We start from the raw sequence: 56,541 nt of genomic DNA, 5'->3' as shown, positions 1-56,541 counted from the left end.
GGTCACGCTGCCGGCCAAGGAGGAACTGCCGGGTGACACGCATGATCGCGCCATCAGTGCCGCGTTCGATGCCGGCGCCGCGGGCAAGGTGCGCGTGCAGGCGCCGGACGGCCAGGAAGTAGTCGCCGATCGCAACCTGAAGCTGGCCGGGCAGGCAACCGTAGCCGCGCAGCACAGCGCGCTGGGCGTCGGCGGTCTGGTGGGCGGAGCAGTGGATGCTGTCGGCGGGACGCTTCACGGTGCCGCGGGTGCGGTCGGTAGCACGGTGGGTGGTGCGCTGAACGGCACCGTTGGCGCGGTTGGCGGTGCAGTGGGCGGCGCTCTGAACGGTACTGTCGGAACAGTCGGTGGCGCAGTGGGCGGTGCACTCAACGGCACAGTCGGCGCGGTCGGCGGTGCAGTGGGTGGCACGCTCAACAACGCGGTGGGCGCAGTCGGTGGTGCGGTTGGCGGTGCACTGAACGGCACGGTAGGCACGGTCGGTGGCGCAGTGGGCGGCGCTCTGAACGGTACTGTCGGAACAGTCGGTGGCGCAGTGGGCGGTGCACTCAACGGCACAGTCGGCGCGGTCGGCGGTTCAGTGGGCGGCACGCTCAACAACACAGTCGGCGTGGTCGGTGGTGCAGTTGGCGGTGCACTGAACGGCACGGCAGGCACAGTTGGCGGCGCCGTGAGCGGCGCGCTCAACAACACGGTCGGTGCGGTCGGTGGTGCTGTGGGCGGAGCTCTGAACGGCACCGTTGGCCAGGTCGGCAGCGCAGTGGGCGGTACGCTCAACAACACGGTCGGTGCGGTCGGTGGTGCTGTGGGCGGAGCTCTGAACGGCACCGTTGGCCAGGTCGGCAGCGCAGTGGGCGGTACGCTCAACAACACGGTCGGCGCAGTCGGTGGTGCAGTTGGCGGTGCTCTGAACGGCACGGTCGGCACAGTTGGCGGCGCAGTCGGCGGTGCACTGAACGGCACCGTCGGTACCGTCGGCGGTGCGGTGGGCGGAGCTCTGAACGGCACCGTTGGCCAGGTCGGCGGCGCAGTGGGTGGCACGCTCAACAACACGGTCGGCGCAGTCGGTGGTGCAGTTGGCGGTGCTCTGAACGGTGCTGTCGGCACTGTTGGAAGTGCAGTGGGCGGTGCGCTCAACGGCGCGGTTGGCCAGGTCGGCGGCGCCGTGGGTGGCGCTCTGAACGGGACTGTCGGTACGGTCGGCGGTGCAGTGGGCGGCACGCTCAACAACACGGTAGGCGCCGTGGGTGGCGCTCTGAACGGGACTGTCGATACGGTCGGAGGTGCGGTGGGTGGCGCTCTGAACGGCACTGTCGGCCAGGTCGGCGGTGCAGTGGGCGGTACGCTCAACAACACGGTGGGCGCAGTCGGTGGCGCATTGAACGGTACTGTCGGTACCGTCGGCAGTGCGGTGGGTGGCGCTCTGAACGGCACCGTCGGCCAGGTTGGCAGCGCGGTGGGCGGCACGCTTAGCAATACCGTCGGCACGGTCGGTGGTGCAGTGGGCGGCATTCTCAACGGCACCACCGGTAGCCCCGGCACAGGCCTGGGCGGCGTGCTGGGAAGCACGCTGGGCAACGTCGGCAGCGCGGTGGGCAACCTGCTCAACGGCAATCTCAATGGCACCGTCGGCAACCTGGGCAGCGCCGTGGGTGGCCTGGTGGGTGGCACGCTCGGCAGTCTCGGCCTGACCCAGCCGTCGGCGATCCCGCCGACCAGCCCGAAGGCACCGGCGCCGGCCGACCCGAATGCCGGCCTGATCATCGGCACCGGTGGCCTGGTCGGCAATGTCGGCCAGCTGATCGGGCCGACCACCACCAGCCTGTTCGGCGGCAATGGCTACCTGAGCAATGGCAATCTCAAGCTCAGCAACGCCAACGTCATGCAGACCTATTCGGCGGTCAACGTGCTGGGTCTGCCGGTGGTCAACCTGTCACCGGTCGGCAGCACGCTCAACGGCCTGGGTGGCGCCGCCACGGGCGGCAGCTCGCACCTGACCCTGATCGGTGGCGTCACCTCCGACAGCTATATCTACAACATCAACAACGGCAATCCCGGTGGCCTGCTGGGCCTTCTTCTGCCGACCGATTCGCCGGCGTGGGCGGCCAAGTGCCTGGACATCGCGCTGGCCGACATCTCCTGCTGGGCCGTCAACGCCGCGCAGGACTACCAGGTGCTGATGGGCGATGGCGCCTTCGCCAACGGCTCGAAGGAAGTGGTGATCGGCGCCAACGCACGCCATGAACTGCCGAAGGTCGATGCCAATGTCGCCTTCCCCGGTGATGGCGTGAACGATCCCAGCAACCCGACCGGCGTGCCGACGGCCGACTACGCCGCGCGCATGGGCCATTCGGTGATCGTCGGCGACAGTGCCGTCGGCACCGCCAACGGGCAGACCCTGCTGGGTGCCGAGTCCACCTCCAACCAGGCCAACTCGGTCGCGCTGGGCTACCGCTCGGCCGCACTGCGTGGCGCGCAGGCCAGCTACAGTGCCTACGGCCTCACGGCGCCGCAGTCTCGGCCGGTGAAGTATCGGTGGGCACCGCCGGTGGGGGCGAGCGCCAGATCACCAACGTGGCTGCGGGCAGCGGCAACACCGACGCGGTCAATGTAGCGCAGTTGAAGGGGGCCATCAGCCTGATCAATGGCGTGGCCGATGCCGCGGTGACCTACGATCTGGACGCCGGCGGCAATCCGAACTATCGACGGGTCACCCTCGGCGCAGGCACCGGCACCACCACCATCGGCAATCTCGCCGCCGGTGCGGTCACCGCGGGCAGCCTCGAGGCCGTCAACGGTGGCCAGCTGGCGGCCACGAACAGCGCGATCGCCAGCTTCTTCGGTGGTCGTGCAGCCTTTGACCCGGCCAGCGGCATCTTCACCGCACCGCTGTTCGAGATCAGCACGATCTCCACCACCGGCGCCATCGCCCAGGGCCTGTACACCAACGCCACCGATGCCTTCGCGGCGGTGGATGGTTCGCTGGTCAACCTCAACACGCAGATCACCGATATCCGCAACGGCGGTACCAAGTACCTGCGGGTGAACTCGACCGGTACCGAGGCCGTGGCCAGCGGCGCCGATTCGATCGCGGTCGGCACCAATGCGCGGGCGACGGCAGCCAACAGCATCGCAGTGGGTGCGGGAAGCCTTGCCGATCGTGCCAACACGGTTTCCATCGGTGCCGCTGGTGCAGAGCGTCAGGTCATCAACGTGGCGGCCGGTACCGCGGCCACCGATGCGGTCAACGTGGGACAGCTGCAGGCCTCGGAGCAGGGGGCACTGCGCTATGACCTCAACGCCGATGGCAGCGTCAACTATGCCAGCGCCACGCTGGGCCAGGCCGGCACCGCCACCACGCTGCGCAATCTCGGCCCGGGCCAGGTCAGCGCCACCAGCAGCGAGGCCATCAACGGGGCCCAGCTGTTCGCCGCCAACCAGGCCGTGGCCACCCACCTCGGCGGTGGTGCTGCGGTCAGCGCCAGCGGCGTGCTGACCGCACCGACGTACTCGATCAACAACGTCGCCGCCAACGGCACCGTGACCAAGGGCAGCTACAACGACGTCGGCACCGCCTTCGATGCGGTCAGCAACTCGCTGGCCAACGTTGCCGACCAGACCGGCGAGATCGACAAGCTGGCCGTGAAATACGATGTCGACGGCAGTGGCAACGTGCTCAACAGCGTGACGCTGACGGGCACCGGTACCGGTGCGGTGAAGATCACCAACGTCGCCGCCGGCAGCATCCTGGCCGGCAGCAGCGACGCCATCACCGGCGACCAGCTGTTCAGCACCCACAGCACCATCGCCAACTACTTCGGCGGCACCACTGCCTACAACGGCACCACCAACGCGTGGACCGCGCCGACGTTCAGCATTTCCAGCATCGCCACCGATGGCACCTTCACCAGCGGCGATTACAACAACGTCACCGCCGCCTTCACTGCCGTCGATGGCTCGCTGAAGGTCCTCAACCAGCGCATCACCAACGGTGGCGGTGGCAGTGCCTACCTGGCGGTGAACTCGACGGCGGCCGCAGCCACCGCGGCCGGTGCGGAAGCGGTGGCGGTCGGCCCGCAGGCCAGTGCAGCCGGTGCCAACAGCGTGGCGGTCGGCAACGGTGCCAGCAGCAGTGCCGGCAACAGCGTGGCGCTGGGTGCCGGTTCGGTGGCCAGCGTTGGCGCACAGAGCGGCTATACCGGCGCCTACGGCCAGACCGGTGCCAGCAACTCGGCCGGTGAGGTCTCGGTCGGCAGCAGCGGCAGCGAGCGCAAGATCACCCACGTTGCCGACGGCTCGGACACCTACGACGCGACCAACGTCGGCCAGCTGAAGAACGGCGTGAATTACGCCATCGACGAGTCGAAGAAGTACACCGATCAGAAGATCCAGAACATCACCAACGTGGCGGGCAGCTTCCGCGCCAACAACACCAACAACCTGGCCGATCCGTCCGCCAGCGGCGCCAACTCGGCCGCCGGTGGTGCAGGCTCCACTGCCGCCGGTGCCAACTCGACCGCGCTCGGCAATGGTTCACAGGCGCAGGCCGACAACTCGGTGGCATTGGGTGCGGGTTCGGTGGCGAACCGGGCCAACACGGTCTCGGTGGGTGCCAGCGGCGCCGAACGCCAGGTGGTCAACGTGGCCGACGGCTCGCAGGCCACCGACGCGGTCAACGTGCGCCAGCTGCAGGCCTCGCAGCAGGGCACCATCCGCTACGACACCACGGTGAACGGTGCGACCAACTACAACAGCGTCACCCTGGGCAGCACCAGCAGCGGCCCGACCACGGTGCGCAACGTTGCCGCTGGCACCGCCGGTACCGACGCGGTCAACGTGGATCAGCTGAAGTCGGGCATGGCGCAGACCCTGGACTGGTCCAAGGCCTACACCGACGAGCGCATGGGTGGCTTCGAGCGCGACCTGCGCAAGACCGACAACCGTGCTTCGGCCGGTATCGCCTCGGCGATGGCCACCGCAGCGCTGCCGCAGCCCAGCGAGGCGGGCCGCAGCATGGCCTCGATCGCGGCTGGCAGCTACAACGGCGAATCGGGCGTGGCGCTGGGCATCTCCGGTGTCTCCGAAGGCGGGCGCTGGATCTACAAGTTCAGCGGTTCGACCAACAGCCGTGGCGAGGCCGGCGTGGCCGTCGGTGCCGGCATCCAGTGGTGATCCCCGCCGCCGGGCCGCACCCGCGGCCCGGCATCGCGGAAACGTCTACAGGGGGAATGACATGAAACAGCATCGCATCGCCCGCGCCGGCCAACATGCCGCTACGCTGGGCCTGATCCTGGGGATGGGCCTGCTGGCCGCCTGCCGCAGCCATGCGCCGGCCATCGACGGTCCCGTCGAAGCCACCGCCGTGCAGTTCCCGGAGGCCTCCAGGGCCTCGTTGAAGGAAGGCATCTATCCGGACGTCGCCGACCTGCGCCGCTTCGCGCCGGGCATGAGCAAGCGGCAGTTGTACACGCTGCTGGGCACGCCGCATTTCAATGAAGGCATGTGGGGCGTGCGCGAGTGGAACTACCTGTTCAACTTCCGCACCGCGCAAGGTGCGGAGTATTTCACCTGCCAGTTCCAGGTCCGCTTTGACAGCAAGGGCATCGCCCAGGCGGGTTACTGGAAGCCGGAATCGTGCGCGGCCGTGCTGGAGCCGCCGCGGCCACCGGTCCCGCCGGCACCGGCACCGCTGCCGGAACAGCCGCTGCGGCTGTCGGCCGACGCGTTGTTCGGCTTCGACAGCGCGGTGCTGAGCGCGGAAGGGCAGCAGGCGGTGCAGGGCATCCTGGCGCAGGTACGCGAAGCCGCACAGGTGCAGTCGATCAGGGTGACCGGCTATACCGACCGTATCGGCAGCGCCAGCTACAACCAGGCGCTGTCGCAGCGCCGCGCCGAGGCCGTGCGCAGCGCGCTGGTGCAGGGCGGCGTGCCTGCGGCCAGCATCAGCGCCGAAGGACGCGGCGCGGCTGAGCCGATCGTGCAGTGCGGGCAGCGCAACCGGCGCGAGCTGATTGCCTGCCTGGCGCCGAACCGGCGCGTGCAGATCGCCGGGATGGCACAGCCCCGTTGACCCTCCTGCGCCGGGGCGGTGCCCCGGCATCCCGAGTCCCCCCTGACCGCCGGCAGGCGTGGCAACGTCTCCCCCGTCGTCCACGCCTGCCTGCGGCTCAGGTCTACAAACGGTGCACGCGATGAATGCCCAATTCCTGCCACTCTCCATGAAGACGGAAGCTACGCTCAGCGTGTACGGCCAGCTCGGCAACCATGCCGTGGTGCGCATCCCGGGCCGGCGCCTGCCCGGCTTGATCCTGCAGGCCGATACCGTGGCAGGGTTCCTGGCCCAACTGCAGGAAGCCCAGGCCTGCCTGCGCAGCGGCCGCGCACAGCGCACCGACGCCGAGCTGGACATGCTGATCGACGTGCTGCAGCAGTGGTACGCCTTGATCGAATCGCGCCTGGCCGACGCCGGCGAGGCGCTGTAAAGAAAAAGGGGACGGAGGGGATTAAGTCGTTTCCTGCACACGCGGGGCAAGAACGACTTAATCCCCTCCGTCCCCTTTTCCTACGCGCGGGCGCGGACCAGCCAGCAGGCGGCATCCACGCGTACGCGGTCGCCTTCGATGAACGGCGCGAATGCAGCCAGCGCCTGGTGGCGAAGCACGGCGGCACGGGCTTCCGGCATTGAGCGCAGGGCCAGCCCCAACGGGCCCAGCTGGCCGACATAGGTGGGCAGGTCTTCGCGGGCGATCGAGCAGGGCAGGTCTACCGCAACCACCTCCACATCCTTCCAACCGGCGGCCTGCACAAGCCGCTGTACCCGCCCGCCATCGGCGAAGGCGAACTGTCCCGGCGCGCCGGGTACCCGGGGCGGCAGATCCAGTGCATCGCCGATGGCGCGCTCGGCCGTGGTCATGAATGGATTTTCGTCGGCACTGCGCCAGGCGATGAAGCGCAGCCCAGCGCGGGGTGTCGCGGCACGATGCAGGTTGGCGAACGCGGCCTGGCTGTCCTCGAAGAACATCACGCCCAGCCGCGACTGGATCCAGTCGAAGTGCGCGGACGGCAGAGGATGGCGCTGCGCGTCTGCCACGATGAAGTCCGCGTCCAGTCCCGCAGCCTCGGCGCGCTGGCGGGCCAGCGCCAGCATCGGCGCGGAGATGTCCAGGCCGGTGCTGTGTGTCGCTGGGCGTGCGGCGGCTGATGCCAGCAGGCTGGCACCGGTACCGCAGCCTACATCCAGCAGTTGCATGACGGTCTCCGGAAGTTCGGCCACCAGCAGGTCGGCCATGGGCTGGAACAGGCCATCGAGAATGGCCTGCTGCGCAACCCAGACCTGGCCGCCAGGACCGTTCCACAGGGCGCTCTGATCAACGGGGGATGTACGGGTCATGGTCTTGCCTTGCAGGGAAGTCGCCCATAGGTTGGCGCTTGAAGGTCACTTGAGGTCAAGCCCGTGCGTGAACTGGATATCGGCGAAGTGGTCAAGCGCAGTGGCGTGCCGGCCTCGACCCTGCGTTACTACGAACAGCTTGGGCTGCTGCAGGCACTGGGCCGTCGCGGCCTGCGCCGGCAGTACGACGAGCAGGTGCTGGAGCGGCTGGCACTGATCGGCCTGGGCCAGGCGGCCGGGCTGTCGCTGCAGCAGATCGGCGCATCGCTGCCGCCGCAGCGCGGATGCCTTACGCTGGATCGTGAGGCCCTGCTGGCGCAGGCTGATGTGCTGCAGCGGCAGATCATCCAGCTGCAACGGGTACGCCGGCACCTGCAACGTGCGGCGGCCTGCCCGCAGGCAGAGGATGCCCGGAAGTGCGGCTCGTTCCGGAAGCTGCTGCGGGCACAGCAGCGCATGGCGGGTGGGTGAGAGAAGCGTATCCACGCATGGCGTGAATCCACTGCAGCACGACCTCGGCAGATCCACGCCCTGCGTGGATGATTCAGTCGCGGGTGCTGACTTCCCACGTGGCATGCAGCACCCCCGGCACGTGCTCCATCCGTGCCAGCACCAGATCCAGCTCGTCGGCACTGACCGCGGTACTGACCAGCACCGCGATCACGTCGGTAGGCGCGTCGGCATGCTCGACCACCTGCACATCGCCCACCGGATACTGCGCGGCCTCCAGCGCATCGACCAGTCGCTCGCGCACCCGCGGTACGGCTTCGGCATCCACGCTCAGGCGCACTTCGTAGGTGGCTTCGGTCGCCGCCTCGTTGATCGGGATGCGGTTGATCGCATTCACCAGCGGCCGCAGCAGCGTGTTGCCGGCGATGATCAGCACGGTCAGCAGCACGCCCTCGGCCAGCATGTCCGCGCCGGTGCAGCTGCCGACCGCCGCCGAGCACCACAGGGTGGCGGCGGTGTTCAGGCCGCGCACGTTCATGCCTTCCTTCATGATCACGCCGGCGCCGAGGAAGCCGACACCGGAGACCACGTAGGAGATCACCCGTACTGCCTCGGCGCTGCCGGCGATGCGCATGCCCAGGTCGACGAAGGCGGCGGCGCCCACTGCCACCAGCACGTTGGTGCGCAGGCCGGCGGTGCGTTGCCGGTACTGGCGCTCGGCGCCGATCAGCGTGCCCAGCACGAAGGCGGCCAGCAGGCTGACCACGGTGTCGGCGAAGGGACCGGCCTGGAAGGTCTCAATGAAGCGCATGGCCGGAGTCTACCCGGTCGAGGTGACAGTAGATCCACGCCATGCGCGGATTTCGAAAGTGTCAGAAACGACTTAATCCCCTCCGTCCCCTTTTTGCGGGGTCAGTCGGTGTCGTCGACGCGCTCGCCCATCAGTTCGCGCTGGCGCTTGTCCAGTTCCTCGGCGTAGCGCTTGCGGACGAAGGCTTCAGAGACCACGCCCAGGACCTGGCCGTTGGCGGCGACCACGGCCAGTTCATCGGCCTGGGTCTGGTCGAAGCGCTGCATCACGCTGACCACGTCCGCGGCCGGTGACAGTGACACGTCCCGGTTCTCGGCCAGCTCGCCGATCATGGTCTCCGGCTTCACGCCGTCGCCGTAGACGCGCGGAATCTGCACGATGCCTGCGTAATGGCCTTCGCTGTCGATCAGGATCACCCGGCTGCCCGAACCCAGCGGGAAGCGCTGGCGGAACGTGGCGGCATCGAGATCGGCCGGCGCGGTAGCCACGCCCTTGCGCATCAGCCGGCCGGCGTTGAGGTTCTGCACCCAGCCCACGTCGCGTGCGCTCTTGATGGTCTCGCCGCGCAGGTGCATGCGCCAGGTCGAGAACGAATAACCGAACCACTGCCGTACCAGCGTGCTGGAGACCAGCACCGCACTCATCACCACGCTGGTCAGCAGGAAGTCGTGGGTGCCTTCCAGCACCAGCATGGCCATGGTCATCGGTGCGCCGACCACGGCGGCGGCCAACGCTGCCATGCCAGCCAGCGCGGCGGACGTGGCATCGATCACCGGCACACCAGTGGCCATCGCCAGCAGGCCGGCGAACAGGGCGCCGACCAGGGTGCCCATGAACAACGAGGCGAAGAACAGGCCGCCGCGGAAACCAAACCCGAGCGAGATGCCCGAGGCCAGGCACTTCAGGGTCAGCAGGCCGCCGATCCAGATCAGCGGCAGGTGCGTGGTCAGGTCCAGGTGCAGCGCGCCATGGCCGGACGACAGCACCTGCGGGCTGGCCAGGGCCAGCGGAATCAGCAGCAGGCCGCCCACCACCGGCCGACCCCACAGCGGCAACGGGCTGCGCTTGACCGTGCCTTCGATCGAGGCGATCAGCCGCATCACCGCGATGCCGACCATCGCGCAGCAGCAGCCAAGCAGGCCGTAAATGGCGTAGTCGGCGGCGCGGACATCAATCGTCGAGGCAGCCGGCAGCAGGTAGGGCTCGATGCCGGCCTGGTCGGCCACGAATGCACCTGCCAGCGCGGCCACCGCCACTGGCGCCAGTGCGGCCGGGGTGTAGGCGCCGATGACGATCTCGAAGGCGTAGAACGCGCCGGCCAGTGGCGCCCCGAAGGCGGCCGCGATGGCACCGGCGGCACCGGCGCCGACCAGGATGCGCACGTCGTTGCGGCGCAGGCGCATCACCCTGCCCAGCTGCGAGCCGCTGCCCGCTCCCATCTGCGTATACGAAGCCTCCAGCCCGACCGAGGCGCCGCAGCCATTGGACAGCAGGGTCTGGGTCAGCACGATGAGGTTGTCGCGCATCGACATGCGCCCGCCATGCAGGGCATTGGCTTCGACCGCATCGAGCAGGGGCCGCTTGAGCCGGGTCGCGGCCAGGCTGACCAGGCCGACCAGCAGGCCACCCAGCGGCAGCACCAGCAGTGCGGTCCAGGTCAGCGCGGGCAGGGAGCTCAGGCGCATGCCGTCGTCCAGCCCGTACAGGGTGCCCTGCAGCCAGCGTGCGATGCCGGACTGCAGCAGGGTCAGGTAGCCGGCGATCAGGCCGACCAGCAGGGCAAGCGCGATGAACCACAGGTCGCTGCCGCGCAGGCGCAGGCGCAGGCCCTGGAAGGCCAGATGCAGGCGCGATGGCGAAACAGGCAGTGACATGGTGGCGGCATGATACGCCGCCACCGTGGTCGCCGCCGTCACTGCATCGGGCGGTTACCGCGTCAGAAGCGGTAGCGGCCCTGCACGTAGAAGGTGCGTGGCGCGGCCACCATGCGGCCGGCGTTGCCATCGACGTTGCGGGTGTACCAGCGCTTGTCGGTCAGGTTGTTCACGCCCAGCGCGATCTCGCTGTCGTCCAGCCCCGGCACCTGCCAGGCCACCTGCGCGTTCCACAGGCGCACGCCCGGCACGCGGCCCACGCGCGCGTCAGCGGTTTCTTCCCAGGTGTTGGCGGCATCGGAGAACTGGCCGCTCTGGTGGGTGCTGGAGACATTGAAGGTCCAGCCGGCCAGTGCGTAGCGGGCGCCGACGCTGTCGGTGTCGCGCGAGTAGAAGGGCACGTCCAGGCCGCGGTTGTCACCGGACTGCTGGATCGCCTGGGTCCAGGTGTAGTTGGCGTACAGCTCCAGCCCGGCCAGCGCACTGTCCTCGGCGAAGTGGTACTCCAGCGCGCTCTCCACGCCCTTGTGGTCGGTGGCGCCGATGTTCTGGAAGGTCGGTGGGGTGATCCCCGGCACCTGCAGGATCTGGTTGTCGAAGCGCATCTTGAACACGGTCACTTCCGCGCGCAGTGCGCCGTCCTGCCAGCGCGCGCCCAGTTCGGCGGTCTTTGCCACTTCCGGTTTGAGCGGATTGCTGGCGGTCTGGGAATTCAGCTGGATGTTCTGCACCGGCCCGAACGAGGTGGTGTAGTTGCCGAACACAGTCAGCCGCGGCGTCAGCAGGTAGGCGATGTTGAGCGAGGGCAGGGCCTTGTCGTTGAGGCTGCTGAAGGTCGCCGTGCCACCGGCCTGGCGGCGGTCCATGTCGATCCATTCCATGCGCACGCCCGGGGTGATCCGCCACTGGCCGATCGCGATGCGGTCGTCGATGTAGAACGCATGGGCATCGGTCGCGTTGTCGAAACGGGTGGTGGCACTGGCCACGCCGGTGCGGCGGCTGACGGTGTAGCTGCGGTCGTTGCCCCGTTCGCGCAGGAAGCGGTAGCCGGCGGTGATGTCGTGCACCGTGCTGCCCCAATGCAGGCGCTGGGTATAGCGCGGCTCGATGCCAAGCACGCGGTAATCGCGCGGCTGCACGGTCAACTGGGTATTGGCCGCGTTGATCAGCGAGCTGGCGCGGCTGCTTTCGTTGTAATAGGCCAGCACCTCGAATTCGCTGTTGGCCGACAGCGTGTTGGTGTAGCCCAGGTCGATGCCGGTGCGGTGGCCCTTCCAGAAATCGGTGGAGCGGGTGTTCTGGAACGGGTCGGCCTCGTACTGGGCGCGGGTCAGGCCGCCCGGCGTCAGCGAGCGCACATCGTAGTACGACAGCTTGGCACGCAGTTCCTGCTGCGCGTCGATGGCATAGGCGAACTTCAGCGCCAGGTCGTTGAAGCGGTCATCGCTGCCCTGGCGCCAGCCACGCCCGTCCTGGCCGGAGTACAGCAGGGCCGCGCCCAGGCCGTTGTCGCCGGTGCCGCCGAGGAAAGCGTTGTACTGGGCACTGTCGCCGCCGCCATGGTCATGGGCGGTGTAGCGCACGCCGGCCTCACCGTGCAGGCCGGGGCCGGTGGGAATGGCGCGGGTGCTGAAGTTGATGATGCCGCCCACGTTCTGCGGGCCGTAGCGCACCGCGCCGCCGCCGCGCACCACGTCGATCGATTCGATGTTGGACAGGCTGGTCGGCGCGAACGACAGCTGCGGCTGGCCATACGGCGCCACCGCCAGCGGTACGCCGTCCAGCAGTACGGTCGAGCGCGGCGAGTAGCGCCCGGTCAGGCCGCGCACGCCGATGTTCAGCGAGACCGAGCTGCCGGCCGTACCGGAGTTGTCGGTGACCTGCACGCCGGGGATGCGGCGCATGGCATCGCCGATGCTGGCCGCGCCGCTGGCCTCGATGCGCTGGCGGTCGACCACCGTGCGCGCGCCGGCGAAGCGCTTCACGCTGTCATGCAGGCCGGTACCCAGCCAGCTGCCAGAGACCTGGATGCTGTCGAGCGTGGTAGCGCCGTCCTGGGCGAAGACGCTGGCGGCCGGAAGCAGGCACAGGGTGAGGGCGGCGGCCAGGGGCAGGCGGGCCGGTTGCAGGGCGTGGATGGGCATCGGTGCAGGCTGTGGAAGGTCGTAAATGAGAATTATTGCTTATTCCATTCGCCAATGGAATGCGCGTCGGGTTCATGCCGTTGCCCCGGTGGTAGAGTGGGCGATTGCTTCCTGACTCGCCGAGATCCGCCATGTCCCAAGCCGCCTTCTACCCCGTCGGAACCCCTGGCCAGCCGTGGGGAGCGGCGGAACGGGAGCTGTGGCGTGGCCGCCAGCAGCGCCTGCGTCGCTATGACCAGGAGGTGCTGCCGCGCATCGAAGCGCTGGCCTCGCGTTTCGACAAGGTGGCCTATGGCCAGCTCGACTACGCTGGCGAGACCTATACGTTGTTCGCCCTGCGCAGCCGCGACTGGAACCCGGCGCTGCCCGCCGCGCTGGTTACCGGTGGCGTGCACGGCTATGAGACCAGTGGCGTGATGGGCGCGCTGGAGTTCCTCGAGAAGCACGCCGCCGACTATGCCGGCAAGGCCAACCTGCTGGTGGCGCCGTGCGTGAATCCGTGGGGCTTCGAGCGCATCAACCGCTGGAACTTCGATGCGATCGACCCGAACCGCAACTTCCGCGCCGATGGCCCGGCCCGCGAGTCGACCGCGCTGATCGAGCTGGTTGCACCGATCAAGGGCCAGTTCGTGCTGCACATCGACCTGCACGAGACCACCGACAGTGATGAAAGCGAGTTCCGCCCGGCGCTGGCCGCGCGTGACGGCAAGCCGTTCGAGCCGGGCCTGATTCCGGATGGCTTCTACCTGGTGGATGACAGCGAGGCCCCGCAGCCGGCCTTCCAGCAGGCGGTCATTGCCGCCGTGGAGAAGGTCACCCATATCGCCCCCGCCGACGACAAAGGCGAGATCATCGGTTCGCCGGTGATCGCCCACGGCGTGATCGAGTATCCGCTGGTGAAGCTGGGCCTGTGCGCCGGCATTACCGGCGCGAAGTACACCACCACCACCGAGGTCTACCCGGACAGCCCGCGGGCAACCCCGCAGCAGTGCAACGACGCACAGGTGGCAGCGGTGTGCGCGGCACTGGATTACGCGCTCGCCCATCGCTGACAGATAAAAAGGGGACGGAGGGGATTAAGTCGTTTGTGCCCCAGTACCGCCGGGGCACAAACGACTTAATCCCCTCCGTCCCCTTTTTCACCCCAACGCGTCGGCCCACCAGAGTGCGGCTGGGCCTGGCGGCGTGTCGCGTCGCCACAGCAGGTCGCTGTGGATGCGCCGCGGCCAGCCCGGCAGCACCAGTTCCACCAGCCGCCCACGGTCATAGCGCTGCACCAGCGCCCGCGGCAGTTCGGCCCAGCCGATGCCGTCCTCGGCCATCTCCATCACCATCAGGTAATCGGTGGCGGTCCAGGCCAGGCCGGTGACCAAGCGGGTCTGATCGACTTCGGCGCTCAGGCGCACCTGCCGATGCCGTGCCAGTTGTGCGGCGGCGCGGCGCCCGGCGCTGGCCAGCGGGTGTCCGCGCGCCACGTACACCGACAACTCGCTGTGGTGCGCCAGCGGCCGCGCCACCAGCCCATCGGGATAGCGCTCCTGCCTGGGCAGCAGGCCCAGCGCGGCGCGGCCGCCGCTCACCCGTTCCAGCACGTCCTCGCCTTCGGCATCCAGCCACTCCAGCTCGATCTCCGGGAACGCTTCGGCGAAGCGCTGCAGGATCCGCTGCTCCGGATCCAGCTGGTAGACATCGGAAAACACCACGGTCAGGCGCGGCTCGACCGGCGCGGACAGGCGCACGCTCAACTGCTGCAGGCGCGCATCGGCGGCCAGGATCTCCTGTGCGTGGCCCAGCACCTGGCGCCCGGCCTCGGTCAGCCGCGGGTAGCGCCCGCGGCGGTCGAACAGGCTCACGCCGAGGTCGGCTTCCAGGTGGGCAATGGCGGTGCTGACCGTCGACTGGGTCTTGCCCAGCCGCCGTGCCGCGGCCGAGAACGAGCCCAGCGCGGCGGCTTCCACGAAGGCCTGTAGGGATTCAGGGGAATAGGGCATTGATCCATCGCTCCTGTCGATGGAATCCATTTTGATACCACCGTAAAAGGCGATGATACTAACCCCCGTCGCCCCTGTCTGCGAGGGGCGTTCCGGACCCTCCACGCGCGGCGTGGATCCATTGATGAGGCGGCGCGGTCCCCGTCCTGCAAGGAGTCTCACATGTCCCGTACTGTTCCCGCCCGTGGCGCGCTGGTCGCCTGGGCCTGCCTGACCGTGGCGATCGTCGCCGAAGTGGTCGGCACCTCGTTCATGGCCCACGCCGCCCGCGATGGCGGCTGGACCGGTTATCTGATCATGGCCGGTGCGCTGGCGCTGTCCTACTTCTTCCTGGCGCAGTCGGTGCGTCGCATCGCGGTGGGCGTGGCCTACGCGGTGTGGGAAGGCCTGGGCCTGACCCTGCTGACCGTGGTCGGCCTCACCGTGTTCGGCGAGAGCCTGTCACTGCAGCAGCTGGCCGGCCTGGTGCTGGCGGTGGTGGGCATCGTCTGCGTCACCCTCGGGGAGGCACACTGATGAATACCCTGGCTCTGTTTTTCGTGATCTGTTCGGCGCTGATCGATGTCGCCGCGAACATGATGGTGGCCAAGTCGGAAGGCTTCCGCCGCTGGCGCTGGGGTGTCGCTGCGATCGTCATGGTCTGGATCGCCTTCGCCCTGCTGGGCCAGGCGGTGCGTTACATGGACCTGGCCACCGCCTATGCGATGTGGGGTGCGATCGGCGTGATCGGAACCGCCACCTGCGGACGCCTGTTGTTCGGCAACCGCCTGCGTCCGATCGGTTGGATCGGCATCGGTCTGGTCACTGCGGCGGTGCTGCTGCTCAGCACCGCCAAGTAGCGACGGGTCTTTTCGCGGGCGTGGCGGCACCGGTGCGGGCGATTTGCGAAGTCGCCCGCGCTCGCCGACACTGCGGCTTTCCACAAGGAGTGCCCGCATGTTCAGCCACATCACCGTTGGAACGAACGACATGGACGTCGCGCATCGCTTCTACGATGCCCTGTTCGCCGCGATGGGGGCACGTCCGGGTGTGTTCGACGAAAAGGGTCGGCTGCTGTACTTCAAGGATGGGCGGATGTTCGGCGTGACCGCGCCGATCGATGGGCAGCCAGCGTGCCATGCCAACGGCGGCACCATCGGTTTCAGTCTGGGCAGTGCAGAGGCCGTGCGTGCCTGGCAGGAAGCTGGCGTGGCTCACGGTGGTACCGCAATCGAAGATCCGCCCGGCGTCCGCAACATGTCCGGTCGGCAGGTGTTTCTGGCCTATCTGCGTGACCCGGATGGCAACAAGCTGTGTGCGGTGCATGTAATGTCGTGATCGGACAGGATGCGCGTGGCCGCGCCGCGGCCCGCGCGGGCAAGATTGCGCTCCGGCGCGCGCGTGATAACACGGAATGGTGGGCCGGGCCTGTGACCACAGGCCGCAACTTCATGCTCTGTCCACTGCGGTTCAGCCAGAATCGGTCGGCTAACCCTTTGATCTACCGGAGAACGCCGCCCCATGGATGTACTGGAGCCGCAACAATCCCCGGTGCGCACCCTTCGGCCTGTGTTCGCCTTCGCGGCGATCGTTGTCGTGGCGTTCGCGCTGTTCGTCAGCCTGTTTCCGCTCGGTGCGGGCCGCCTGCTGGTCAAGGCGCAGGACTGGGCCGCACTCAATGTCGGCTGGTACTACCTGCTGGCGATGACCCTGTACCTGGTGTTCGTGGTCGGTGTGGCGCTGTCCAAGTATGGTGGCATCAAGCTCGGCGCCGACCATGATGAGCCGGAGTTCAGCTATCTTTCCTGGGCCGGCATGCTGTTCGCCGCCGGCATCAGCATCACCCTGTTCTTCTTCTGCGTCTCCGAGCCGCTGACCCACTACCTGCAGCCGCCGCAGGGCGAACCGGCGGCGGGCGAGGCCGGGGCGCGCCAGGCCATGCAGCTGCTGTTCCTGCACTGGGGCCTGCATGGCTGGGGCGTGTTCGCACTCGCAGCGATGGCGATGGCCTACTTCGCCTATCGCCACAACCTGCCGCTGGCGCTGCGCTCGGCGCTGTATCCGCTGATCGGCAAGCGCATCAACGGGCCGATCGGCTACACCGTGGACGCGCTGGGCATTGTCGCCACCGTGTTCGGCATCGGCGCCGACATGGGCTTCGGCGTGCTGCACCTCAACGCGGGCCTGTCGCATCTGTTCAACATCCCGCACTCCAACCTGGTGCAGATCATCCTGGTGGTCAGCATGATGGGCGCGGCGGTGGCCGTCGCGGTTTCAGGCGTGGAGAAGGGCGTGCGCTGGATGGCCAACATCAACATGCTGCTGGCGATCGCGCTGGTGCTGTTCATGCTGTGCGCCGGCCCCACCCAGTACCTGCTGAGTACGCTGATGCAGAACCTGGGCGACTACCTGGGCAGCGTGGTCGGCAAGAGTTTCGATGTGTACGCCTATGGCGGCCGGCCGGAATGGCTGGGCGGTTGGACGGTGTTCTACTGGGCCTGGTGGATCGGCTGGGCGCCGTTCGTCGGCCTGTTCATCGCGCGCATCTCGCGTGGCCGCACCATCCGCGAATTCGTGTTCGGCGTGCTGCTGATCCCGCTGGGCTTCACCCTGGCCTGGCTGTCGATCTTCGGCAACAGCGCGCTGGACCAAGTCCTGCACCACGGCCAGCAGCAGCTGGCGCAGCTGGCGGTGGATGACCCACCGACCGTGCTGTATGCACTGTTGGATGGCTACCCGTGGAGCCGCACGGTGATCGCGGTGACCGTGCTGGTCAGCTTCATCTTCTTCGTGACGTCGGCTGATTCGGGGGCGGTGGTGTTGTCCACGCTGTCCTCGCACGGCGGCGCGCCGGAGGATGATGGTCCGCGCTGGCTGCGCGTGTTCTGGGGCACGGTGATCGCGGTGCTGACCGCCGGGCTGCTGCTGGCCGGCAGCATCGATGCACTGAAATCGGCGGTGGTATTGGCCTCGCTGCCGTTCTCGGCGGTGCTGCTGCTGATGATGTGGGGCCTGACCCGCGCCTTCAGTGACGAATCGCACCGCAAGCGCGCGCTGCAGTACCGGCCCTCGCCGCTGATCGGTGACGATCGCCACCATCAGGGCTGGCGCCAGCGCCTGAGCCAGGCCATGCACTTCCCGGTGCGCGACCAGGTCTACCGCTTCATGGATGACACGGTGAAGCCGGCGATGGAAGCGGTGGCCGAACAGCTGCGCGGGCAGGGCTGGGACGTGGCCACGCGCTTCGAGGCCGGCGACATGGAGCTGACGGTGAACCATGGCGAGCAGCAGGATTTCCTGTACCGGGTGATCCTGAGTGGCTACCTGACCCCGTCGTTCGCCGCGCAGCAGCTGCGCAACCAGCGCTACTACCGCGCGGAAGTGCATCTGTTCGAAGGCAGCCAGGACTACGACCTGGTCGGCTACAGCCGCAAGCAGATCATCAACGACATCATCAGCCAGTACGAACGGCACCTGCAGTTCCTGCACCTGAGCCGGTGATGCGGTGGGTGCGGACCGTTGGTCCGCACACCCCAGCAGAGCCGAGCCCATGCTCGGCTTCCTGTTGCCGAAGAGCAGCCGAGCACGGGCTCGGCTCTACAGGTGGCGCATCAGAACCGGTAGCGCGCGCCCAGCGAAACGAACTGCCCGCGCAGGTTGTACTGGCTGATGTCGAAACCGTTGGAGCCGCCGGCCGGGTCGAACGGCGGGTCCTTGTCGGTCAGGTTCAGCACCGACAGCGACAGCGTGGTGTTGGGAATGCCTTCGTAGGCCACGTACAGATCCAGCTGCTGATACGGCTTGACGCGGTCGCGCAGGCCCGGATTGCTGGTGGCCGTCGCCACGCGCTGGTCGTAGCCGCTCACGTACTGCAGGCTCAACGTGCTGCTCCAGTCGCCCACCGCCCAGTTCAGCGACGTGGTGCCGCGGGTGCGCGGCAGGGCGCCGTGGCGGTTGTTGCCGGCCCCGTCATAGGGCGCCTGGCCGGCCACCAGCGGCTGCTTGAAGCTCAGCAGGTGGGTCCAGCTGCCGGCCACGGTGAAGGTGCCCCAGCCCTCGGTGCGGAAGGTGCGGTTGGCGTCCAGGTCCAGCCCGGAGGTGGTCAGTTCGCCCTGGTTGGCGTACTGGTTGGTGATGAACTGGATGCGCCCCTGCGCATCACGCTGTACACGGCCGGGGAACAGCGTCGGGTTGTCGACGATGAACTGCGCGCTGTCCGGCTTGACCAGGTTGTCCTGCTCGATGCGGTACCAGTCCAGGCCGATGCTGGTATCGCCATCCGGTGACCACACCGCGCCCACGTTGAAGTTGCGCGAGCGTTCGGCCTTCAGGTCCGGGTTGCCGGTGCGGATGTTGGTCACGCCACGGCTGCCACCGGGCTGCAGCGGATCCAGCGGATCGATCACCGAGCCGTAGCTGACGGTCTGGCCTGGCGCGATTTCCGGCAGCGAGGGGGCGCGGAAGCCGCGCGAGAACGAACCGCGCAGCAGCAGGCTGTCCAACGGCTGCCAGCGCAGCGCCAGCTTCGGCGAGAACGCCTTGCCGAAATCATCGTAGTGGTCGCCGCGACCAGCCACCTGCAGCTCAAGCGTGCGGTGCAGCGGCACGCTCAATTCGGCGTAGGCGGCGCTGACCTGGCGCTCGCCGTTGACCACGTTGATGGCCGGGCGCAGTTCGGTGCCCGACAGCACCTGTGCACTGGTGCGCGCATCCAGTGACTCCTTGCGGAACTCGGCACCCCAGGCGAAGCCGACCGCACCGGCCGGGAGGTCCCACAGCGAGGTCGAGGCCTTGACGTTCAACGCGTGCAGCTTGTACCAGCCTGGCCGCTTGGTCTGCAGGCGCAGTGCATCCAACGCGCCCGGCGTGCTGGACGGATTGAGGAAGTTGTAGCTGCCATCGCGCAGGATCTGCTCGAACGCGTAGCGGTTGACGAAGTTGTCGACGTATTCGCGCTGCGCGCTCTGCGAGGTCAGCGCCGCCACTTCCCAGTCCCATCGCTCGCCGCTGCCGCGCACGCCGGCCAGCGCACGGTAGAACACCTGCGTGTTGTCCTTCAGGCGCGGGCCGAGATCGAAGAAGGTGTACTCGAACGGCAGCGGCGCGCTGCCCGGGTTGTTCGGGTGGCCGACCGGCAGCACCGCCGGCACGTCGATCAGGGTGCCGGTGGCCGGGTTGTAGGCACGCAGGCCCGGGCCGACGGTCAGCGGCGCGCTGAAGATCTGGTCGGCCTTGTTGTGGCTGTACAGTACGTCGGCGAAGGCTTCGACGCTGTCGTTGAAGCGGTAGGTCGCGCTCAACGACGCCTGCAGGCGCTCGGCGCCGGGCTGCAGAGTCTTGAACGGCTGGGCGTTGAAGGCGCAGGCCTGGCCGGGCAGGGTGCTGCCGAAATCGCTGTACGGGCGCAGCTGGCTGCCATCCGGGCAGTGGGCGAACGGTTGCGGTGCGCGCGGGTTGGACAGCCAGTTGCCACCGGCGGTGGACCAGCCGGCCAGGCGGCCACCGGGCTTGTCGCGGAAATCGCCGCTGCGGGTGTAGGCACGCTGGTCGGCGTCGAGGCGATCACGCTTGAGCAGGTCCAACCCGAACAGCACGTTCCAGCCCTGCTGTTCGAGATCACCGAAGCCGGCCAGCAGGTTGGCCTTGTGCTCATCGAGGCCGCCCTGGGTGGCGGTACCGAAGCCGCCGCCGACTTCCACGCCCTGGAAGTTCTTTCGCAGGATGATGTTGATGACGCCGGCGATGGCATCGGAACCGTACACCGCCGAGGCGCCATCCTTCAGCACTTCGATGCGTTCCACTGCGCTGATCGGCAGCGCGTTGAGGTCAACGAAGGTGTCCTGCGTGTTGAGCGCAAAGCCGAAGTTGGACACGCGATAGCCGTTGACCAGCACCAGCGTGTTCTTCGGCGACAGGCCGCGCAGGCCGATCGATGCAGAACCGGCGGCGAAGCTGCCGGTGTACTGCTCGTCGAAACTGTTGCCGGCATTGGCCGACAGGTTGCGCAGCACGTCGGTGAGGGTGGAGCGACCGGTCTGCTCGATCTGTTCGCGGCTGACGATCTGCACCGGGTTCGGCCCGGCGGTGTCGCTGCGCTTGATGTTGGAGCCGGTCACCAGCACGGTGCCCAGGGTGGTGCTGTCCTTGCCGGCATCGGCGGTTTCAGCGGCGCCGGCAGCGCCGGCGGTGAGGCCCAGCGCGATCGCGCCGGCAAGCAGGTTCAGGGTGGTGCGGTACATGGAAGCGACAACGCCGAACGGGGGAGGAGCCGTCAGTACCGCATGCAGGCAAGTACGCCTTCCAATGACGAAAGCGCATTCAGTTATACATCACAGGTTCTTAACGAACTGACTCGGTGGGTGCGGACCGTTGGTCCGCACTCCTCCTGGGGGTCAGATCCCTTTCCAGCGGAAAGGGATCTGACCCCGGTTGTCCTACCCTCAAGGCCGCAGCAGCACCTTGCCGTTGCGGCCCGAACCGGCGCCCGCCTTCGCTGCCTGGGTAATGTCGTCCAGTGCGAAGATCTGCTCCACCGGCAGGGTCAGTTCGCCGCTGGCCGCACGCTTCAGCAGCTCGCCGACCAGCCGGCGCTTGTCCTCCACCGCCATCGCCTGGCTGACTTTGCTGCCCCAGAAGCCCTTCACCGTGGCCTCCTTGTAGATCAGGCCACCGGCGGGAATGCGCATCGGCTCGCCGCTCATCACCCCGAACGACACCAGCGTGCCGTGGTGGCCGAGCAGGTCGACCAGGTCACCGCTGGCGTCGCCGCCGATGGAATCCACCGCGGCCGCGGCCTGTGCTTCGCCAGTCGCTTCACGCACGCGATCCTTCCAACCCTCCACCGAGGTGTCGAACACATGATCGATACCCAGCGCCTGCAGTTGCGCGACGGCATCGGCATTGCGCACCAGGTTGGCCACATGCACGCCACGCGCCCGCGCCAGCATCGCCAGCGACTTGCCCACCGCGCCATTGGCGGTGTTCTGCACGATCCACTGGCCTGCTTCGACGTGCAGGAATTCCAGCAGCATCAGCGCGCTCAGCGGCATGGCGATCAGCTGCGCGGCCATTTCGTCGGGGATCGCCTCGGGCATCGGAATCACCATGCGTGCCGGTGCAATGAACGCTTCGGCCCAGGTGCCATGCACCGAGGCGGCGGCCACCCGCTGGCCGATCTGCAGGCCGTCGACGCCTTCGCCGAGTGCATCGACCACGCCCAATGCTTCACTGCCACCGATCGCCGGCAGTGTCGGCTTGTAGCCGTAGAGGCCGCGCACGGTCAGCAGGTCGTGATTGTGGATCGAGGCCAGCACGGTGCGGATGCGCACCTCGCCGGGGCCGGGCTCGGGGAGGGTGGCATCGGCAATGGCGAGGACGTCGGCCGGGTTGCCGAAGGAAGGGTACTGGGCAGCGCGCATGGGCGGTGTTCCGCGGAAAGTTGATGTTGTACCGAACTGGGGACGCAGGCGCTGTCGACAAGGCGCCGCAGGTGCAACACGGCATCCTGCGACTGATCGTCGCGGCATGTCGTGATTGCCGCATCTTGTGTTGACGGTTCCGATTATCCCCACTATGTTGTGGTCGTCACTCCCGGTCAGCCGCCGCCGCCGGACACGCAGCAAACGTCCCGCGGCCCGCCCCTGAAGGCTTGCCGTGTCGACGCGGCCGCCATCGTGCGGACCCAGATCGCCCCCACGGCCCGGATACCGGCCGCAGGCGCAGGCTGTTGCCGACGATCTGGTGTTCCCGCGCTTTGGCATCCCACCCCGACCGCCCCGTGCGCCGGTATCGCGTGCAGGGCCGCCATGGCATCGACCGCCAACGCGCGTGCGAGCCTGGAGCTTCACCACCATGACCGACAGTACCTTCCGCGTGGCCGATCTGGCCGGCGCTGGCGACGCCTTGCGCGCCGGTGGCGAGCGCGTGCCGACCTGGATCACCAAGGAGGCCGGCAACCGCCGCCTGCCATTCGACGCCGGGCGACTGCAGCGCAGCATCGATGCGGTGCACGCCGAGTTCCCGCAGCTGGATGTGAGCGACTACCGCCGCGTGGTGCAGGCAATGGTCGAGCGCAAGCCCAGCATCAGCGCCGATGACCTGGTCGATCTGCTGATCCGCGAGGCCGAATCGCGCGTGGACCTGGTCGCGCCGGAGTGGGAGCAGTTTGCCGCGCGCATCTACCTGCGCCGCCTGTACAAGCGTGCCAGCCGCAACCGCTTCTACGATGTCGGCCTGAAGTACGGCTCCTACGTGGGCCTGCAGGAAAGCCTGGCTGACCGCGGCATCTACAGCAACGACATCCTGCGCTGCTACTCGAAGGAAGAACTGCAGCAGGCCGGCGGGATGATCGACCCGGAACGCGACCGCCTGTTCGCCTACAACGGCCTGTACCTGCTGGCCACGCGCTATCTGGCCAGCGACCGCAGCCGCGAGGTCTATGAGCTGCCGCAGGAGCGTTGGCTGACCATCGCGCTGTACCTCATGCAGGAAGAAAAGCCGCGCGAGCGGCGCATGCAGCTGGTCGGCGAGGCGTACTGGGCGCTGTCCAACCTGTACATGACGGTGGCCACGCCGACCCTGGCCAACGCCGGCAAGGTCGGGGGGCAACTGTCCAGTTGCTTCATCGACACGGTGGACGACAGCCTGCAGGGCATCTATGACTCCAATACCGACATCGCCCGCGTGTCCAAGCACGGCGGCGGCGTGGGTGCCTATCTGGGCTATGTGCGCAGCAGCGGCGCGCCGATACGGGGCGTGCCCAATTCCTCCGGCGGCGTGGTGCCGTGGATCAAGCAGCTCAACAACACCGCAGTGTCGGTCGACCAGCTTGGCCAGCGCAAGGGCGCGGTGGCGGTGTACCTGGACATCTGGCACCGCGACATCGAAGCCTTCATGGACCTGCGCCTCAACAACGGCGACCAGCGCCTGCGCGCGCATGATGTGTTCACCTCGGTGTGCGTGCCGGACCTGTTCATGGAAGCAGTCGAACGCCGTGCCGACTGGTACCTGTTCGACCCGCACGAGGTGAAGCAGGCCAAGGGCTGGTACCTGCAGGACTTCTACGACGAGAAGCGCGGCGCGGGCAGCTTCCGCGACCGCTACGCCGAACTGGTGGCCGACGAGCGCATCAGCCGGCGCACGGTGAAGGCGATCGATCTGTTCAAGCGGATCATGCTCAGCCAGCTGGAGACGGGCAACCCGTTCCTGTTCTACCGCGACGAGGTCAACCGCCGTAACCCGAACAAGCACGCCGGCATGATCTATTCCAGCAACCTGTGCACCGAGATCCTGCAGAACATGAGCCCGACGCGGATGATCCAGGAGATCGTCAGCGGCGACCAGATCGTCACCACACGCCGCGCCGGCGACTTCGTGGTCTGCAACCTGTCTTCGATCAACCTCGGTCGCGCGATCCGTGCGCCGGATGACCTGCTGGCCACCGATGTGCTGGAGCGCCTGATCCCGATCCAGGTGCGCATGCTGGACAACGTGATCGACCTCAACGCACTGCCGGTGCCGCAGGCCACGATCACCAACCGCAAGTACCGCGCCATCGGACTGGGCACGTTCGGTTGGCACCACCTGCTGGCGCAGCAGGCGATCCAGTGGGATTCACCGGATGCCGAACAACTGGCCGACCGCCTGTATGAGCGCATCAATTTCCTGACCATCCAGGCCAGCGCGCAACTGGCGAAGGAAAAGGGCAGCTATCCGATGTTCACCGGCAGCGATTGGCACAACGGGCGTTACTTCCGTGACCGCGACTACACTGGCGCCGCATGGGACAGCCTGGCGCGCGAGGTCGCCACGCACGGCCTGCGCAACGGCTGGCTGCTGGCGGTGGCGCCGAACATGAGCACCGCGCAGATCGCCGGTTCCACCGCATCGATCGACCCGATCTACAGCGCGTTCTACTACGAGGAAAAAAAGGACTTCCGGCGGCCGGTGGCAGCGCCGGGGTTGTCGCTGGAAACCTGGCCGTACTACGAGAAGGGGGCGTACAAGGTCGACCAGTTCGCCAGCGTGCGCCAGAACGCGCGTCGCCAGCGCCATGTTGATCAGTCGATCAGCTTCAACCTGTACGTGCCCAGCACGATCCGCGCCAGCACCCTGCTGGAGCTGCACCTGAGCGCCTGGCGTGAAGGCCTGAAGACCACGTACTACGTGCGCTCCAACGACATCGACATCAGCGAATGCGAGTGGTGCGCCAGCTGACCGCTGTAGCGCCGAGCCCACGCTCGGCTCCGACGCGAAGAGCAGCCGAGCATGGGCGCGGCTCTACATCTGCAACGCACGTAATACGAAGGTAGACGACCATGGCAACCCCCCTCGACCGCATCAAGATCCTCGAACCGCGCCATCCCAACCGCAGCACCGGCATCATCAACGGCCGCACCAGCGGGATCCTGAACTGGAATGACATCCCGTACCCGTCCTTCTATCGCGCCTACAAGGAGCTGTCGACCAACTTCTGGATCCCCGACGAGGTCGACATGAAGGCCGATGCGCACCAGTACGGCGAGCTGTCCGGGCGCGAAAAGAACGCCTACGACTCGATCATCGGCCTGCTGGCCACGCTCGACTCACCGCAGACGCGCTTCATCTACAACGTGGCCGAGTACATCACCGACCCGGCCGCGCATGCCAATGCCGCGATCATCGGCCAGCAGGAAGTGATCCACAACGAGAGTTACAGCTATGTGCTGGCCTCGATCACCGACCTGCCGAACCAGAACCGCGTATTTGAACTGGCGCGCACCCATCCGACCATCATCAAGCGTAACGCGCCGATCATGGGCGCGTATGACGACTTCATGCGCGAGAAGACCGCCGAGACCCTGTTGAAGTCGTTGATCCAGTCCTCGATCCTGGAGGGCATCAACTTCTATTCCGGATTTGCGTACTTCTACAACATGGTGCGGCAGAACCGCATGACCGGCACCGGCAAGATCATCAGTTTCATCAACCGCGACGAACTGGCCCATACCAAGTTCATCAGCGAGCTGATCCGCGCCATCATCGGCGAGAACCCGGAGCTGCAGACCAACGAGCTGACCGCCTATGTGCACCAGGCGTTCGAGCACGCCATCGAACTGGAAACCCAGTGGTCATCGGAAGTACTGGACGGCATCGATGGCATCGATGTGGAGGAAATGACGCGCTACGTGAAGTACCGCGCCAACAAGATGGCCGGCATGCTCGGTATCGAGCGGCTGTACAGCGACACCACCGACAACGTGATGCCGTGGATCAAGGCTTACGCCGACAACTTCACCGAAACCAAGACCGACTTCTTCGAGATGCGCAATGCAAGTTACAAGAAGACCAACGTCGACAACGGCTTCGACGACCTCTGAGTCCGGCACGGCGCTGAGCATCCTGCTGGTGGTGGCCTCACTGAGCGGCAACACCCGCGAGCTTGGCCGGCAGATTGCCGAGCGTTGCCGCGCTGCAGGCCATGCCGTGCACTGGCAGGAGGCCGACGACCTGCAGCAGGCGCCGTCCCTGGCGGCCGACGAGGCCGACCTGGTGCTGCTGGGCTGCTGGACCGACAACGCCGGCCGCACGCCTTCGGAGATGAAGGCATGGGTGGCTGGCATCGCCGAGCGCGGCGAGCGGCCGCGGCAGCTGGCGGTGTTCGGTACCGGTGAGACACAGTGGGGGCAGGAGTACTACTGCGGTGCTGTGCACCGGCTGATCCGCTACTTCCACAGCGACTATCCGCCGCTGGAGATCGAACAGATGCCGCACGGCGAGCGCCATGCCGCGGCCATCGAGGCTTGGACCGATGCGGTCCTGGCCCATTACTGGAGCAACAGCGATGCAGATCATCGACGCCACCACGCCTGAGCAGTTCCAGCAGCTGCTGGCCGAACACCCGCGCGTACTGGTGGACTTCCACAAGGACCAGTGCCCGGGGTGCCGGATGCTGGAGATGTCGCTGCACCGGGTGGCCAACAGCGTCGCGGGGCAGGGCACCACGCTGCTGCGCGTGCAGCTGGAGGTGCTGGGCGAGGCGTTCTTCAGGGAACTGGGGCTGCGGCAGACGCCGACGCTCTCGCTGTTCCGTGACGGGGACGAACGTACCCGCCTGGCAGGGTTCCAGTCGCCGCAGCAGATCGAGGCCGCGATTGCGTTGCATTTGTAGAGCCGAGCCATGCTCGGCTGCTGTTCGTGCGGTGTGCGATGAGTCGAGCATGGCTCGACTCTACACAGGCGTCCCTGGTACTTCGCGCTATGCGCCGTTGAGGGTGTCCACCAGCAGCTTCACGTTCAACACCACGATCACCAGCGCGATCACCCAAGCGATCGCGCCCAGCCAGCGCGGTGCGACCAGCGCGCCCATCGTCACCTTGTCGGTCACGATCCGTACCAGCGGGATGATCGCGAACGGCAACTGCATCGACAGCACCACCTGGCTCAGCACCAGCAGCTTCACCGCGCCCTGGTCGCCGAACAGCAGGATCACCACCACCACTGGGATGATGGCCAGCGCACGCGTGATCAGCCGACGCAGCCACGGCGGCATTCGCAGGTGCAGGAAGCCTTCCATCACGATCTGGCCGGCCAGCGTGGCGGTCACCGTCGAATTCAGGCCCGAGGCCAGCAGGGCCACCGCGAACAACGTCGCCGCCGCGCCCACACCCAGCATCGGTGCCAACAGCTGGTGCGCCTGCTCGATGTCTTCCACATCAAATCGGCCATTGGCATGGAACACCGCCGCCGCCAGGATCAGGATGCTGGCGTTGATGAACAGCGCCAGGGTCAGCGCGAGGGTGCTGTCGGTCACCGCCCAGCGCAGCGCACTGCGGCGGCCTTCATCGGTACGTGGGTAGGCGCGGGTCTGCACGATGGACGAATGCAGGTACAGGTTGTGCGGCATCACGGTGGCACCAATGATGCCGATCGCGATGTACAGCGCGTTCGGATCGGTCACCACCTGCGCGCGCGGAATGAAGCCGCCCAGCACCGCCATCACCGGCGGCGCCGCCATCGCGATCTGCACCACGAAGCAGCCGAAGATCACCATCAGCAGCGCGATCACGAACGCTTCCAGCGCACGGAAGCCGCGGTTCATCAGCAGCAGCACCAGCAGCGTGTCCAGCGCGGTGATCACCGCACCCCACAGCAGTGGCAGATCGAACAGCAGTTTCAGTGCGATGGCGGTGCCGATCACCTCGGCCAGGTCGCAGGCGATGATCGCCGCCTCGCACAGCGCCCACAACGCCAGGTTCACCGGCTTGGGGTAACGCGCGCGGCAGGCCTGCGCCAGGTCCATGCCGGTGGCGATGCCGAGCCGCGCCGACAGCGCCTGCAGGATCACCGCCATCAGGTTGGAGATGAGGATGACCGACAGCAGCAGGTAGCCGAAGCGCGAACCGCCGGCGAGGTCAGTGGCCCAGTTGCCAGGGTCCATGTAGCCGACCGAGATCATGTAGCCCGGGCCGAGGAAGGCCAGCAGGCGGAACCACCAATGGCCCTTGTCGGGCACCGCGACCGAGGCGTTGAGCGCACCCAGGCTGGCCGGAGTGGAGGCCGAAGGGTCGCGGGGCGCCAGGGTGTTCATGGGTCCGAATATAGCTTCTGCTATAGTCATTAGCAATGTGAAACAATCGTCTTTATCGTGTGACTGGTCCAGAATTCAGGTTCAACACCGGATTGCACCGGAAGGACAGGCGCAGGCGTGGGCAAGACCGACGATTCGACATCGCTGAAAAGCACCCCCTTGATCGAGGCCGAGCGCCAGGTCGAGAGCTTCCGGCAAGTGCGCGAGGCGCACCGGATGGAACTGGTGGAGGACTATGTCGAGCTGATTTCGGACCTGCTGGCCGACGGCGGCGAGGCCCGCCAGGTCGACATCGCCACCCGACTGGGCGTGGCCCAGCCCACCGTGGCGAAGATGCTGCGGCGCCTGGCCCGTGATGGCTGGGTGGTACAGCGGCCGTACCGTGGCGTGTTCCTGACCCCGGAAGGCGAGGCGCTGGCCCACGCCAGCCGCCAGCGGCACCAGACCGTGGAGCGTTTCCTGCTGGCGCTGGGCGTGGACGCAGATACCGCGCGGCGCGATGCCGAGGGCATCGAGCACCATGTGAGCGAGCAGACGCTGGCCTTGTTCGAAGCCTTCGTGCGCAAGGCCGAGGGCGAGGCGCCGTAACGGTAGCGCCGGGCCATGGCCTCCGGCCGTTCGCGCGATCCCGGTTTTTGTAGAGCCGAGCCATGCTCGGCTGCCGTTCGCACGGTGATCGAATGCGTCGAGCGTGGCTCGACTCTACAGATCGGGCGGGCAGCGCGCCTGCTGCTGCGCACACGCCCGTTTCATCCATTCCTTCAACACCGGCTGCAGGCCTTCATAGCGCCGGCCTTGCCAGCCGTTGGCCAGCACCGTGCCGTCGGCATCGATCAGTACCAGGTTCGGCGGTGCCAGCCCGGCCAATGCCTGCAGCGCCGGCATGCGCGCGGCGCGGCGCGGGTCCAGCACCGGCCACGGCATGTCCTGCGCGTGCATGTAGCGGCGCAGCGCGCTCTCGCTCTCATCCAGGCTGACGTACACCACTTCGGTATCGGCGCCGGCTTCGCGCAATGCGTCGCGCACGCTGCGCAGCGTGGGGACGAACGCATGGCACGGTGCGCACCAGTCGGCACCGAAGTACAGCGCGACCAGCTTCGGCGGCGGCGACCACTGCATCGGCCGCAGCGAGCGCTGCTCCGGCCGCATCAACGAGGCCGAGACCTGCGCGTGCAGGTCCGCAGCCACCGTCGGTGCGGCCGGCAGCACGGCACAGGCCAGCACCAACGCTCGCAGCGCTTCAGAACGCATAGCGCAGGTTGACATACCACGAGCGCGCGAAGCGCGGCCCGTAGACATAGTCGCTGTCACGCAGTGCGCCCACTTCCAGATCCTTCTGGCGCTGATCGAACACGTTCTTGACGCCCGCGGCCACCGACACTTCCTGCTGCGCCTGTGCGCCCAGGTGACGGTGCCAACGCGCCCCGAGATCGGTGACCAGGAACGAACGCGTGCGGTGCAGTTCGCCCAACCGGTTGTTCAGCACCGACATCGGCCCGGTATGGCGCAGCGCGACGAAGGTCTCCCACGGTTCGGCCGGCATCCAGCTGAGCTGGGCCAGGCCGGTCCAGCGCGGAGTCTTCAGGTAGTCGCGGCTTTCGATCACGGTGTCGCCACCGTCGCCGCTGTCGTCGAAGATGCGCTGCGGCTCGCGGAAGCGCGAGCGGTACCACGAGGCGCCGGCGGTCAGGCGCCACTGCGGCGACGGCTGCCAGCCGAGGTTGGTTTCCGCACCCAGCACGTCCGAGCCGGAGGCGTTGTAACGCAGCTGGCTCAGCTGGCCGTCATCGCTGCGCTGGATCTCGCCCAGCGCGAAGGTATCGCGGATGCGTGCATAGGAGGCGGTAGCATCCCAGCTCCACACCGGATTGGCCGGGTCCGAGCGCCAGTCGAAGCCGAACAGGGTGGTCAACGCGCGCTCTTCCTTCAGGCCATCGGTATTGCGCACGCGTACCTGTTCGCCACCGAGCGTATCGACATGCACATCCTCAACGAAGATCTCCGGAGCACGGAAGCCGGTGGCAATGCCCGCCCGCCATTTCAGGTTTGGCGTGGCCTGCCAGGCCAGCGCGATGCGCGGCGAGAACACCGCGTTGTCCAGTTCCGAGCTCTTGTCCACGCGTGCACCCAGCACCAGGTCGACGTTGTCGTGCAGGCTCCATTCGTCCTGGATGAACGCGCCCAGGTTGTGGAAGGTCGCATCCTCCAGCACCGCAAGACGCTGCCCGTCACCGGTGCGGTTGTCGTCGCGCAGCGCCTCGTGCTTGTACTGCACGCCGAAGGCCAGCGCATGCGCGCCCAGCCGCCAGTTCAACTGGCTGTCGATGTAGTGCAGCGGGTTGTGGGTGCGGCCGTACTGGCGCCACGAACGCGAGGCCGCGCTGCCGGCCACGTTGCGGTCCAGCTGCGACGGGTCATAGCCGGGTGCGGACGGATCGGTGACTACGTCGCCGAGACCGCCGTAGAAGCTGTCGCGGTCGATGTCGGCGAAGGCGTAGGCCAGGCGGAAATCGACGTCGGCAGTGATCTCCTGGTCCCACGACACACTGCCGCGCCGGTATTTCGTATCCAGCGATTCGGCGATGTTGGCCAGGTATTCGGGCTGGTCCAGGCGGTTGCCGCCGCGGCGGGTTTCATCGGTCACCTGCAGGTCCAGGCGCAGCCGCGTACCCGGCGTGGGCGCGTACCAGGCCTGCAGCCCGCCGACCTTGAGGTTCTTGCGGGTGATCTCGGTGTAGCCGTCACCGTTGTAGTCGATGCCGTTGTTCCAGTTGCGCTGGGCAATCACCGACAGGCCGGCGTCTACTTCCTTGGCCACCAGGTCCAGCCGCACGTCGGCGTTCTTCTGCGGCGTACCTTTCAGGACATCCACGCCGGCCTGCACATGGCCACCACTGCGCGCCGGCAGCGGCGGAATCAGGTTGATCACACCGGCAACCGCACCCGGGCCGTACAGCGCCGAGCCACCGCCCTTGACCACTTCGATGCGGTCGACGAACCCGGCCGGGATCTGTTCCAGGCCGTACACGCTGCCCAGCGTGGACAGCAGCGGGATGCCATCGAACAGCAGCTGGTTGTAGGCACCGGGCAGGCCCAGCAGCTGTACTTCGCTGGTGTTGCAGTTCTGGCAGTTGCTCTCCACGCGCAGGCCGTTGATCAGCTCGGCGGCGCGCGAGAAGTCGGTGGCCGCGCGCAGCGCGATGTCTTCCTTGCGCAGCACTTCGGTGCGGATCGGCACGTCCGACAGCAGGCGCTCGCTGCGGGTGGCGGTGCTCACCTTGACCTGCACACGGTCCAGTTCGGTCGGTTTCGGAGTGTCGGCCAGTGCAGGCAGCGGCAGGGTCAGGGCAATGGCGGCGGCCAGGGGCAGCCGATCGAAGAGGGGCGTGGCAACGGGCATGAGGGCGTCGTCCTTGGGGAAAGAAAGGCGGCGAGGGCGACCTGGCTGACGCATATGAAAGCAGTGGCTTATCAATATAGCAAGTGCTATATAAGGAAGCCGCAGTCATTCCGAGCGGAACGCCGACCGAGCCAGATCATGGCAGTGATATAACATTACATTTGGCAGCCGCAACCCTGCCTGTGGTCATGCACGGAGGTTGGTGTTGCCGTGTGGGCAGGGAGGTTGGGGTCAGAGCCCTTTCCCCTGGAAAGGGATCCGCCCCCGGGGGCGATCGTCAGCCGCGGCGGAACGCGGCGGGCGTGCGGGCGCCGACGATGATCATGCGGATCATCGTGGAGATCTCTTCGATCAGCTCCGGGTCCTTCTCCGGCGGCAGGTCCATGGCGGTGGCACCCATCGCGAACACCAGCCGGGTGATGGCCTTGGCCACCAGTTCCGGGGCATGCAGCACGGCGCCGTCCAGCGCGGCCAGGCGCACCAGGTCGTGCTGCAGCTCTTCCTCGAAATAGTGCAGCTCACGTTCGACCGCGTGCTTGAAGTCGTCCGAACCCACCGCGCCTTCGCGCAGCAGTACGTGCAGCAGCTTGTCGTCGGCGCGCAGCTGTTCCATGAAGGTCTCCACCGAAACCCGCACCACGCTGGTGGCGGTGGAGGTGGCACGCTGGCGGGCCTCGCCGATGATGGTCCGCAGCGAACGGCCGGCGGCGTCGATCAGCGCCACGGCCAGTTCGTCCATGTCGCGGAACTGCCGGTAGAAGCTGTTCGGCGCGATGCCGGCCTCACGTGCCACTTCGCGCAGGCTGAGCGTGGACAGGCTGCGGTGCGGCCCGATCAGTTTCAGGGCGGCGGCCAGCAGGTCCTCGCGGCTCACCGTACGGCGGGCCGGGCTGTTGGCATCTTCAGGCGTCGACAAGGCGGTGGCGGCGGCCATGGGGGTTCCGGTGGGGCGAGGCTGAATCATACCCAATCCGGTTCAATATACACATGTATACACAGGTGTATGTGCGCCCGTATAGTTCGCCCATGAGCGCTGTCGTCCGTCCGTCCCTGTTCTCTCCGTACCGCTGGGTCTCGCCGTCGCTGTTCGATTTCTGGGCGGGCCAGCTCAATCCCCTGTGGACCCTGCGCGAGCCGGTGGCCCGCCTGGTCCGGCGAGAGCCGGCCGGCGAGGGCGCGGCGACCCTGGTCCTGCGCACCAACCGGCACTGGGCCGGCATGCGCGCCGGCCAGCACGTCACCCTGGGCGTGGAGATTGAAGGGCGCCTGTGGCAGCGCAGCTACAGCCCCACCGCACTGGGTCGGCGCGAGCTGGCGATCACCGTCAAGGCGATCGACGGCGGCCTCGTCAGCCAGCACCTGGTCAACCACGCGCAGCCGGGCGAACTGTTCCGCCTCGATGCCGCCTTCGGCGAGTTCCACATGCCGGCTGCGGCGCCGGTGTTGCTGCTGGCTGCCGGCAGTGGCATCACGCCGATGCGCAGCCTGTTGCGCGACGCCTGCCAGCGCCCGCTGGCAGCGCCGGTGGACCTGTTCTACTGGGAACGCAGCGCCGCCCACCTGCAGTTCCGTGATGAGCTGCAGGCGTTGGCCGCCAGCCAGCCGAACCTGCGTGTGCATCTGCTGACCACCCGCGAAGGGGATGTGCCCGCCGCACGTATCGATGCCCACGACCTGCAGGTGGCGGGCGATGACACCCCGTTGGCGCAGCGCCATGTGCTGGCCTGCGGCCCGGACGGCTTCGTTGCCGCCGCCCGCGAACGCCTGGCGCACCAGGTTGCCGGTTTCCAGGCGGAAGCGTTCACTCCTCCCGCACCGCTGCGTGACGCCAGCAGTGAAGGGGAGGTCGTGCTGACGCTGGCGCGCAGTGGCCGCCAGCTGAGCGTGCCGCGTGGCAGCTCGTTGCTGGAAAGCCTGGAAGCCCATGGCATCAAGCCCAGGCATGGCTGCCGCATGGGCATCTGCAACACCTGCAGTTGTGACCGCGTCAGTGGCGCCACCCGCCACCTGCGCACCGGCGACCTGCAGTCCGAATCGGCGCAGCCGGTACGGATCTGCGTGAGCGCACCGACCACCGACCTGACCCTGGATCTCTGAGGACGCCTGCCATGACCCGCGCTACCGACCGTGCCCTGAGTACTGCCGAGATGCATGCCTTCGGTGAGGAACTCGACGCGATCCGCGACCGTGTGATCGGCAGCCTCGGCGCCTCCGATACCCGCTACATCCGCCGCGTGGCCGCCGCCGTGCGCTGGTTTGGCGTGGGGGGCCGTGGCCTGCTGTTCCTGGCGGCGTTCTCGCCACTGTTCTGGATGCCGCTGCTGTGGCCGGCCGCGATCACCGGCACGCTGCTGCTGGCGCTGTCGAAGATCCTGGAGAACATGGAGCTGGGCCACAACGTCATGCACGGCCAGTTCGACTGGACCGGCGACCCCAAGCTCAACGGCAATACCTATGAGTGGGACATCGTTGCCACTGCCGACAACTGGCGCAAGACCCACAATTTCCGCCACCACACCTATACCAACGTGCGTGGCATGGACGATGACATCGGTTATGGCCTGCTGCGCATCTTCCCGGAGCAGCGCTGGAAGCCGTTCTACCTGCTGCAGCCGATCATCGCGCCGATCTTCGCGCTGCTGTTCCAGTGGGGCGTGGCCGCGCAGGACCTGCGCCTGGGCCGCTGGCTGAAGGGCCGTATCAGCGGCCGTGCGATGTGGCTGCAGACCCGCCCGGTGGCGCGGAAAATGGCCCGCCAGGTGCTGAAGGACTACGTGTTCTTCCCGCTGCTGGCCGGCCCGTTCTTCCTCACCGTGATGCTGGGCAACATGGTGGCCAACGGACTGCGCAACATCTGGACCTACGTGATCATCTTCTGCGGCCACTTCACCGCCGAATCGGAAACCTTCCCGAAGGAATGCCTGCGCAATGAATCGCGCGGCCACTGGTACCTGCGCCAGCTGCGCGGTTCATCCAACATCAGCGGCGGCTTCCTGATCAACGTGCTGTCGGGCAACCTCAGCCACCAGATCGAGCACCACTTCTACCCGGATCTGCCAGCCAACCGCTACGCGGCCATTGCCAAGGAAGTGAAGGACATCTGCCGTCGCTACGGCCAGCACTACAACAACGGCTCGCTGCCGCGCCAGTTCGGCCAGGTGGTCTGGCGCATCCTGCGCCACGCGTTCCCGAGCAAGCCGCGCCGCCTGCCGATGTCGGACATCATGTCCGCACCGGCATCGGCCAACGCGGGCTGATCAACTCAGCCCGCCTTCGCCGGCTCCGCCTGCTCGCGGTCCAGGCGGCGCAGGAACACCTGCATTTCCCTGCGTGCCTGCTGGTCGCCTTTGCTGCCGGCCACGCTCAATCCGCGCTGCCAGGCTTCGCGCGCCGCCTGCGGCTGGCCACTGGCCAGCCAGGCCTTGCCCAGCAGCTTCCACGCCGCCGAGTACTGCGGATCAAGCACCACGCAACGGCCCAGATGGGTGGCCGCGCGCACCGGGTTGCCGGCATCCAGCCAGCCCTTGCCCAGGCCGAAGCGCAGCAGCGCGCCATCCTTGCCGGCGGCGAGCATGCATTCCAGAGCTTCGATGTTCATCCGCGCACCTCCACCAGCAGTTCGGCCGGGCCGGGCTGGAAGCGGCCGCGATGGAACAGCAGCGGCGCGCCGCCGTTCTCGTGCACGTCGATGATGCGGCCGGCCAGCAGCAGGTGATCGCCCACCGGCCACTGTGCGTGGCGGGTACAGGTGAGATGGGCGACCGCACCGGCGATGCGGGGTGGGGCGTCCTCGTCGTCATCCAGCAATGCCAGGCCGTCGAAGCGATTGCGGACCTGCGGATCGGCGAAGCGCCGGGCCAGCGCTTCCTGGTCGGCCGCCAGCACGCTGATTGCAAAGCGGGTGGCGCGCTGGAAGGTGGACAGGCTCTGTGCGTGCAACGCCAGGTTCCACAGCACCAGCGGTGGCTGCAGCGAGACCGGTACGAACGAGTTGATGGTCAGGCCGACCGGCTTGCCCTGTGCATCGCGCGCGCAGACGATGGCCACGCCGGTCGGGAAATGGCCGAGCAGCCGCCGCAGGGCACGCGGCGGCATCTCGACCGACGGCACCGGCGCCGGTGCGGGGAAGACCCCCGCCCACGGCCCGGCGTACGGCACTGTCTCGCCGCTCATGAGGCCCGGGCCTGGCGGTAGCGCCGGCCGACCTCGGCCCAGTTGATGATGTTGAAGAACGCACCGATGTAGTCCGGGCGACGGTTCTGGTAGTGCAGGTAGTAGGCGTGTTCCCAGACGTCCAGCGCGAGGATCGGGGTATTGCCTGACAGGCCCACGGTTGCACCCATCAGCGGGCTGTCCTGGTTGGCGCTGCTTTCGACCTGCAGGCGGCCATCGCGGTCACTGGTCAGCCAGGCCCAGCCGCTGCCGAAACGGGTCTGCGCGGCCTTGCTGAAGGCGTCCTTGAAGGCATCGAAGCTGCCCAGGTCACGGTCGATGGCGGTGGCCAGTTCCTCATCGGGTGCACCACCGTCCGCGCTGAGCACGGTCCAGAACAGGCTGTGATTGGCGTGGCCACCGCCGTTGTTGCGGACCGCGCCACGCTGCGCCTCGGGCACGGCACCGAGGTTGGCGATCAGCGCCTCGACCGGCAGCTCGGCGATGCCGGCCTGCTCGATGGCGGCATTGAGGTTGTTGACGTAGGCCTGGTGGTGCTTGCTGTGATGGATCTCCATCGTGCGCGCATCGAAGTGCGGCTCAAGGGCGTCGTAGGCGTAGGGGAGCGGGGGAAGCGAGTACGACATCGAAGCAATCTCCGTGGGGAAGGCCAGGGGCTGGCCGTGGGGAGATTGTTATCGCACCTCAACATTGGTTGAGGTCAAGGGGCGGGATTGAAATGCGTGCGCGTTCGTCGCCTTGATTCTTCCTGGCAGGCAGGGGCTGATGGGTCAGCGCAGGACACGCCGTGAACCCATCCATGGGGGCTCGATGGCGCCATCCGTGGCGCCAACGGTCCTGCGCTGACCCATCAGCCCCTGCAGGACAGCTCCCTGCGCTGGCGCGGAGACGGAGTCAAAGGCAGGAGCAGGAGCGGCATGGTAGTGCCGGCCGCTGGCCGGCAATCAGCGAAGGTCGGGTTGCCGGCCAGCGGCCGGCACTACCAGAACCCGCTTTTCGAACCTCACCGGCGCGCTGTTGCGCTGCCCGCGCTCGCAGGAAACCGTCGGGTGGCGGGGGAAGGGGCTGGCCGGGACCGTTGGCGCCATGGATGGCGCCATCGAGCCCCCAAGGATGGGTTTACGGCGTGTCCCGGCCAGCCCCTTCCCCCGTCACAGCCGATATCAACAAAAGCGCCGGCAGGCGAACCAGCCGCCAGCGCCTTCATCAACTCAACTCAACCAATCCTTGCACGCACCATCAACCTGTTCCCCGCAGGCCTGCTGCATCCGCTGCTGCAGCCGCGCCAGTGTTTCGGCGCCCTGGTGCTTGCCGCTCCACGTCTTCAACTGCCCGGCCAGGCGCTCGAAACGCTGGCGGGTACGCTGGTGGTAGCCCGACGGCTGCGCTTCCAGTTCGGCGATCAGCGAGGCGGTGGCCTGCTCGATGCGTGGTGCATCGTCCGGCGCCAGCTTCAACAGGCCCTCCACGTACAGCACGCCCCACTGTACGCGGGTGGCCGGGCCCTGCGCGCCATCGTAGGCGCGCTTCAGCCACTCCAGTGCGCCGGCGGTGTCGCCGCGCTGCTCGGCCAGTTCGGCCAGCTCGGGCATGTAGTAGTACGGCTGCTCGCTGCGCTTCAGCTCGGCCAGCAACAGCGCCTCGGCGCCCGCGTCGTCGCCGACCTGGCGCAGTGCGTAGACCGCGCTGCTGATCGTGGCCTGGCGTGCATGCGCATCGGTGGCGGCGGCATCGGCAGCGGCCACGCGCTGCTTGACCCGCTCAACCAGGGCCGCGGGCAGTGCGCCGTTGGGCTGCTGCTGACGGGCCAGCGACACTTCGGTCAGCGCACGCGACAGCGCGTCGTCGGCACGGTTGCCGCGCTCGGCATCTGCGCGCTCCAGTGCGACCAGCAGCTGCTGTCCCAGCGTGTTGCTGGTGGCCGGCCCCGCACTGGCCTGCTTGACCAGCGTCGCGCCCGCGTAGCCCAGCAGTTCGCGGTTACGACGGACTTCGGCAGGTTGCGCCAGCACTGCCTGCAGCAGCTCACGCACCTCGGTGGGCGAGCTGGCGGGCGTGTCGGCGGTGGCCAGGGCCAGCAGGGCGAAGCGGCGTTGCAGCGCCGCGTCGGGTGCGGCCTTGGACAGCTGGCGCAGCACATCCTGGCTCCTGCGCTCGCCGGCCAGGCGGTTGGCGTCGACTTCCCAGCCGTAGTCGCCCAGCACCTGCCAGTCTTCGGCGGCCAGCCTGTCCGGCGTGGCCAGTGCCGTCGCCAGGGTGGCGGCGATGGCGCTGCGGCGCCCGGCCGCGACGGTCAGCGCACGGGTCAGTTCGGCCGCGTCGTTGCCGCCGGCCACGCGGGTGAGCTCATTGCGTTGTGGGTCCAGCACGATCAGGGTCGGATAGCCGCGCACCCCGAAGCGTTCGCCCCAGGCCTGTGCCCCTTCCTCGTCGCCATCCAGGTAGACCGGCACGAACTTGCCGGTCAACGCGATGAACGCCGGGTCCTTGAACAGGCCGGCCTTGAGCTGGTTGCACGGCGGGCACCAGACCGCGCCCCAGTACAGCAGCACCGGCTTTCCGCTGTCGGCGGCCTCGGCGAAGGCATCGTCCACATCGCCCTGGCGCCAGGCGATGGCGGACGCCGGCGCGGGCGCCTCGGCGGAGCTGGCGGTGGACACCGGGGCCGGCGTGCAGGCGCTCAGCGCCGAAGCCAGTAGCAACACGGAAAGCGCGACGCGCATCGGCGGCATCTCGAAGGGGGGACAGTCCATTGTAGGAATGGCCGGGGAGTGTGCTGATTCAGTTTGCTTATATCGGCCGTGCAGCGGGGCATGACATCCGCTGCCCTCAGGCGGCTGCCCGCACCATCTGCTGGTACACCAGCCCGTTGAACTCGCCGACATCACCGTCCAGCACGAAGCCATAGCGCAGGTAGGTAGGCACTGCGTTGAGCGAGGCGCGCACGGTCAGCACCGGTGTGCGCAGGTGCGGCAGCACGGCTTCGAACAGGGCATGGCCGATGCCCTGGCCCTGGCAGGCGGGATCGACGAACAGCATCGCCAGGTGGCGGCCTTCCTTCAGCTCTACCACGCCGAGGATGCGGCCGTCCTGCTCGGCCACCAGGATGTGGTTGTCACCCTGCAGGCGTGCAGCGAACGCATCGGCGGCGGCGACACTGCCGAACGTAGCGATGCCGGCCGCGCTGAGCGAGGGCGCGACGGCCGCAGTGAATGCGGCCAGGCATACCGCGCTCATCGCGGGCAGGTCATCGATGTGGGCGGGGCGGATCCTCGGCATGCAGCGATCTTCCTGTGGCGTGTGGCGTGTCATCGTCGCCGGTTGCCTGCACGCTAAGCTGGTCCCATGAGTGAATTCAATCCCGCCTACGCTTCGTTGTTTCCGCAACAGGGACTGAGCCTGGGCCTGATGACGCCCGTTGCGGCGCATGGGCTGGCCGATCCGGGCGCGGCGCGGCGCATTGCGCGGCTGGCCGACGATCTTGGTTTCGCCGCGTTGTGGGCGCGCGATGTACCGCTGATGGTGCCGCAGGGTCCGGACGCGACGGCGAGCGCGCTGGACGACCCCTTCCTGTGGCTGGGCATGCTGGCCGCCGCGACCACGCGCATCGTGGTCGGTACCGCCGCTATCGTGTTGCCGTTGCGCCAGCCGTTGCAGGTGGCGAAGTCGGCCTTGAGCCTGGACCGGATCAGTGCAGGGCGGTTCGTGCTGGGCCTGGGTTCGGGTGACCGCCCGGAAGAATTCGCTGCCTTCGGCGAGGATCTGGAGGGCAGGGCGGCGACCTTCCGTGAGCGCTGGACGTTGCTGCGCGCGGCGTTGTCACCGGAGGCCGATGCGCGGACCGCCGTACTGCAGGCCACGGGTGGCTTCGACGTGCTGCCGGCGCCGGCAACCCGCATCCCGATGCTGGTGGTGGGTACCGCGCGGCAGAGCCTGCAGTGGATCGCGCGCGAGGCCGAAGGCTGGGCCACCTATCATCGTGAGGAGGTCGCGCAGGAGGGGCGCATCGGCCTGTGGCAGCAGGCGCTGGTGCAGCGTGGTGGCCCAGGCAAGCCGTTCGTGCAGTCGATGCTGCTGGATCTGCAGGCAGATCCGCAGGCGCCAGCCGAGCCGCTGCCGCTGGGCCTGAAGGTCGGCCGCGATGGCCTGCGTGACTATCTGCTGCGCGTGCATGGGCAGGGCGTGGCGCACGTGATGTTCAATCTGGTCGACAACGGGCGGCCGATGGACGCGGTGTTGCGTGAGATCGGGGAGCAGGTTCTGCCATACACGCTCCGGTAGGTGTCCACCTGGGTGGACGCGCTTCATCGTTGCCAACGCTGCGCTCGCCTGTGTGCTGGGAGTCCGCATCTGCGTATCATTCGCATTTGATACCCCGCTGCCGGAGCCCCGTGTGACCCAACGTTCCCCCATGCACCCGAGCGGACGCCTGTTCGCCGCGGTCGCTTTCATCGAGGCCGTGACCTGGGCCGGCCTGCTCATCGGCATGTGGATGAAGTACGGCCCCATGGCCAACGTGGCGCTGGTGAAGCTGTTCGGACCCCTGCACGGCGTGGCGTTCCTGCTCTATGTGGCGGTGACGCTGTTCGCGGCGCTGCGCCTGCGCTGGCCGTGGTGGGCCAGTGCGCTGGCGCTACTGGCAGCCATCCCGCCGCTGGTGACGCTGCCATTGGAATGGTGGTTCAAGCGCCGTGGCCTGTTGGGCCTGCGCGCGGTGCGCTGAAGTCGCTGTTGCGTGCCCGTTCAAGAGAATGGGTATCAAATGCAAATACGAGCCGTTATCATTTGAGGATGGCGTCCGGTCCTGAGCAGGGCCGGCGCCGGGCGGGGCGCAGGTGCGCCCGGCGATCCCTTCCTGTTACGGCTGGTGTTCCATGCACGCACGTCCCGTCGTTCCCGGCTTGCCGGCGCTGGTAGTGGCCGCCCTGATCGGCACCATGGCGATGATGTCCTTCGTCGCCGTGATCGGTCCGGTGGTCCGCATGCTCGGGCTGTCCGAGTGGCATGCCGGACTGTCGGTCACCGCCGCGGGCGCGTTGTGGATGCTGGCCGCGCGCCCATGGGGCCAGCTCAGCGACCGCATCGGCCGCAAGCGCGTGCTGATGCTGGCGATGAGCGCCTACACCGTGGTCTACATCGCGCTGGCAGTGTTCATCGACGTTGCCCTGCAGGCGGTGCCGCCGGTACTGGTATCGGTGCTGGTGCTGGTCGGTGCGCGAGGCCTGATCGGCCTGTTCTACGCGGCGGTGCCGCCCACCGCAGCCGCGCTCATCGCCGACAAGGCACCGACCGGCCAACGTGCGAAATTCCTCGCCCGACTGGGCAGCGCCAATGCGCTGGGCATGGTGCTCGGGCCGGCCGCTGCCGGCTGGCTTGCCTATACCAACCTTTCGCTGGCGCTGTACGTGGCCGCGTTGCTGCCGCTGCTGGCACTGGCATTGCTGGCCTGGCGGCTGCCGGCTACACCGCCGGTGGTTGGCGCGTCCGCACAGCGCCGCGCGCCGATGAGCCGCCTCGACCCGCGCCTGCGCCTGCCGCAGCTGGCGGCGCTCATCGCCATGGTCTCGGTGACCATCGCGCAGGTGACGGTGGGCTTTTTCGCGATTGATCGCCTGGGCCTGGATGCTGCCGCTGGTGCACGCATGGCCGGCATCGCGCTGACCGCGGTCGGCATCGGCCTGATCCTGGCGCAGGCGCTGGTGATGAAGCTGGAGGTGCATCCGCGCCGCTGGATCATCCTCGGCGCGCTGATTTCCGGCATTGGCTTTGCTTCGGTGGCGGGCGTGCAGCAGGGCTGGCAGTTGCCGGCGGCATACGCGCTGGCCGCGTTCGGCATGGGCTTCGTATTCCCCTCGTTCCAGGCGCTGGCCGCCGACGCGGTGGAAGCGCACGAGCAGGGTGCCGCGGCGGGCACGGTCGCTGCCGCGCAGGGGCTGGGCATGGTGGCCGGGCCGATGCTCGGCACGCTGTTGTATCGCGGCGGGCCCAGCCTGCCATATCTGCTGGTCGGCGCGCTGCTGCTGTTGCTGTGCGCGATGGCTGCAGCGCATCGGATGAAGGAGACCCCATGAACGATTCCCTGATGCAGGGCGCGTGGCCGGAGGCTGCGCCCGCGCCGCTCGAGAGCACTGACGACGCGTCGTTGTTCCTGCTGCAGCATGCCGGCCAGCATGTGCACGCACGCGGTTGCCGCCTCGCGCTGCCGGGTGACGCGCTGGCAACCCTGGCGGAGCGCGTTGCGGCCTTCTTCGCCCAGCAGCGTGGCGGTCCGGGCCTGCTGGTCGGTGCGGTGCCATTCGAACCGCGTGCCGACGACGCGTTGTACCAGCCCGAGCGCCTGCTGCCGGCCCTGCCGTTGCAACCACGGGCGGCGCCGGCGCTGCAGGGCCCGCTGCAGGCGGAGCCCGCAGCGCAGGACTATGCAGCCGCGGTTGCCGAGGCAGTGAAGGCGCTGCGCGCGCCCGACCAGGACCTGCACAAGGTGGTGCTGGCGCGCAGCCTGCTGGCGCACAGCCGCCATGCGCTGTCTCCAGAGGTGCTGCTGGCGCGGTTGGGCGCGGATCCCTCGGTGGCGACCTATGCGGTGCCGCTTCCGGTTGAACCGGGGCACGCACCGGCCTGGCTGGTCGGCGCAACACCGGAGCTGCTGCTGCGCAAGCGTGGCGCCGAGCTGTTGTCGCACCCGCTGGCCGGGTCCGCGCGCCGCAGTGCCGATGCCGCCGAGGACGAGCGCGCCGCGCAGGCGCTGCTGGCTTCGAACAAGGACCATGACGAGCACCGCCACGTGGTCGAGGCCATCATCGAGGGCCTGGCGCCGCACTGCAGCCACATCGATGCGCAGCCGCGCCCGGTGCTGCATGCCACCGCCAGCATGTGGCATCTCGGCACCCGCATCCACGCCACCCTGAAGGATCCGCAGACATCGGCGGCCGAGCTGCTGGCGCAGTTGCATCCAACGCCGGCGGTCTGCGGTACACCCCGGCTGGCGGCACTGCAGCGTATCCGCGAGCTTGAGCCGGTGCCGCGTGGCTTCTATGCCGGTGCGGTCGGCTGGCTGGATGCGCAAGGGGATGGTGACTGGTATGTGGCGATCCGCTGCGCACGCCTGCAGGGCACGCAGCTGCGCCTGTACGCCGGCGCCGGCATCGTTGCCCAGTCGCAGCCCGAGGCCGAGGTCGCCGAAACCGCGGCGAAGTTTGCCGCCCTGTTGAACGCGTTGGGCGTCCACGACGCCGCGCCCGTCATCGAGCCTGCTCCATGAACACGCCCACTGTTTCTTCCCGCCTGCCACTGCAGCAGGCATGGCCCGATGCGCTGGTGGCGCGCTATCGCGAGGCGGGCTACTGGCGCGGCGAGACCTTCCCGGCGTTCCTGCGTGAGCGTGCGGAACGCTACGCTGATGACATCGCCGTGGTCGCTGGCGATGTGCGCCTGAGCTACGCGCAGCTGTGGCACGAGGCCGGTCGCATCGGTGCCGGACTGCTGGCACTCGGCCTGCAACCCGGTGAGCGGGTGCTGGTACAGCTGGGCAACACCGCCGGGTTCATCGCCACCGTATGCGGGCTGTTCCGCGCCGGCCTGGTGCCGGTGTACGCGCTGCCGGCGCACCGCATCACCGAGCTGGTGCACTTCGCCAACAAGGCCGAAGCCAGTGCCTACATCACTGCCGACCTGCACGATGGCTTTGATCATCGCGGGCTGGCGCGGGCGCTGCAGGCCGAGGTGCCGGCGCTGCGCCACGTGGTCATCGATGGCGATGCAGCAGAGTTCACCGCGCTCGAGGCGCTGCAGGGAGACCGCAACCAGCTGCCGGCCGACCCGGACCCGCAGTCGGTGGCGTTCCTGCAGATCTCCGGCGGCAGCACCGGGCTGTCCAAGCTGATTCCACGCACCCACGACGACTACATCTACTCGTTCCGTGCCAGCAATGACCTCTGCGGCATCGACCGCGACAGCGTGTATCTGGTCGCGCTGCCGGCCGCGCACAACTTTCCCATGAGCTCGCCCGGTTTCTTCGGCGCGCTGTATGCCGGTGCCCGCGTGGTGCTCAGCCCCGGTCCGGGGCCGGACGCGGCCTTCCCGCTGATCGCGCGCGAGCAAGTGACCTGCTGTGGGCTGGTGCCGCCGCTGGCGCTGTTGTGGGCACAGGCCGCCGCCACCAGCAAGCACGACCTGTCCAGCCTGCAGGTACTGCAGGTGGGCGGGGCCAAACTGGTGCCGGAAGCCGCACGGCGGGTGATTGACGGCCTGGGCTGCACCCTGCAGCAGGTGTTCGGCATGGCCGAAGGCCTGGTGAACTACACACGGCTGGATGATCCGGAAGAACTGATCGTAGCCTGCCAGGGCCGGCCGATCAGCCCGGACGACGAGGTGCGCGTGGTCGATGACCATGACCAGCCGGTGCCGGAAGGCGAGGTAGGGCATCTGCTGACCCGCGGCCCTTACACCATCCGTGGCTACCACAACGATGCGGTGGCCAATGCGCGTTCGTTCACCGACGACGGCTTCTACCGCACCGGCGACCGCGTGCAGCAGCTGCCCGGAGGCTACCTGGTGGTGCAGGGCCGTGCCGGTGACCACATCAACCGGGCGGGCGAGAAAATCTCCGCCGAGGAGATCGAAGATCACCTTCTGGCCCACCCCGGCGTGTTCGACGCCGCCGTGGTCTCCATTCCTGACGAGTATCTCGGGGAGCGCAGCTGCGCGTTCGTGATCCAGCAGGGTGAGCCGATCAAGGCCCCGGCACTGAAGGCCTGGATGCGCGGGCGCGGCCTGGCCGCGTTCAAGGTGCCCGACCAGGTCGTGTTCGTCGACAGTTTCGATACCACCGCGGTCGGCAAGATCAGCCGCCGCGAACTGCGCGCGCAGCTGCGTGCGCGTCATCTGCAACAGACAGGAGGAACGCGCTGATGGCGCTGCCCCGTATCACCGATTACCCCTTGCCGACTGCCGCCGAACTGCCGCAGGCGCGCGGCCCGTGGCGCCCGCAGCGCGATCGTGTCGCGCTGCTGGTGCACGACATGCAGCGCTATTTCCTGGCCGCATTCGAGGCCGGCAACGCACCGCTGCGGCCGGCAGTGGACAACATCGCACGGCTGCTGGCGCATTGCCGCGCGCACGGCATTCCGGTGTTCTACACCGCCCAGCATGGCGACCAGGACCGCCGTGACCGTGGCCTGCAGGCCGACCTGTGGGGACCAGGCATGCGTCGCAGCGCCGACCATGAACCAATCATCGAGGCACTGGCACCGCAGCCTGGCGAGCACGTGCTGGTGAAGCACCGCTACAGCGCGTTCCAGCGCAGCAACCTGGAGACGCTGATGCGGGTGCGTGGACGCGACCAGCTGCTGGTCACTGGCGTGTATGCGCATATAGGCTGCACGGCCACCGTGGTCGAAGCCTTCCAGCGCGACATCGAGGCGTTCATCGCGGCCGATGCGGTAGCGGATTTCTCGCGTGCTGACCACGATCAGGCCCTGCACTGGATTGCCCGCACCTGTGGCGTACCGATGACCACCGACCAGTTGCTGGAGGTGCTGTGATGGCCGCCACGGGTGAGGTGCTGGATCTGGAGCGGATGCGTGCCGACGTGGCGCGCGTGCTGGAATGTGCCCCGGCCGAGATCGGTGACGACGACAACCTGATCGACCTGGACCTGGACTCGATGCGCATGCTCGGCCTGGTCCTGGCCTGGGGCAACACCGGCCTGCCGCTGGAGTTCTCGCAGTTGGCCGAGCACACCACGCTGCGCCAGTGGTGGGCTGTGGTGCAGCAACTGCAGGCCGCGCAGAACGCATGAACGCCGCTGCGCTGGCCACACCGGTGGCATTGACCGAGGCCCAGGCCGGACTGTGGTTCGCACAGCGGCTGGCACCGGACAATCCGTCATTCAATACCGCGCACGCGGTGTGGATCGACGGCCCGTTGGACGTGGCCGCGTTCATTGCAGCGGCAGACCAGGCTGCAGGCGAGGCCCAGGCCTTCGCATTGCGCTTTGCCGAAGGGGCCGATGGCCAGCCGCTGCAGTGGCATGACCCGGCACACGTGCCGCTGCTTTCGGTGCGCGATGTTTCCACCGCGGCGGATCCCGCCGCTGCGGCACGCAACCTGATGCACACCGACCGTCTGAGCCCGGTCGATCCCACCCGTGACCGGATCAGTCAGCAGGTGTTGTTTGACCTGGGCGGGCAGCGCTGGGTCTGGTACCTGCGCGTGCATCATCTGGCCGCCGATGGCTACGGCATGGCGTTGTTCACCGATCGCGTGTGCGCGTTGCATGCCGGTCGCATGGCTGAACCGCTGCCAGGGCTGGCGGGCGTGCTGGCGGATGACGCCGCCTATCGTGCCGACCCGCGTCGTGCGCAGGCCGGGCGCTGGTGGCGCGAGCAGTTGCAGGGGGCGCCGGCGGGCGTGGGCCTGGCAGGCACCGTGGCGGCCAGCGACGATGCGCTGCGCTGGGTGCGGCCGCTCGATGCGGCCTTCCGCGAGCAGCTGCTGCAGGCGTCGGTACGTTGGCTGCAGCCCTGGCCGGATGTGCTGGCCGCGCTGGCGGCCGAGTACCTGCGGCGGATGAGCGCTGCCGATGAAGTGGTGCTGGGCGTGCCCTACATGGGCCGGCTCGGCAACGCGTCGGCGCGGGTGCCGGCGATGGTGATGAACGTGTTGCCGCTGCGCGTAGCGGCCGGCGAGGGCAGCGTCGAGGCCTTCACCCGCGGCCTCGGCCGGCAGCTCAGCCAGGGTCGCAAGCACGGCCGTTACCGCAGTGAGCAGCTGCGCCGCGACCTGGGGCTGGTCGGCGCGCAGCAGCGCCTGCACGGTCCGCTGGTGAATGTGCAGCCGTTCTACAAGCCGCTGGCGCTGGCCGGCGTGCAGGCGACGCTGGAGGTGCTGTGCACCGGGCCGGTGGATGATCTGACACTGGGCTTCCGTGGCGATGGCCAGCACCTTCTCGATCTGGAGATCGAGGCCAATCCCGCGCTGTACAGTCGCGAGGATGTCGATGCGCATGCAGCGCGGTTGCTGCATTTCGTGTCGGCAGCATTGCAGGCTGACGATATTGCAGCCGTGCCTTTGGCGACGCTTGAGGAGGCGCAGCAGGTGCTGCACGGTTTCAATGCCACCGCGCACGCGCTTCCCGAGACTACCCTGGTTGAACTGCTGCAGCAGGGCATGGATCGGGATCCGCACGCGCCGGCGCTGGTGTTCGGCGGCACTACGCTCGACTATGCAACGCTGGAAGCGCGCAGTTTCGCGCTTGCCGCACAACTGCGCGGGATGGGCGTCGGCCCGGGCAGCGTAGTCGCGGTGGCATTGCCGCGCTCGCTGGAACTGGTGCTCGCGCTGGTCGCGGTGCTGCGCGCAGGCGCGGCCTATCTTCCGCTGGACCTTGCCCATCCTGACGAGCGGTTGGCACGTATTCTTGCGTCGGCGCAGCCGGTGTGCGTACTGGCTGCGCCAGACGTATCGGTGCGCATGGCCGGTGTGCCGGTGCTCGCACCGGAGCAGTGGACCGCGCTGAGTTTTGCGGCGCCATGGGCGGATCCTGCGCCCAGCGATGCCGCCTATGTGATCTATACCTCCGGTTCGACCGGCGAGCCCAAGGGCGTGGTCGTCGAACACCGCGCGATCGTCAATCGCCTGCTGTGGATGCGCGAGCACTACGGCATCGGCGCCGATGACCGCGTGCTGCAGAAGACCCCGGCCACCTTCGATGTCTCGGTCTGGGAATTCTTCCTGCCGCTGCTGTGCGGGGCAACGCTGGTGGTTGCCAGGCCCGATGCGCATCGCGATCCCACTGAACTGGCGCGCTTGATCGGGGGCCATGGCATCACCACCGCGCATTTCGTGCCGTCGATGCTCGACGTCTTCCTCGCTGCGCCGGCCTCCGAAGGTTTGCAGCTGCGCCGCGTATTCACCAGTGGCGAGGCGCTGGACGCTGCGTTGCGCGACCGCTTCCATGCGCGCGTGCACGCAGAACTGCACAACCTGTATGGCCCGACCGAGGCCGCAGTGGACGTCAGCTATTGGCCGGCGTCAGCGCAGGATCGCTCGCGGCCGGTGCCGATCGGCTTCCCGGTCTGGAACACCCGCCTGTACGTGCTGGACGCCCGGATGCAGGCGGTGCCGGTCGGTGTGGCCGGTGACCTGTACCTGGGCGGCGTGCAGCTGGCACGCGGCTACCTCGGTCGCGACGATCTGACCGCCGAACGCTTCCTTGCCGATCCTTTCCTGGCGGGCGAGCGCATCTACCGCACCGGCGACGTGGCGCGCTGGCGCCGCGATGGTGCGGTGGAGTACCTGGGCCGCAGCGACCATCAGGTGAAACTGCGCGGCCTGCGCATCGAACTGGGCGAGATCGAGGCGGCTTTGCGCGAACTGCCGGGCATGGAGCGGGTGGAAGTGCTGCTACGCCAGGATGCTCCCGGCGAAGCGCGTCTGGTGGCCTATGTGCCGACCGCGCTTGCCGATGCCGTAATGCTGCGCAGCCACCTCGCCACGCGTGTGCCTGACTACATGGTGCCCTCGGCCATCGTTGGTGTGGACCACTGGCCGGTGACCGCCAACGGCAAGCTCGACCGCAATGCGTTGCCGAAGCCACCGCAACGTGAAGTTGCCGGCTTGGCGCCGCGCACGCCGTTGGAACAGGAGCTGGCGTTGCTGTTCGCACAGGCGCTTGGGCGTGAGGCGCCGGTGGCGGTGGATGCGGACTTCTTCAGTCTCGGCGGTGACTCGCTGTCGGCGGTGCACCTGCTGCTGGCGATCGAGCAGCGCTGGCGCTGCGATCTGGGTTTGGGCGCCTTGTTTGCCCAGCCCACCGTGGCCGCGCTGGCGGTTCGTATTGCCGCGCCACCCGCGCTGGCCGATCACGCGCTGGGGCCGGTGATCGCGCTGGCCGCAACCGACGCTGCCGGGCCCACGCCGCTGTTCGTGCTGCACCCGGCCGGTGGCATCGCCTGGAACTACCGCACGCTCGCCCGGGCACTGCAACCAGCCCGCCCGGTGTATGGCCTGCAGTCGCCGGCACTGGACGCGCGGCTGCCACTGCCGAGCAGCATCGAGGCGATGGCCAACGACTACGTACAGCGCGTGGTTGCACTGCAGCCGGAGGGGCCGGTGCATCTGCTGGGCTGGTCGGTGGGCGGCATCCTGGCCCAGGCGATGGCGGTGCGGCTGCATGAGATCGGCCGCGACGTCGGCGAACTGGTGCTGCTGGACGCCTATCCCAGCGAGTGCTGGCGGGCCGAGCCTGAACCGGACGCCGTCGCCGCACTGCGGGCACTACTGGCGATTGCCGGCCACGACCCGGATGCGCATCCGGAACTGGACAGTCGTGAACGCATACTCGCGTTCCTGCGTCGCGGCGGGAGTGCACTGGGCAGCCTGCCGGATGTGGTGCTTGACGGCGTGGTGCGCGCGGTGACCGGTACCAACCGGCTGATCCGCGAGCACATCCACCAACCATTCGACGGCACGCTGGTGCACGTCCGCGCGGGCCGGGATCACCAGGCGCGGCCACAGCTGCAGTCGGCGTTGTGGCGGACCCACGCGCGCAAGGTGCAGGCACTGGAACTGCCGTTCCTGCACGCCGAACTGACCGGCCGCGATGCGGTGGCGCAGCTGGCACCGTGGTTGTCGGCGCGGCTGCGCCACTGGGACGAGCAACAGGAGACCGCAACATGCAATTGACCGGTTTTGATGGTCGTGTGGCGCTGGTGACCGGCGCTGCCGGCGGCATCGGCGAGGCACTGGTACGGTTGCTGGCCGCGGCCGGTTGCACCGTGGTGGCGACCGATCGCGAGGCACCCATGTTCGCGGATGCACGTGTGCAGGCGTTTGCTCTTGACGTGACCGACAGTGCGGCCGTCGACGCCTTGGTGGATTGGGTCGAGTCCAGCATCGGGCCGATCATGCTGGCCGCCAGCGTGGCCGGTGTGCTGCATGTGGGCGGCGTGACCGAGACCGGCGATGACGACTGGCGCCGGGTGTTCGCGGTGAACACCGACGGCGTGTTCCATGTCGGGCGTGCTCTGGCGCGGGTGATGTCGCCGCGCGGGCAGGGCGCGATGGTTACCGTCAGCTCGAATGCGGCCGGTGTGCCGCGACACGGGATGGCCGCCTATGCGGCATCCAAGGCCGCCGCCACCATGTTCACCCGCTGCCTCGGGCTGGAGCTGGCGCCGTTGGGAATCCGCTGCAACATCGTCGCCCCGGGATCGACGTTGACCCCGATGCAGACCGGCATGTGGCAGGACGAGCACGGTGCCGAGCGGGTGATCGCCGGCAGCCTGGAGACCTACAAGGCCGGCATTCCACTGCGCAAGCTGGCCACCCCCGAGGACATCGCGCACTCGGTAATGTTCCTGCTCTCGGAACAGGCCGGGCACGTGGCGATGAGCGACCTGTACGTCGACGGCGGCGCCACCCTGCGCGGCTGAGCCCCGACGGCCGCCTGCCGGCTGTGGTCGTGCCGGCCGCTGGCCGGCAGCCTACGGCCCCGGTAGTGCCGGCCGCTGGCCGGCAATCTCATTCACCTTCAGACATCTCCCAACCCCCGTCGAGCCATGGCCCGACAGCCAACGCGCAATGATCGACCCACCATGGCGCATGAGCAGCCATCGCCTCCGCCTGGGCCGTCACTCGATCATCGGCCAGGTCTACGTTCTGACAACTACCACGCATCAGCGCCGCCGGCTCCTTGAAAGCAAAGCTGCAGCAGCATGTGTGATCGACCAGTTCGATTACATCGAGCAGCGCGGGCTCGTACGGTCACACGCATGGGTCGTCATGCCAGATCACGTCCACTGGATGTTCGAGCTGCGCGCAGCCCACCTTCCAGACATCGCACGCCGGATGAAATCGTCGAGCGCGCTTGCCCTGAATCGCTTGGCGGGCCGTCGAAGTACGGTGTGGCAGCCCGGCTACTTCGATCATGCCGTGAGGGCCGAGGAGTCGATGGCGCGGCAAGCGCTGTACATCCTGGGGAATCCGGTACGCGCCGGTCTTGCTGGGCAGATTGGCGAGTATCCGCATGCGTGGTCGGACGGGGTGTGATGCCGGCCGTTGGCCGGCAACCCCATGACCCGCGCGGAGACGCGTAGCTGCCGGCCAGCGGCCGGCAGTACCACGGCAGAACCGAAGCGCAGCGCAGATCGTGTTCCGCGCACAGAGCACCCGCGATGGTAGTGCCGGCCGCTGGCCGGCAACCCCATGGACCTGCGGCCATCAATCAATTGCCGGCCAGCAGCCGGCGCTACTCCTTCGGCGTCTGGCGCGGCTTGCGCGTGCGCTTCGGCTTTGCGCTATCCGCACCGCTGGCGGCGCCATCCTGCAGTGCCTGCAGCCAGGACAAGATGTCCACGTAGTCGATGAAGTGGCGCAGGTAGCCGGGGCTGGTGGCCTGCATCGTGTCCAGCATGCGCTGCACCAGCACCGCCGAGTTCAGCGGGCCGCCGTCAGCCGGGGCCTCGGTGCGCAGGGAGCGGCGCACCTGCAGTTCGCTGCGCAGCTCCGTCCACTCGCGCTGCACCTGCTGCAGCATCGGCACCTGCGGGTAATGCGGCAGCGAGCGCGACCCTGCATCAAGGTCGCGCACCAGTGCGCGCAGGCCTTCGAGCGCTGGCGACTTACTTGGCATCCGGGGCCTTGGGCTTGGGAATCGGCGCGATCTCTACGCGACGGTTGCGTGCGCGGCCTTCCTCATCGGCATTGGAACTGACCGGCTGCTCGCTGCCGAACGCAGCGGCGAACACGGCGTCAGCCGGTACGCCATCGGCGATCAGGGTGCGGGTCACGGTCAGCGAGCGCTGCGCCGACAGCTCCCAGTTGTCGGCGAAACGCCGGTTGCCTTCGCGTACCGGCGCGTCATCGGTGAAGCCGCTGACCATCAGGATCTCTTCGCGGCTGCCCAGGTAGGCGGCCAGCGGTGCGGCCAGGCTGCGCAGCAGCTCCTGGCCTTCGGGCTGCAGCTGGTCGGAGTTCAGCGCGAACAGCACGCTGCCGCTGATGCCGATGCGGCCATCCACCAGCGTCACGCGGCCGGCCGCCAGCGGTCCAGCCAACGCTTGCTCCAGCGTCTGCAGGCGCTTGGCTTCGGCCTGGCGCTGTTTCACTTCCTGGTCCAGTCGCTGCGACAGCTCCAGCTGCACGGCGACCACACCGACCAGTATCAGCACGAACGCGCCCAGCAGCACCGACATCAGGTCGCCGAAGGCTGCCCAGATCGGGGCATGCGAACCGCCGTCGACCTCCAGCTCGTCGCTCATGCGCTGCCGGCCTTGCCGCGGCGCGCGGCCAGCTGCTGCAGTTCTTCCATCACCTGCTTCTGCGACAGCAGGCTGAGGTCGACCACCTCGCGCGCCTGGGCTACGTAGTAGGCCAGCTGCTCGTCGCTGCGGGCCAGCGAGGCATCCAGTGCGCCGCCGATCTGTTCCAGGCGGCCGGACAGCTCGGTGGCGGCACTGCCGAACTGCGCGACCGCTTCGCCGAACGTGCCGGCCAGCTGGCCCACTTCGGCAGCGCTGCCGTTGAGCGCTGCGGCAATGCCATCCAGCTTGCCGGTCTCTGCGGCGATATGGTCGGTGAAGCGATTGCCAACCCGCTCCAGCAGCTCGGCCGAGCCACCGACCAGTGCGTCCACAGCGGTGCGCTGCTCGTGCGAAGCGTGATTGATCGCATCCAGCAGGGTCTGCACGGTGGCCAGCAGGCGGCCGCGCTCTTCCAGCATCGCGTTGTCACGCACCAGGCTCTCGGACAGCGTGCTGCGCAGCTCGTTGATGACGTCGGCAGCAGCCTTGGGCGCGGCCGCGGCGGTCTGCAGCAGGGTAGACACTTCAGCCAGCGTGGCGCTGGCCTGCGCGCGACCGTTCTCGCCGATCTGCTGTGCGGTGGCCGCCAGGGCGTCGCAGACCTGCTGCTGCTGCGCAGCCAGGTGTTCGCCGTTGGCCTGCAGGCGCTCGGCCAGGTCGCTGGAAACGTGCTGCAAGGCTTCGCTCCAGCGCTGCAGGCGCTGTTCGTCGCCGGCCTGCAGCTGCGCCTGCAGCGCGGCGTGGGCCTGCTGCAGCTCGGCGCTGATCGCGTCCCAGCGCGCCTGGCGCTGCTGCTCGCGGCTGTCCAGGCCAGCCTGCAGTTCGGCGTGCGCGGCCGCGGCAGCGGCCTGCGCGGCCTGCCACTGCTGCGAACGCTGCAGTTCGTGGTCCTGCAGCAGCGCCTGGCTGGTGCTGTGGTGCTGCTCCAGCGCCTGTAGCAGCGCCTGCGCGCGCGCGTCCAGATGCTCGCTGGAGGCCAGCAACGCCTGCTGCTGGCGTTCGACCAGCGCGCTGTTCAGTGCCTGCTGCTGTTCGGCGGCGGCGCGCCATGCCTCGGCATTGCCGCGGGCATCGGCCTGCAGGCGCTCGCCGAGACGCGCGACCAGTGCTTCGGCGTGCGTGCCCTGGCCATCGCTGAAGGCCTGCAGGTGCTGGCGCAGATCACTGACCAGCGCCTGTTGTGCCTGGGTCTGCTCGCTCACCACCTTGGCCCAGCTGGCCTCGGTGGCGACGCGGCTGCGCTCGAAACCCTCGCTCAGGCCGGCCAGCTGCTGCTGCACGGCCTGCTCGACGCGGGCATGCAGTGCTTCGCCGTGATGGGCCAGGCCAGCCAGGGTGGTTTCGGCCATCGGCTGCAGCGCACCACCGATGGCGGCGGCGCTGGCTTCGGCACCTTCGCGCAGCGATTGCTGCAGCGAGACGGCCAGGCGTTCCTGCAGGGCCTGGCTCTGGGTCAGGAACTCGGCCTGGCCGGCCAGCAGGCGCTCATTGGCGGCCGCACTGTGCTGTTCAAAAGTGCTGGTCATCGCCTGCAGGCGGTCGACCAGCGCCGGCAGCGCCGCAGACTGTGCCTGCAGCAGGCGCAGCGATTCGGCGCGCTGCCAGGCCTGCGAGTACGGATGCAGGTCGCCGGCAATGGCACGGTCCAGCTGCTGCACGGCCTGCAGGCGGTCACGACGCAGCAATGCCGCCAGCAGGCCGAGCATGGCCGAGCTGGCCACACCGGCGATCGAGGTACCGAATGCCACCGCCAGGCCCTGCACCGGCGAGGCCAGCGAGCCGCGGATCGCGGCCATGTCGGTCGCACTCTGCAGCGCCAGGCCGGTGCCACGCAGCGTGTCCATCATGCCCAGCAGGGTGCCGAGCATGCCCAGCAGCACCAGCAGGCCAACCAGGTATGGGGTCAGCACCGGTGCGGGCAGGGCGGTGCGCTCGCCTTCCACGCGCAGGCGCACGGCGTTGCGCAGGCCCGCCGGCACGCGTTCCAGCCAGGGGGCGAGGCTCTCTTTCGCGCTGGACAGGTCGTTCAGCGCGCTGCGCAGGCCGTTGCTGGCCTGGAGGTAGCGGTACAGCTCCACGCCACCGGCGATGTAGCAGGCCGCGATGATCGCCGCCACCGCTGCACCCAGCGGATGCACCGAAACGTAGCCAATGCCGATCCAGCACACGGCCAGCAGGCCGACAAGGAAAACAACGACATGGAAAGCAGTTCTGGACATGGTGTTCCGGTCAGTGGGAGCGCAGGGCGTCTTGCAGCCCTTCGATCGGGTGGAAGCGCAGCTGCAGCTCGGCGAGCAGCAGGGTGCGCATGTCATGGCGGAAGGCCGCGCGCCAGCCGGGCTGGCCGTGCACGCGTTCAAACCGGGCGCCGAGCACCGCCGGCGCCGTGGCCAGCAGGCTGTGCTCGCGCGGGGTGAGGGTCTGTTCCATCACCGCATCGACCTCGGCCAGCCGCGCCAGCTCGGGTGAAACCTGCACCAGCTGGTCGCGCAGGCGGCCGCGCAGGCGCCCGGTGGCCGTCTGGATGGCCTGCTGCAGCACCCGATAGCGCTGGCGCAGCGAGGCGAAGTTGGGTACAGCGGCGGCTTCGGCCAGGTCCAGCAGGCGCTCGGCTTCGGCATCCTCACTGATCGAGGCCAGCAGGCTGGCGTGCGCCTGCGCGCAGTCGGCCAGCACATCCTCGAGCGCTTCGGCGGCTTCACCGGGCTCGGGCAGGCGTCCGCCGAGCGCCCCGGACAGGGCCACGGCGCGGCTCCAGTCCACCCACTGGCCGAGGCGATCGGTCAGGGCGGGACTGGTGGCCGGCATCGCGCCGTCGCTGAGACGGGCGAGCAGGCGGAGGAACTCCGGTCCACCCAGGACCGGCTGCGCTGCGTTCGCCATCAAGGGGTGAGGGGCCAAAAACCGTTGATTTTACAACCAGATGACCCGGCCTGGATGAAGGCGGGGCCGGGGGGAGGGGCCCGCGGGCGCGACAACGCTTAGAATGTCCGGCTGCACCCATCCGTTCGACCCCTGGAGTTCCCCAATGACTGTTGCGCAGTTCTACCCGATCGGCACCCCCGGACAGCCCTGGGGCGACGCGGAACGCGCACAGTGGCGGGCCCGCCAGCAGCGCCAGCGCAGCTACCACGACGATGTGGTGGCCGCGCTTGAACGCCTGGACGACAGCTTCGATGTGATCCAGTACGGTCAGCTGGACTACGCGCCGGACCATTACCCGCTGTTCGCCGTGGTCAACCACGACTGGAACCCGGCGCTGCCGACCGCGCTGATCACCGGCGGCGTGCACGGCTATGAGACCAGTGGCGTGCATGGCGCCCTGCAGTTCCTGGAACAGCAGGCCGAGCGCTACCTGGGCCGGCTGAACCTGATCGTGGCGCCGTGCGTCAGCCCATGGGGCTACGAGCGCATCCAGCGCTGGAACCCGGATGCCGTCGACCCGAACCGCAGCTTCCGTGACGGCGGCCAGATCGAGGAAGCCGCCGCGCTGATGCGCTGGGTGGCCGAGCGCAAGCCGAACCTGCTGGTGCACCTGGACCTGCACGAGACCACCGACAGCGACCTGCACGAGTTCGATCCGGCCCGCTGCGCCCGCGACGGCAAGCCGTTCGAGCGCGACACGATTCCGGACGGCTTCTACGTGATCGGCAACAGCGAGGATCCGCAGGCCGAGTTCCAGAAGGCCCTGATCGCCGCCGTCGCCCCGGTCACCCATATCGCCCCGGCCGACGCCGAGGGCAACCTGGTCGGCCTGCCGTTGCAGTCGCCGGGCGTGGTCTGGGGCGAATCGCGTTCGATTGGTGCCTGCGCCGGCTTCACCGATGCACGCTTTGCCACCACCACCGAGGTCTACCCGGACAGCCCGCGCACCAACCCGCAGGAATGCAACGACGCCCAGGTGGCGGCGGTATGTGCCGGCCTGGATTTCGCCCTGGCCGCACAGTAACGCGCCACGTTCCGGGCGGTGACCGGCATCAGCCGGTGCCGCTTGGCCGGCGCGGTGGCGAGCGGCGCGCCGGTCGTCGCCCGGCAGCCGGCGAAGACATCCAGATCGCGCTGGTACACGCTGCTGCTGACACCGAACAGGCCCAGCAGGGAATGGAAGACATTGTCGTGGCTGTAGGCGCGGTGCAGCGCATTCCCACGCAGGCAGGCCATGTCCAGGCCCGCGTTGCGGCTGAACTCCGTTGAGAACCACATCACCATCGGCACCTGGGTCTGTTCGCGCGGGGCGATGAAGTAGGGCGTGCCGTGAAGGTACATGCCGCGTTCGCCGAGCGACTCACCATGGTCGGAGACATAGATCAGCGCAACGTCGCGGTGGTCCGAATAGCCCTGCAGCAGGTCGATGGTCTCCGCCAGCACCTGGTCGGTATGCACCAGGGTGTTGTCATAGGTGTTGACCAGTGCCTCGTTGCTGCAGTGCTGGATCTGGTTGCTGTCGCAGGTCGGGCT

The 56,541-nt window shown here is 68.0% G+C and carries 47 protein-coding genes and 1 pseudogene (2 of these 48 running past the window's edge); 27 read left to right on the top strand and 21 right to left on the bottom strand.

The window, feature by feature from the left end:
• The 3 genes and pseudogenes from AC5P7F_RS13720 to AC5P7F_RS13710 form a co-directional block, all read left to right on the top strand.
• Window positions 1-5,172: pseudogene (locus tag AC5P7F_RS13720) on the top strand (ESPR-type extended signal peptide-containing protein) (it extends 749 nt beyond the left edge of the window).
• A 61-nt stretch (window positions 5,173-5,233) separates the two neighbouring features.
• Complete coding sequence (locus AC5P7F_RS13715) at window positions 5,234-6,070, top strand: OmpA family protein (protein WP_164077800.1); 837 nt, start codon at window positions 5,234-5,236, stop codon at window positions 6,068-6,070.
• Between the two features lie 148 nt (window positions 6,071-6,218).
• Window positions 6,219-6,482, top strand: a complete 264-nt coding sequence (locus AC5P7F_RS13710; protein ID WP_223224455.1) for a DUF6959 family protein — start codon at window positions 6,219-6,221, stop codon at window positions 6,480-6,482.
• 80 nt (window positions 6,483-6,562) lie between these two features.
• Here the strand turns inward: AC5P7F_RS13710 and AC5P7F_RS13705 are convergent, their stop codons facing one another.
• Complete coding sequence (locus AC5P7F_RS13705) at window positions 6,563-7,390, bottom strand: methyltransferase domain-containing protein (protein ID WP_164077801.1); 828 nt, start codon at window positions 7,388-7,390, stop codon at window positions 6,563-6,565.
• Between the two features lie 63 nt (window positions 7,391-7,453).
• On the opposite strand from AC5P7F_RS13705, the gene AC5P7F_RS13700 reads away from it, so the two are divergent.
• The gene (locus AC5P7F_RS13700) at window positions 7,454-7,861 is read left to right on the top strand and encodes a MerR family transcriptional regulator (RefSeq protein WP_069116465.1); all 408 of its coding nucleotides are present in this window, start codon (window positions 7,454-7,456) and stop codon (window positions 7,859-7,861) included.
• Window positions 7,862-7,934: 73 nt separating this feature from the next.
• Here AC5P7F_RS13700 and AC5P7F_RS13695 read toward each other — a convergent pair whose 3' ends face one another.
• The 3 genes from AC5P7F_RS13695 to AC5P7F_RS13685 form a co-directional block, all read right to left on the bottom strand.
• The gene (locus AC5P7F_RS13695; RefSeq protein WP_014647448.1) at window positions 7,935-8,651 is read right to left on the bottom strand and encodes an MgtC/SapB family protein; all 717 of its coding nucleotides are present in this window, start codon (window positions 8,649-8,651) and stop codon (window positions 7,935-7,937) included.
• Window positions 8,652-8,752: 101 nt separating this feature from the next.
• Entirely contained in the window at window positions 8,753-10,525 is a 1,773-nt protein-coding gene (locus tag AC5P7F_RS13690) for a chloride channel protein (RefSeq protein WP_239510532.1), read from the bottom strand.
• Window positions 10,526-10,587: 62 nt separating this feature from the next.
• On the bottom strand, window positions 10,588-12,669 hold the full coding sequence (locus AC5P7F_RS13685) for a TonB-dependent siderophore receptor (protein ID WP_164077803.1): 2,082 nt from the start codon (window positions 12,667-12,669) through the stop codon (window positions 10,588-10,590).
• A 131-nt stretch (window positions 12,670-12,800) separates the two neighbouring features.
• Between AC5P7F_RS13685 and AC5P7F_RS13680 the strand changes: the two genes are divergently transcribed.
• Entirely contained in the window at window positions 12,801-13,721 is a 921-nt protein-coding gene (locus AC5P7F_RS13680; RefSeq protein WP_046431082.1) for a M14 family metallopeptidase, read from the top strand.
• Between the two features lie 87 nt (window positions 13,722-13,808).
• Here AC5P7F_RS13680 and AC5P7F_RS13675 read toward each other — a convergent pair whose 3' ends face one another.
• Complete coding sequence (locus tag AC5P7F_RS13675) at window positions 13,809-14,660, bottom strand: LysR substrate-binding domain-containing protein (protein WP_164077901.1); 852 nt, start codon at window positions 14,658-14,660, stop codon at window positions 13,809-13,811.
• A 162-nt stretch (window positions 14,661-14,822) separates the two neighbouring features.
• Between AC5P7F_RS13675 and AC5P7F_RS13670 the strand changes: the two genes are divergently transcribed.
• The 4 genes from AC5P7F_RS13670 (at window position 14,823) to betT (ending at window position 18,140) form a co-directional block, all read left to right on the top strand.
• A complete protein-coding gene (locus AC5P7F_RS13670; protein ID WP_010485170.1) occupies window positions 14,823-15,176 on the top strand; it encodes an SMR family transporter in 354 nt (117 codons plus the stop codon).
• On the top strand, window positions 15,176-15,499 hold the full coding sequence (locus AC5P7F_RS13665) for a DMT family transporter (RefSeq protein WP_014647443.1): 324 nt from the start codon (window positions 15,176-15,178) through the stop codon (window positions 15,497-15,499). Before AC5P7F_RS13670 ends, AC5P7F_RS13665 begins: the two co-directional genes overlap by 1 nt.
• A 97-nt stretch (window positions 15,500-15,596) precedes the next feature.
• Window positions 15,597-15,977: a VOC family protein gene (locus AC5P7F_RS13660; RefSeq protein WP_046431075.1), complete on the top strand. Its 381-nt coding sequence runs from the start codon at window positions 15,597-15,599 to the stop codon at window positions 15,975-15,977.
• 183 nt (window positions 15,978-16,160) lie between these two features.
• The gene (gene betT, locus AC5P7F_RS13655; RefSeq protein ID WP_049407437.1) at window positions 16,161-18,140 is read left to right on the top strand and encodes a choline BCCT transporter BetT; all 1,980 of its coding nucleotides are present in this window, start codon (window positions 16,161-16,163) and stop codon (window positions 18,138-18,140) included.
• A 110-nt stretch (window positions 18,141-18,250) separates the two neighbouring features.
• Here the strand turns inward: betT and AC5P7F_RS13650 are convergent, their stop codons facing one another.
• Together AC5P7F_RS13650 and AC5P7F_RS13645 are read right to left on the bottom strand one after the other, a co-directional pair.
• Complete coding sequence (locus AC5P7F_RS13650; protein ID WP_164077900.1) at window positions 18,251-20,878, bottom strand: TonB-dependent receptor domain-containing protein; 2,628 nt, start codon at window positions 20,876-20,878, stop codon at window positions 18,251-18,253.
• Window positions 20,879-21,079: 201 nt separating this feature from the next.
• On the bottom strand, window positions 21,080-22,057 hold the full coding sequence (locus AC5P7F_RS13645) for a zinc-binding dehydrogenase (protein ID WP_046431070.1): 978 nt from the start codon (window positions 22,055-22,057) through the stop codon (window positions 21,080-21,082).
• 433 nt (window positions 22,058-22,490) lie between these two features.
• Between AC5P7F_RS13645 and AC5P7F_RS13640 the strand changes: the two genes are divergently transcribed.
• The 4 genes from AC5P7F_RS13640 to AC5P7F_RS13625 all read left to right on the top strand — a co-directional run bounded on the left by AC5P7F_RS13640 (window position 22,491) and on the right by AC5P7F_RS13625 (window position 26,787).
• On the top strand, window positions 22,491-24,854 hold the full coding sequence (locus AC5P7F_RS13640; protein ID WP_142234879.1) for a ribonucleoside-diphosphate reductase subunit alpha: 2,364 nt from the start codon (window positions 22,491-22,493) through the stop codon (window positions 24,852-24,854).
• A gap of 101 nt (window positions 24,855-24,955) precedes the next feature.
• Entirely contained in the window at window positions 24,956-25,996 is a 1,041-nt protein-coding gene (locus AC5P7F_RS13635) for a ribonucleotide-diphosphate reductase subunit beta (protein WP_164077899.1), read from the top strand.
• Between the two features lie 13 nt (window positions 25,997-26,009).
• Complete coding sequence (locus tag AC5P7F_RS13630) at window positions 26,010-26,489, top strand: flavodoxin (protein ID WP_041864216.1); 480 nt, start codon at window positions 26,010-26,012, stop codon at window positions 26,487-26,489.
• Window positions 26,461-26,787, top strand: coding sequence for a thioredoxin family protein (locus AC5P7F_RS13625; protein WP_005409967.1), 327 nt, complete (start codon window positions 26,461-26,463; stop codon window positions 26,785-26,787). The genes AC5P7F_RS13630 and AC5P7F_RS13625 overlap by 29 nt, the downstream gene beginning before the upstream one ends.
• A gap of 87 nt (window positions 26,788-26,874) precedes the next feature.
• On the opposite strand, the gene AC5P7F_RS13620 is transcribed toward AC5P7F_RS13625, so the two are convergent.
• On the bottom strand, window positions 26,875-28,206 hold the full coding sequence (locus tag AC5P7F_RS13620) for an Nramp family divalent metal transporter (protein WP_164077898.1): 1,332 nt from the start codon (window positions 28,204-28,206) through the stop codon (window positions 26,875-26,877).
• A gap of 117 nt (window positions 28,207-28,323) precedes the next feature.
• Here AC5P7F_RS13620 and mntR point away from each other — a divergent pair, with 117 nt between their 5' ends.
• Window positions 28,324-28,794, top strand: a complete 471-nt coding sequence (gene mntR / locus AC5P7F_RS13615; protein ID WP_014647435.1) for a manganese-binding transcriptional regulator MntR — start codon at window positions 28,324-28,326, stop codon at window positions 28,792-28,794.
• Between the two features lie 114 nt (window positions 28,795-28,908).
• On the opposite strand, the gene AC5P7F_RS13610 is transcribed toward mntR, so the two are convergent.
• The 3 genes from AC5P7F_RS13610 to fabR all read right to left on the bottom strand — a co-directional run bounded on the left by AC5P7F_RS13610 (window position 28,909) and on the right by fabR (window position 32,540).
• A complete protein-coding gene (locus AC5P7F_RS13610) occupies window positions 28,909-29,457 on the bottom strand; it encodes a thioredoxin-like domain-containing protein (RefSeq protein ID WP_041863553.1) in 549 nt (182 codons plus the stop codon).
• Window positions 29,447-31,606 (bottom strand): TonB-dependent receptor domain-containing protein, encoded by a 2,160-nt coding sequence (locus AC5P7F_RS13605; protein ID WP_164077897.1) that lies wholly within the window; start codon window positions 31,604-31,606, stop codon window positions 29,447-29,449. The genes AC5P7F_RS13610 and AC5P7F_RS13605 overlap by 11 nt, the downstream gene beginning before the upstream one ends.
• Window positions 31,607-31,883: 277 nt before the next feature.
• Window positions 31,884-32,540: an HTH-type transcriptional repressor FabR gene (fabR, locus tag AC5P7F_RS13600; RefSeq protein WP_014647432.1), complete on the bottom strand. Its 657-nt coding sequence runs from the start codon at window positions 32,538-32,540 to the stop codon at window positions 31,884-31,886.
• A gap of 92 nt (window positions 32,541-32,632) precedes the next feature.
• Here fabR and AC5P7F_RS13595 point away from each other — a divergent pair, with 92 nt between their 5' ends.
• A complete protein-coding gene (locus tag AC5P7F_RS13595; RefSeq protein ID WP_046431056.1) occupies window positions 32,633-33,703 on the top strand; it encodes a ferredoxin reductase in 1,071 nt (356 codons plus the stop codon).
• Window positions 33,704-33,714: 11 nt separating this feature from the next.
• Window positions 33,715-34,863, top strand: coding sequence for a fatty acid desaturase family protein (locus tag AC5P7F_RS13590; protein WP_014647430.1), 1,149 nt, complete (start codon window positions 33,715-33,717; stop codon window positions 34,861-34,863).
• A gap of 5 nt (window positions 34,864-34,868) precedes the next feature.
• Here the strand turns inward: AC5P7F_RS13590 and AC5P7F_RS13585 are convergent, their stop codons facing one another.
• The 5 genes from AC5P7F_RS13585 to AC5P7F_RS13565 all read right to left on the bottom strand — a co-directional run bounded on the left by AC5P7F_RS13585 (window position 34,869) and on the right by AC5P7F_RS13565 (window position 39,058).
• Window positions 34,869-35,204, bottom strand: a complete 336-nt coding sequence (locus AC5P7F_RS13585) for a tetratricopeptide repeat protein (protein WP_075077115.1) — start codon at window positions 35,202-35,204, stop codon at window positions 34,869-34,871.
• A complete protein-coding gene (locus AC5P7F_RS13580) occupies window positions 35,201-35,779 on the bottom strand; it encodes a flavin reductase family protein (protein ID WP_032962524.1) in 579 nt (192 codons plus the stop codon). The genes AC5P7F_RS13585 and AC5P7F_RS13580 overlap by 4 nt, the downstream gene beginning before the upstream one ends.
• On the bottom strand, window positions 35,776-36,405 hold the full coding sequence (locus tag AC5P7F_RS13575) for a superoxide dismutase (protein ID WP_014647427.1): 630 nt from the start codon (window positions 36,403-36,405) through the stop codon (window positions 35,776-35,778). The genes AC5P7F_RS13580 and AC5P7F_RS13575 overlap by 4 nt, the downstream gene beginning before the upstream one ends.
• A gap of 585 nt (window positions 36,406-36,990) precedes the next feature.
• The gene (locus tag AC5P7F_RS13570) at window positions 36,991-38,511 is read right to left on the bottom strand and encodes a thioredoxin family protein (protein ID WP_164077174.1); all 1,521 of its coding nucleotides are present in this window, start codon (window positions 38,509-38,511) and stop codon (window positions 36,991-36,993) included.
• Window positions 38,512-38,608: 97 nt separating this feature from the next.
• Complete coding sequence (locus AC5P7F_RS13565) at window positions 38,609-39,058, bottom strand: GNAT family N-acetyltransferase (RefSeq protein WP_032962518.1); 450 nt, start codon at window positions 39,056-39,058, stop codon at window positions 38,609-38,611.
• A gap of 66 nt (window positions 39,059-39,124) precedes the next feature.
• Here AC5P7F_RS13565 and AC5P7F_RS13560 point away from each other — a divergent pair, with 66 nt between their 5' ends.
• The 10 genes from AC5P7F_RS13560 (at window position 39,125) to AC5P7F_RS13515 (ending at window position 50,830) form a co-directional block, all read left to right on the top strand.
• Window positions 39,125-40,060 (top strand): TIGR03571 family LLM class oxidoreductase, encoded by a 936-nt coding sequence (locus tag AC5P7F_RS13560; RefSeq protein WP_164077170.1) that lies wholly within the window; start codon window positions 39,125-39,127, stop codon window positions 40,058-40,060.
• A gap of 130 nt (window positions 40,061-40,190) precedes the next feature.
• Window positions 40,191-40,502: a DUF3817 domain-containing protein gene (locus AC5P7F_RS13555; protein WP_041863547.1), complete on the top strand. Its 312-nt coding sequence runs from the start codon at window positions 40,191-40,193 to the stop codon at window positions 40,500-40,502.
• A 151-nt stretch (window positions 40,503-40,653) separates the two neighbouring features.
• Entirely contained in the window at window positions 40,654-41,850 is a 1,197-nt protein-coding gene (locus tag AC5P7F_RS13550) for an MFS transporter (RefSeq protein ID WP_164077169.1), read from the top strand.
• Window positions 41,847-43,040: an isochorismate synthase gene (locus AC5P7F_RS13545; RefSeq protein WP_164077168.1), complete on the top strand. Its 1,194-nt coding sequence runs from the start codon at window positions 41,847-41,849 to the stop codon at window positions 43,038-43,040. Before AC5P7F_RS13550 ends, AC5P7F_RS13545 begins: the two co-directional genes overlap by 4 nt.
• Window positions 43,037-44,689 (top strand): (2,3-dihydroxybenzoyl)adenylate synthase, encoded by a 1,653-nt coding sequence (locus AC5P7F_RS13540; RefSeq protein ID WP_014647420.1) that lies wholly within the window; start codon window positions 43,037-43,039, stop codon window positions 44,687-44,689. Before AC5P7F_RS13545 ends, AC5P7F_RS13540 begins: the two co-directional genes overlap by 4 nt.
• Window positions 44,689-45,321, top strand: coding sequence for an isochorismatase family protein (locus AC5P7F_RS13535; RefSeq protein WP_134808983.1), 633 nt, complete (start codon window positions 44,689-44,691; stop codon window positions 45,319-45,321). The genes AC5P7F_RS13540 and AC5P7F_RS13535 overlap by 1 nt, the downstream gene beginning before the upstream one ends.
• Window positions 45,321-45,578 carry a phosphopantetheine-binding protein gene (locus AC5P7F_RS13530; RefSeq protein WP_075077147.1) on the top strand — a complete coding sequence of 86 codons (258 nt, stop codon included), beginning with the start codon at window positions 45,321-45,323 and terminating at the stop codon, window positions 45,576-45,578. The genes AC5P7F_RS13535 and AC5P7F_RS13530 overlap by 1 nt, the downstream gene beginning before the upstream one ends.
• The gene (locus AC5P7F_RS13525; protein ID WP_197641351.1) at window positions 45,575-49,465 is read left to right on the top strand and encodes an enterobactin synthase subunit F; all 3,891 of its coding nucleotides are present in this window, start codon (window positions 45,575-45,577) and stop codon (window positions 49,463-49,465) included. The genes AC5P7F_RS13530 and AC5P7F_RS13525 overlap by 4 nt, the downstream gene beginning before the upstream one ends.
• Window positions 49,456-50,214, top strand: a complete 759-nt coding sequence (locus tag AC5P7F_RS13520) for a 2,3-dihydro-2,3-dihydroxybenzoate dehydrogenase (RefSeq protein WP_164077166.1) — start codon at window positions 49,456-49,458, stop codon at window positions 50,212-50,214. The genes AC5P7F_RS13525 and AC5P7F_RS13520 overlap by 10 nt, the downstream gene beginning before the upstream one ends.
• A gap of 169 nt (window positions 50,215-50,383) precedes the next feature.
• Window positions 50,384-50,830, top strand: a complete 447-nt coding sequence (locus AC5P7F_RS13515; protein WP_164077165.1) for an REP-associated tyrosine transposase — start codon at window positions 50,384-50,386, stop codon at window positions 50,828-50,830.
• Between the two features lie 199 nt (window positions 50,831-51,029).
• Here the strand turns inward: AC5P7F_RS13515 and AC5P7F_RS13510 are convergent, their stop codons facing one another.
• Genes AC5P7F_RS13510 through AC5P7F_RS13495 form a run of 4 tightly spaced genes read right to left on the bottom strand, consistent with a single transcriptional unit; the run spans window position 51,030 to window position 54,966 of the window.
• Window positions 51,030-51,413 carry a DUF2894 domain-containing protein gene (locus AC5P7F_RS13510; protein ID WP_164077164.1) on the bottom strand — a complete coding sequence of 128 codons (384 nt, stop codon included), beginning with the start codon at window positions 51,411-51,413 and terminating at the stop codon, window positions 51,030-51,032.
• Window positions 51,403-52,041 carry an OmpA family protein gene (locus AC5P7F_RS13505; protein ID WP_014647413.1) on the bottom strand — a complete coding sequence of 213 codons (639 nt, stop codon included), beginning with the start codon at window positions 52,039-52,041 and terminating at the stop codon, window positions 51,403-51,405. Before AC5P7F_RS13505 ends, AC5P7F_RS13510 begins: the two co-directional genes overlap by 11 nt.
• Window positions 52,038-54,302: a DUF802 domain-containing protein gene (locus tag AC5P7F_RS13500; protein WP_164077163.1), complete on the bottom strand. Its 2,265-nt coding sequence runs from the start codon at window positions 54,300-54,302 to the stop codon at window positions 52,038-52,040. The genes AC5P7F_RS13505 and AC5P7F_RS13500 overlap by 4 nt, the downstream gene beginning before the upstream one ends.
• A gap of 10 nt (window positions 54,303-54,312) precedes the next feature.
• Window positions 54,313-54,966, bottom strand: coding sequence for a DUF3348 family protein (locus tag AC5P7F_RS13495; RefSeq protein ID WP_014647411.1), 654 nt, complete (start codon window positions 54,964-54,966; stop codon window positions 54,313-54,315).
• A 145-nt stretch (window positions 54,967-55,111) separates the two neighbouring features.
• Here AC5P7F_RS13495 and AC5P7F_RS13490 point away from each other — a divergent pair, with 145 nt between their 5' ends.
• Window positions 55,112-56,032 carry a M14 family metallopeptidase gene (locus AC5P7F_RS13490; RefSeq protein ID WP_033835608.1) on the top strand — a complete coding sequence of 307 codons (921 nt, stop codon included), beginning with the start codon at window positions 55,112-55,114 and terminating at the stop codon, window positions 56,030-56,032.
• Here AC5P7F_RS13490 and AC5P7F_RS13485 read toward each other — a convergent pair.
• On the bottom strand, window positions 55,936-56,541 hold the 3' end of the coding sequence (locus AC5P7F_RS13485) for a phosphoethanolamine--lipid A transferase (RefSeq protein ID WP_164077162.1). It continues 1,203 nt past the right edge of the window; only the last 606 of its 1,809 coding nucleotides appear in the window; its start codon lies off the right edge, out of view — the gene reads right to left on this strand; the stop codon is at window positions 55,936-55,938. The genes AC5P7F_RS13490 and AC5P7F_RS13485 overlap by 97 nt on opposite strands.

This window comes from Stenotrophomonas sp. YJH_SMC_105-26, assembly GCF_059368915.1.
The sequence above is the reverse complement of the archived record's forward strand: the minus strand, read 5'-3'. Positions and strand labels throughout refer to the sequence as shown.

Bases quoted from the DNA above. Each gene is read 5' to 3' on its own strand.
- AC5P7F_RS13715 (WP_164077800.1), top strand. From the start codon at position 5,234: ATGAAACAGCATCGCATCGCCCGCGCCGGCCAACATGCCGCTACGCTG.
- AC5P7F_RS13710 (WP_223224455.1), top strand. From the start codon at position 6,219: ATGAAGACGGAAGCTACGCTCAGCGTGTACGGCCAGCTCGGCAACCAT.
- AC5P7F_RS13705 (WP_164077801.1), bottom strand. From the start codon at position 7,390: ATGACCCGTACATCCCCCGTTGATCAGAGCGCCCTGTGGAACGGTCCT.
- AC5P7F_RS13695 (WP_014647448.1), bottom strand. From the start codon at position 8,651: ATGCGCTTCATTGAGACCTTCCAGGCCGGTCCCTTCGCCGACACCGTG.
- AC5P7F_RS13690 (WP_239510532.1), bottom strand. From the start codon at position 10,525: ATGTCACTGCCTGTTTCGCCATCGCGCCTGCATCTGGCCTTCCAGGGC.
- AC5P7F_RS13685 (WP_164077803.1), bottom strand. From the start codon at position 12,669: ATGCCCATCCACGCCCTGCAACCGGCCCGCCTGCCCCTGGCCGCCGCC.
- AC5P7F_RS13680 (WP_046431082.1), top strand. From the start codon at position 12,801: ATGTCCCAAGCCGCCTTCTACCCCGTCGGAACCCCTGGCCAGCCGTGG.
- AC5P7F_RS13675 (WP_164077901.1), bottom strand. From the start codon at position 14,660: ATGCCCTATTCCCCTGAATCCCTACAGGCCTTCGTGGAAGCCGCCGCG.
- AC5P7F_RS13670 (WP_010485170.1), top strand. From the start codon at position 14,823: ATGTCCCGTACTGTTCCCGCCCGTGGCGCGCTGGTCGCCTGGGCCTGC.
- AC5P7F_RS13665 (WP_014647443.1), top strand. From the start codon at position 15,176: ATGAATACCCTGGCTCTGTTTTTCGTGATCTGTTCGGCGCTGATCGAT.
- AC5P7F_RS13660 (WP_046431075.1), top strand. From the start codon at position 15,597: ATGTTCAGCCACATCACCGTTGGAACGAACGACATGGACGTCGCGCAT.
- betT (WP_049407437.1), top strand. From the start codon at position 16,161: ATGGATGTACTGGAGCCGCAACAATCCCCGGTGCGCACCCTTCGGCCT.
- AC5P7F_RS13650 (WP_164077900.1), bottom strand. From the start codon at position 20,878: ATGTACCGCACCACCCTGAACCTGCTTGCCGGCGCGATCGCGCTGGGC.
- AC5P7F_RS13645 (WP_046431070.1), bottom strand. From the start codon at position 22,057: ATGCGCGCTGCCCAGTACCCTTCCTTCGGCAACCCGGCCGACGTCCTC.
- AC5P7F_RS13640 (WP_142234879.1), top strand. From the start codon at position 22,491: ATGACCGACAGTACCTTCCGCGTGGCCGATCTGGCCGGCGCTGGCGAC.
- AC5P7F_RS13635 (WP_164077899.1), top strand. From the start codon at position 24,956: ATGGCAACCCCCCTCGACCGCATCAAGATCCTCGAACCGCGCCATCCC.
- AC5P7F_RS13625 (WP_005409967.1), top strand. From the start codon at position 26,461: ATGCAGATCATCGACGCCACCACGCCTGAGCAGTTCCAGCAGCTGCTG.
- AC5P7F_RS13620 (WP_164077898.1), bottom strand. From the start codon at position 28,206: ATGAACACCCTGGCGCCCCGCGACCCTTCGGCCTCCACTCCGGCCAGC.
- AC5P7F_RS13610 (WP_041863553.1), bottom strand. From the start codon at position 29,457: ATGCGTTCTGAAGCGCTGCGAGCGTTGGTGCTGGCCTGTGCCGTGCTG.
- AC5P7F_RS13605 (WP_164077897.1), bottom strand. From the start codon at position 31,606: ATGCCCGTTGCCACGCCCCTCTTCGATCGGCTGCCCCTGGCCGCCGCC.
- fabR (WP_014647432.1), bottom strand. From the start codon at position 32,540: ATGGCCGCCGCCACCGCCTTGTCGACGCCTGAAGATGCCAACAGCCCG.
- AC5P7F_RS13595 (WP_046431056.1), top strand. From the start codon at position 32,633: ATGAGCGCTGTCGTCCGTCCGTCCCTGTTCTCTCCGTACCGCTGGGTC.
- AC5P7F_RS13590 (WP_014647430.1), top strand. From the start codon at position 33,715: ATGACCCGCGCTACCGACCGTGCCCTGAGTACTGCCGAGATGCATGCC.
- AC5P7F_RS13585 (WP_075077115.1), bottom strand. From the start codon at position 35,204: ATGAACATCGAAGCTCTGGAATGCATGCTCGCCGCCGGCAAGGATGGC.
- AC5P7F_RS13580 (WP_032962524.1), bottom strand. From the start codon at position 35,779: ATGAGCGGCGAGACAGTGCCGTACGCCGGGCCGTGGGCGGGGGTCTTC.
- AC5P7F_RS13575 (WP_014647427.1), bottom strand. From the start codon at position 36,405: ATGTCGTACTCGCTTCCCCCGCTCCCCTACGCCTACGACGCCCTTGAG.
- AC5P7F_RS13570 (WP_164077174.1), bottom strand. From the start codon at position 38,511: ATGCCGCCGATGCGCGTCGCGCTTTCCGTGTTGCTACTGGCTTCGGCG.
- AC5P7F_RS13565 (WP_032962518.1), bottom strand. From the start codon at position 39,058: ATGCCGAGGATCCGCCCCGCCCACATCGATGACCTGCCCGCGATGAGC.
- AC5P7F_RS13560 (WP_164077170.1), top strand. From the start codon at position 39,125: ATGAGTGAATTCAATCCCGCCTACGCTTCGTTGTTTCCGCAACAGGGA.
- AC5P7F_RS13555 (WP_041863547.1), top strand. From the start codon at position 40,191: ATGCACCCGAGCGGACGCCTGTTCGCCGCGGTCGCTTTCATCGAGGCC.
- AC5P7F_RS13550 (WP_164077169.1), top strand. From the start codon at position 40,654: ATGCACGCACGTCCCGTCGTTCCCGGCTTGCCGGCGCTGGTAGTGGCC.
- AC5P7F_RS13545 (WP_164077168.1), top strand. From the start codon at position 41,847: ATGAACGATTCCCTGATGCAGGGCGCGTGGCCGGAGGCTGCGCCCGCG.
- AC5P7F_RS13540 (WP_014647420.1), top strand. From the start codon at position 43,037: ATGAACACGCCCACTGTTTCTTCCCGCCTGCCACTGCAGCAGGCATGG.
- AC5P7F_RS13535 (WP_134808983.1), top strand. From the start codon at position 44,689: ATGGCGCTGCCCCGTATCACCGATTACCCCTTGCCGACTGCCGCCGAA.
- AC5P7F_RS13530 (WP_075077147.1), top strand. From the start codon at position 45,321: ATGGCCGCCACGGGTGAGGTGCTGGATCTGGAGCGGATGCGTGCCGAC.
- AC5P7F_RS13525 (WP_197641351.1), top strand. From the start codon at position 45,575: ATGAACGCCGCTGCGCTGGCCACACCGGTGGCATTGACCGAGGCCCAG.
- AC5P7F_RS13520 (WP_164077166.1), top strand. From the start codon at position 49,456: ATGCAATTGACCGGTTTTGATGGTCGTGTGGCGCTGGTGACCGGCGCT.
- AC5P7F_RS13515 (WP_164077165.1), top strand. From the start codon at position 50,384: ATGAGCAGCCATCGCCTCCGCCTGGGCCGTCACTCGATCATCGGCCAG.
- AC5P7F_RS13510 (WP_164077164.1), bottom strand. From the start codon at position 51,413: ATGCCAAGTAAGTCGCCAGCGCTCGAAGGCCTGCGCGCACTGGTGCGC.
- AC5P7F_RS13505 (WP_014647413.1), bottom strand. From the start codon at position 52,041: ATGAGCGACGAGCTGGAGGTCGACGGCGGTTCGCATGCCCCGATCTGG.
- AC5P7F_RS13500 (WP_164077163.1), bottom strand. From the start codon at position 54,302: ATGTCCAGAACTGCTTTCCATGTCGTTGTTTTCCTTGTCGGCCTGCTG.
- AC5P7F_RS13495 (WP_014647411.1), bottom strand. From the start codon at position 54,966: ATGGCGAACGCAGCGCAGCCGGTCCTGGGTGGACCGGAGTTCCTCCGC.
- AC5P7F_RS13490 (WP_033835608.1), top strand. From the start codon at position 55,112: ATGACTGTTGCGCAGTTCTACCCGATCGGCACCCCCGGACAGCCCTGG.